General features: G+C 42.0%; 38 protein-coding genes (1 of these 38 running past the window's edge). 12 read left to right on the top strand and 26 right to left on the bottom strand.

Features of this window, described 5'->3' with window-relative positions; all coding sequences use genetic code 11:
• The 3 genes from ACTUJY_RS08490 to ACTUJY_RS08500 all read right to left on the bottom strand — a co-directional run.
• Positions 1-4,312 carry the 5' portion of an RHS repeat-associated core domain-containing protein gene (locus ACTUJY_RS08490; protein ID WP_463615649.1) on the bottom strand. Its footprint begins 947 nt before the window's first position, so the window shows 4,312 of its 5,259 coding nt (coding positions 1-4,312); it begins with the start codon at positions 4,310-4,312; its stop codon lies off the left edge, out of view.
• Positions 4,313-4,449: 137 nt separating this feature from the next.
• Positions 4,450-4,758: a hypothetical protein gene (locus tag ACTUJY_RS08495; RefSeq protein WP_463615650.1), complete on the bottom strand. Its 309-nt coding sequence runs from the start codon at positions 4,756-4,758 to the stop codon at positions 4,450-4,452.
• 125 nt (positions 4,759-4,883) lie between these two features.
• Positions 4,884-6,350, bottom strand: coding sequence for a GMC family oxidoreductase N-terminal domain-containing protein (locus tag ACTUJY_RS08500; protein WP_463615651.1), 1,467 nt, complete (start codon positions 6,348-6,350; stop codon positions 4,884-4,886).
• 735 nt (positions 6,351-7,085) lie between these two features.
• On the opposite strand from ACTUJY_RS08500, the gene ACTUJY_RS08505 reads away from it, so the two are divergent.
• Positions 7,086-8,306: a hypothetical protein gene (locus ACTUJY_RS08505; RefSeq protein WP_463615652.1), complete on the top strand. Its 1,221-nt coding sequence runs from the start codon at positions 7,086-7,088 to the stop codon at positions 8,304-8,306.
• 87 nt (positions 8,307-8,393) lie between these two features.
• Here ACTUJY_RS08505 and ACTUJY_RS08510 read toward each other — a convergent pair whose 3' ends face one another.
• The 4 genes from ACTUJY_RS08510 to ACTUJY_RS08525 all read right to left on the bottom strand — a co-directional run bounded on the left by ACTUJY_RS08510 (position 8,394) and on the right by ACTUJY_RS08525 (position 19,251).
• A complete protein-coding gene (locus ACTUJY_RS08510; protein ID WP_463615653.1) occupies positions 8,394-11,885 on the bottom strand; it encodes a S8 family serine peptidase in 3,492 nt (1,163 codons plus the stop codon).
• Positions 11,886-12,084: 199 nt separating this feature from the next.
• Positions 12,085-13,617 carry a right-handed parallel beta-helix repeat-containing protein gene (locus ACTUJY_RS08515; protein ID WP_463615654.1) on the bottom strand — a complete coding sequence of 511 codons (1,533 nt, stop codon included), beginning with the start codon at positions 13,615-13,617 and terminating at the stop codon, positions 12,085-12,087.
• Positions 13,618-13,767: 150 nt separating this feature from the next.
• Complete coding sequence (locus ACTUJY_RS08520; protein ID WP_463615655.1) at positions 13,768-18,147, bottom strand: RHS repeat-associated core domain-containing protein; 4,380 nt, start codon at positions 18,145-18,147, stop codon at positions 13,768-13,770.
• 36 nt (positions 18,148-18,183) lie between these two features.
• Positions 18,184-19,251: a Fic family protein gene (locus ACTUJY_RS08525; RefSeq protein WP_463615656.1), complete on the bottom strand. Its 1,068-nt coding sequence runs from the start codon at positions 19,249-19,251 to the stop codon at positions 18,184-18,186.
• A 393-nt stretch (positions 19,252-19,644) separates the two neighbouring features.
• Here ACTUJY_RS08525 and ACTUJY_RS08530 point away from each other — a divergent pair, with 393 nt between their 5' ends.
• Complete coding sequence (locus ACTUJY_RS08530) at positions 19,645-20,853, top strand: PPC domain-containing protein (protein WP_463615657.1); 1,209 nt, start codon at positions 19,645-19,647, stop codon at positions 20,851-20,853.
• A 27-nt stretch (positions 20,854-20,880) separates the two neighbouring features.
• Positions 20,881-24,948, top strand: coding sequence for a hybrid sensor histidine kinase/response regulator transcription factor (locus ACTUJY_RS08535; protein ID WP_463615658.1), 4,068 nt, complete (start codon positions 20,881-20,883; stop codon positions 24,946-24,948).
• Positions 24,949-24,982: 34 nt separating this feature from the next.
• Here ACTUJY_RS08535 and ACTUJY_RS08540 read toward each other — a convergent pair whose 3' ends face one another.
• Positions 24,983-25,861: a flagellar protein MotY gene (locus tag ACTUJY_RS08540; protein ID WP_463615659.1), complete on the bottom strand. Its 879-nt coding sequence runs from the start codon at positions 25,859-25,861 to the stop codon at positions 24,983-24,985.
• A 220-nt stretch (positions 25,862-26,081) separates the two neighbouring features.
• On the opposite strand from ACTUJY_RS08540, the gene rnt reads away from it, so the two are divergent.
• Positions 26,082-26,717 carry a ribonuclease T gene (gene rnt, locus ACTUJY_RS08545; RefSeq protein WP_463615660.1) on the top strand — a complete coding sequence of 212 codons (636 nt, stop codon included), beginning with the start codon at positions 26,082-26,084 and terminating at the stop codon, positions 26,715-26,717.
• Between the two features lie 226 nt (positions 26,718-26,943).
• Here rnt and ACTUJY_RS08550 read toward each other — a convergent pair whose 3' ends face one another.
• Complete coding sequence (locus ACTUJY_RS08550) at positions 26,944-27,549, bottom strand: peroxiredoxin (RefSeq protein WP_463615661.1); 606 nt, start codon at positions 27,547-27,549, stop codon at positions 26,944-26,946.
• A gap of 265 nt (positions 27,550-27,814) precedes the next feature.
• Here ACTUJY_RS08550 and ACTUJY_RS08555 point away from each other — a divergent pair, with 265 nt between their 5' ends.
• The gene (locus tag ACTUJY_RS08555; RefSeq protein WP_463615662.1) at positions 27,815-28,009 is read left to right on the top strand and encodes a (2Fe-2S)-binding protein; all 195 of its coding nucleotides are present in this window, start codon (positions 27,815-27,817) and stop codon (positions 28,007-28,009) included.
• Between the two features lie 81 nt (positions 28,010-28,090).
• Here ACTUJY_RS08555 and grxD read toward each other — a convergent pair whose 3' ends face one another.
• A complete protein-coding gene (gene grxD / locus ACTUJY_RS08560) occupies positions 28,091-28,417 on the bottom strand; it encodes a Grx4 family monothiol glutaredoxin (protein WP_463615663.1) in 327 nt (108 codons plus the stop codon).
• Between the two features lie 266 nt (positions 28,418-28,683).
• On the opposite strand from grxD, the gene sodB reads away from it, so the two are divergent.
• On the top strand, positions 28,684-29,265 hold the full coding sequence (gene sodB, locus ACTUJY_RS08565) for a superoxide dismutase [Fe] (protein WP_463615664.1): 582 nt from the start codon (positions 28,684-28,686) through the stop codon (positions 29,263-29,265).
• 54 nt (positions 29,266-29,319) lie between these two features.
• Here the strand turns inward: sodB and ACTUJY_RS08570 are convergent, their stop codons facing one another.
• A complete protein-coding gene (locus ACTUJY_RS08570; protein ID WP_463615665.1) occupies positions 29,320-29,703 on the bottom strand; it encodes a DUF4124 domain-containing protein in 384 nt (127 codons plus the stop codon).
• A 67-nt stretch (positions 29,704-29,770) separates the two neighbouring features.
• Positions 29,771-30,193 carry a DUF4124 domain-containing protein gene (locus tag ACTUJY_RS08575; RefSeq protein ID WP_463615666.1) on the bottom strand — a complete coding sequence of 141 codons (423 nt, stop codon included), beginning with the start codon at positions 30,191-30,193 and terminating at the stop codon, positions 29,771-29,773.
• A 202-nt stretch (positions 30,194-30,395) separates the two neighbouring features.
• Here ACTUJY_RS08575 and ACTUJY_RS08580 point away from each other — a divergent pair, with 202 nt between their 5' ends.
• Positions 30,396-31,253 (top strand): HDOD domain-containing protein, encoded by an 858-nt coding sequence (locus ACTUJY_RS08580; protein WP_463615667.1) that lies wholly within the window; start codon positions 30,396-30,398, stop codon positions 31,251-31,253.
• Between the two features lie 583 nt (positions 31,254-31,836).
• On the opposite strand, the gene ACTUJY_RS08585 is transcribed toward ACTUJY_RS08580, so the two are convergent.
• From ACTUJY_RS08585 to ACTUJY_RS08605, 5 genes are all read right to left on the bottom strand, one after another.
• Complete coding sequence (locus ACTUJY_RS08585) at positions 31,837-33,687, bottom strand: M1 family metallopeptidase (protein WP_463615668.1); 1,851 nt, start codon at positions 33,685-33,687, stop codon at positions 31,837-31,839.
• A gap of 40 nt (positions 33,688-33,727) precedes the next feature.
• Positions 33,728-35,092 (bottom strand): nucleotide 5'-monophosphate nucleosidase PpnN, encoded by a 1,365-nt coding sequence (ppnN, locus tag ACTUJY_RS08590; RefSeq protein ID WP_463615669.1) that lies wholly within the window; start codon positions 35,090-35,092, stop codon positions 33,728-33,730.
• A gap of 127 nt (positions 35,093-35,219) precedes the next feature.
• Positions 35,220-36,194 carry a GGDEF domain-containing protein gene (locus ACTUJY_RS08595; RefSeq protein ID WP_463615670.1) on the bottom strand — a complete coding sequence of 325 codons (975 nt, stop codon included), beginning with the start codon at positions 36,192-36,194 and terminating at the stop codon, positions 35,220-35,222.
• Positions 36,191-37,195 (bottom strand): response regulator, encoded by a 1,005-nt coding sequence (locus tag ACTUJY_RS08600; RefSeq protein ID WP_463615671.1) that lies wholly within the window; start codon positions 37,193-37,195, stop codon positions 36,191-36,193. The genes ACTUJY_RS08595 and ACTUJY_RS08600 overlap by 4 nt, the downstream gene beginning before the upstream one ends.
• 104 nt (positions 37,196-37,299) lie before the next feature.
• The gene (locus ACTUJY_RS08605) at positions 37,300-38,487 is read right to left on the bottom strand and encodes an HD-GYP domain-containing protein (protein ID WP_463615672.1); all 1,188 of its coding nucleotides are present in this window, start codon (positions 38,485-38,487) and stop codon (positions 37,300-37,302) included.
• Between the two features lie 196 nt (positions 38,488-38,683).
• Here ACTUJY_RS08605 and ACTUJY_RS08610 point away from each other — a divergent pair, with 196 nt between their 5' ends.
• Positions 38,684-39,331, top strand: a complete 648-nt coding sequence (locus ACTUJY_RS08610) for an MBL fold metallo-hydrolase (RefSeq protein WP_463615694.1) — start codon at positions 38,684-38,686, stop codon at positions 39,329-39,331.
• Between the two features lie 30 nt (positions 39,332-39,361).
• On the opposite strand, the gene ACTUJY_RS08615 is transcribed toward ACTUJY_RS08610, so the two are convergent.
• The 8 genes from ACTUJY_RS08615 to ACTUJY_RS08650 all read right to left on the bottom strand — a co-directional run bounded on the left by ACTUJY_RS08615 (position 39,362) and on the right by ACTUJY_RS08650 (position 50,907).
• Positions 39,362-40,144, bottom strand: a complete 783-nt coding sequence (locus tag ACTUJY_RS08615; RefSeq protein WP_463615673.1) for a DUF481 domain-containing protein — start codon at positions 40,142-40,144, stop codon at positions 39,362-39,364.
• Between the two features lie 136 nt (positions 40,145-40,280).
• Positions 40,281-42,623, bottom strand: a complete 2,343-nt coding sequence (locus ACTUJY_RS08620) for a carbohydrate binding family 9 domain-containing protein (protein WP_463615674.1) — start codon at positions 42,621-42,623, stop codon at positions 40,281-40,283.
• 98 nt (positions 42,624-42,721) lie between these two features.
• On the bottom strand, positions 42,722-44,551 hold the full coding sequence (gene ilvD, locus ACTUJY_RS08625; protein ID WP_463615675.1) for a dihydroxy-acid dehydratase: 1,830 nt from the start codon (positions 44,549-44,551) through the stop codon (positions 42,722-42,724).
• A gap of 227 nt (positions 44,552-44,778) precedes the next feature.
• Positions 44,779-45,738 carry a branched-chain amino acid transaminase gene (locus tag ACTUJY_RS08630; protein WP_463615676.1) on the bottom strand — a complete coding sequence of 320 codons (960 nt, stop codon included), beginning with the start codon at positions 45,736-45,738 and terminating at the stop codon, positions 44,779-44,781.
• The gene (cimA, locus tag ACTUJY_RS08635; protein ID WP_463615677.1) at positions 45,719-47,365 is read right to left on the bottom strand and encodes a citramalate synthase; all 1,647 of its coding nucleotides are present in this window, start codon (positions 47,363-47,365) and stop codon (positions 45,719-45,721) included. The genes ACTUJY_RS08630 and cimA overlap by 20 nt, the downstream gene beginning before the upstream one ends.
• The gene (gene ilvM / locus ACTUJY_RS08640) at positions 47,349-47,603 is read right to left on the bottom strand and encodes an acetolactate synthase 2 small subunit (protein WP_463615678.1); all 255 of its coding nucleotides are present in this window, start codon (positions 47,601-47,603) and stop codon (positions 47,349-47,351) included. The genes cimA and ilvM overlap by 17 nt, the downstream gene beginning before the upstream one ends.
• Positions 47,600-49,270: an acetolactate synthase 2 catalytic subunit gene (ilvG, locus tag ACTUJY_RS08645; protein ID WP_463615679.1), complete on the bottom strand. Its 1,671-nt coding sequence runs from the start codon at positions 49,268-49,270 to the stop codon at positions 47,600-47,602. Before ilvG ends, ilvM begins: the two co-directional genes overlap by 4 nt.
• 413 nt (positions 49,271-49,683) lie before the next feature.
• On the bottom strand, positions 49,684-50,907 hold the full coding sequence (locus tag ACTUJY_RS08650; RefSeq protein ID WP_463615680.1) for a choice-of-anchor H family protein: 1,224 nt from the start codon (positions 50,905-50,907) through the stop codon (positions 49,684-49,686).
• A gap of 179 nt (positions 50,908-51,086) precedes the next feature.
• Between ACTUJY_RS08650 and ACTUJY_RS08655 the strand changes: the two genes are divergently transcribed.
• Positions 51,087-53,066, top strand: coding sequence for a cation:proton antiporter domain-containing protein (locus tag ACTUJY_RS08655; protein ID WP_463615681.1), 1,980 nt, complete (start codon positions 51,087-51,089; stop codon positions 53,064-53,066).
• Positions 53,067-53,101: 35 nt separating this feature from the next.
• Here ACTUJY_RS08655 and ACTUJY_RS08660 read toward each other — a convergent pair whose 3' ends face one another.
• Positions 53,102-53,560: a tellurite resistance TerB family protein gene (locus tag ACTUJY_RS08660; RefSeq protein WP_463615682.1), complete on the bottom strand. Its 459-nt coding sequence runs from the start codon at positions 53,558-53,560 to the stop codon at positions 53,102-53,104.
• Between the two features lie 53 nt (positions 53,561-53,613).
• Between ACTUJY_RS08660 and ACTUJY_RS08665 the strand changes: the two genes are divergently transcribed.
• The 3 genes from ACTUJY_RS08665 (at position 53,614) to ACTUJY_RS08675 (ending at position 57,354) form a co-directional block, all read left to right on the top strand.
• On the top strand, positions 53,614-54,564 hold the full coding sequence (locus tag ACTUJY_RS08665) for a 2-thiouracil desulfurase family protein (protein WP_463615683.1): 951 nt from the start codon (positions 53,614-53,616) through the stop codon (positions 54,562-54,564).
• Positions 54,565-54,663: 99 nt separating this feature from the next.
• Complete coding sequence (locus tag ACTUJY_RS08670) at positions 54,664-56,385, top strand: dipeptidyl-peptidase 3 family protein (RefSeq protein WP_463615684.1); 1,722 nt, start codon at positions 54,664-54,666, stop codon at positions 56,383-56,385.
• A gap of 207 nt (positions 56,386-56,592) precedes the next feature.
• Positions 56,593-57,354 (top strand): SDR family oxidoreductase, encoded by a 762-nt coding sequence (locus tag ACTUJY_RS08675; protein WP_463615685.1) that lies wholly within the window; start codon positions 56,593-56,595, stop codon positions 57,352-57,354.
• The last annotated feature ends 317 nt before the right edge of the window (positions 57,355-57,671 follow it).

Below are 57,671 nucleotides of genomic sequence, written 5' to 3' on the forward strand. Positions count from 1 at the left end.
TCAAACCAGAATGTATAGTACTTGGCATACTAATATAAAGTGCTGAGCCCAAAGTTCTAGAGCTGTACCCTTCCTTCACAGTGACTGTAAAGTAATTTCCACTTCGGTTTATCTTAAAGTCACTACCATTTGCCACTTTATATTCGCGCTGGTAACTTTTTCCATTAATTCTATAACTAACAACAACAGTATCAGTATCGATAGAAATAGATGGCTCCCAACTCGACTTTGCGTAATCACTACTGCTCTTTTGCACGGTTGTTGATTTAAGATACCTATCTTCCGGAGGAAGAATAACCGGTTGACTGAACTTTCTGGAAACTCGAATGTAATCAGCATAAGCAGAGGTACTAGCTCGCATTTCTATTCCGGCCATACCATTCGAAAAGTAATGTTCAGGATTAATTGTATTAACACTAAAGTATCCATTTCCTTTAACGGTTTTATAGTTAAACACGTCCTGTTCAGTATAGTTATCTCCATCTAAAGTAATATCAGTTCCACCTTCTACCGCTGGGGCTGTTTTGCCACTCCCATAAACCGCTTTCCATTGCGAGCTACTTCCCGAATCAACAATGGCTACCAGCTCGTCCATTAAGTAAACATAATTACGCCAATTACTGCCTTCCTTTTCAGCTAATAATTCACCATTCATTCCATATTGAAAGTACTGGGTCGAAATAGAGCGTTGTTTCTTCACTCTTTGGTGAAAAGCATTATAAGAGTAAGTTGCAAGCGCACTGCCAGTTTTAGATTTTAAAGTATTGAGACGATTGCTTTTGTTGTACTCGAATAAATACTGATGTGACTCCGAAAGGTTTCCTAAATGGTCAAATTCATAATAGTCACTTTTACCAGACACATCGATTTTCGAACCGTAGTTGGTATCTGTATAAACATAAGTATCGGTATTGCCATTTTGGGTTTTCGATTGTCGATCTCCAATATCATTATAATCGTATGAATAATTACCGTAATGTCCAGTCGCGCCTTTTAATCGCTGAGCATCATCATACGAGAAACCTTCAGTCAATGTTTGATTTGATGAGTTATGGTCGACTTCTGTGATATTGCCGAATCCATCATCGTACTTATAGTCTAATGAAAATAGATTGTTTGTAACATTAATGAAGTCTGGTCGATATTGCTTATCCAATAAAATTTCTTTCTTCGTACCATTTTGGTAGTCGATCGATTTAACAGGTCCAAACGGGTAGTAAGTTATATTAGAAACTAATAAAGTTGCAGTACTTTCTTCGCTTCCTTGTTTTACAGTTGTGACTCGCCCCATTTGGTCTCGTCCGTACCAGATTTGAAGCCCAGATGGGTAAGTTATACCCTTAAGAAATTGAGTTGAGTTATCATAGTTATACTTTGTTGATAAAGCACTGCTCAGGCCATTAATCTTTTCTACTTTTTCCTTTATTTTACCCAATGCATTGTAGTAAAAGTAAATACTACCGCTTTCATTGGTAACCTTCGTTAGCTTTCCTTGGCCCAATTTGCTAGCCGTCGGCAAATCCGTTGCAATATTTATCTCCCGGTCATAAGTATAATTTATAAACTCATTACTAACAGCTGGGTTAGTATAGGTTACTCCCGTTATTCGATAACTATTATCGTATGAATATGAAATTTCTTGTTGTTTGCTTGTACCATACCCCACTACTTCCTTAATAACATTACCTGCAGCGTCGTAATAAAAAATAGAGACTCCAGTATCAGGACTGTCTTTCTGAATTACTTCACCAAAACCATTGTAAATATATGTGGTGTCACGTTGTACGGCATCGGTGTATGAGTCTAAATTCGCTGATTCATCGTAGCCAAGCTGAGTGATGCCTTCATCAGGAGATGTTACTTTATTTACAAGATTAAGCGCATTGTGTTCGAAAGTATGTGTTAATGACTTTGGTGAGCCATTCTGGTCCAAACCATTTTCAACAAGGAACTCTAAATTACTATTTAAGTCATACTCTAATTCCTTGTCCGCGGTATCATTAGAAACAGCGTTTGATTTACCGCCAAACTCCAAATAAAGTCGGCCAAGCGCATCATAAAAGTCAGTTCGAGCAAAAACCTCAACGTTACTGCTATTTAGGTAAGTCGTCACTCGCTTCTCAAGTTGGCTAATGGCATCTCTTGAGCTGGTAAACTGTATTTTTTCACCGACGCTATTTTCAATGTAATCTAATTCTTCACTTACAGCATCATTTTCAAACGACTTATAAAAGAATTTAACCCATGAGCCATTAGGGTACATAATTCTTTTAATCTTTTCATGGGTCGGCTCATACTCTAAAATAACGACATTACTCTCGCCAATCCTTATCGTTTGAGGAAGCACTTTTGTCGCACCTACCCAATAAGAAACTTGAATATCTATACCACTTGGCAAAGTAATGATTCGCGGCTTATTCCAATCATTATAGTCGCTAAATGTGGTCGCATCCGTATCACCTTGTTTTATAGAAGTCAATCTTCCTTGAGCATCAAACTCATAAACTTGCTTATCATCAGTACCGGCTAATGGCCCATCAATTTCTTTTCTGCTAAGCACTTTTTTAGCACTGTCATGGTATTGATATGAATAATTCCAAATACGCGTTTGCCCATTTGTTGCATACGGAACTGTGTGCGTTGTAGTGTCTGTTTGCTTAATCTCATCAAGCCGACCTTCCGCGTCATATTGAAAATTAGTTTTAAGCCCTGGCTTTTCTAGCTGAGTAACTTTCTTAAATGGAGACTCTTTTGTAATATCCTTCCACTGATAACCAATTTTAAATTCGTTTTCAGTTCCTTTTGCGTAAACTACAGTTTTCGGAAAGCCATGTTTCTTTGCATCAATGTAATAACTAAACTGCTTTATGAAACCTTTCGCATCGGTTTGCGTTTTCTTCATACCAACGCGACCTGAGGTTCCTTCAGTAACATTGCTCACATTGGCTTCATAGTAAGTAAATGTACTATTTGATCCTCCACAATTGGTGCTCGCTTCACCATTAATTGATATTAATGGATAGCCAAAAGGTTTCTTTACAAAGCCATAGCTGGTTTTTTTTCCAAGTATATTAGTAACACTACGCAAGTCATGATGATCGTGATCAGAAAACTCGTCTGCCAGAGTCATGCTTTCATCGGGAAAAGCCGAATTATCTCCGTAGTTTTCTGCGAGCATGGGACCATGAAATGCGCGCTTCACTTTTCCTTTATTGGTATACGTCCAACCGGCTATGTGTGTGCCATTGGTTCTGGAGTAATCGGTTAGTGCAGTGCTATCTATCCACTTTCCATCCGTTTCATTCCCGTTATCACTCTTCCAGTGCATGTAATCAAACCATGCAACACCTGATTGAACTTGATTATTGGCAACTTTATAAATTGCGCCTAAGTAGCCCTCTGCATCTGTTTGTGTTGACTCAGTAAAGTTCCAGTGTAAATTACTTACTTTAAGTTCATTGTAAAAACGAAAGTCGACACCGACTTCTTGGTTAGGATCTAAAAAGCCACCAGTTGAACTTACCGTTGCTCCATCAAGTACTAAACTTCTTCCATTTGAGTGGGTTACAGTCAGTGTTTCAAGCGACCCACTTCGACTTCGACTAATAGTGTGAGATTGCCCCGTGGCATTTTCTATCTTTTGTAAAACCGCGACTTTAACACCTTCTATATTTTGAAAAAGATAATGTTCTTTGACACCCTCTCCCCGCCAAGTAACGTTAAAACCTTTAACTCCTGTTTTTGCACAGACCCGCCCTCCTTTACAGTGAATATTGTAAATATAAGTATACATTGCGTTACTACTTACATTTGGTGTTGTGTCTTCAGTTGGACCATACGCAGAAAAAAAGTAATCCAGCTCTGCATTCCCAACTACGGTAGGATGCAATCCACTGTAGGTGTAATACCCCATACCTACCTTCATGTAGCTCACTTCGTGAACTTTGTGTTGCCCTTTTTTTCTAACTAAACTTAACTTGGTTCCTCCATTTGAATCGATATCCAGTTTTCCTGTCATACCATAGCTGTGGGTCCACTTACCTCTAATTTCGCCATTGCTACCATGAACACGACTGTTGTAATACCATGAGAACTCCAAAGGAAATTCACCGGTATCTTCGTAAACATTTTGTTCATGAAACAGGTTTCCAGAAGCAATGTTAACAGGGTCGCTCACATTCAGTGAGGGACAACTGTCTGGGTCTCCCAAGTACTCATTATTATCAAACTTGACAGCTCCGGAAAATAACGCTCCAGAAAAACTACAAGCGAGTCCTGCTATTAGTAGCCTCGCATGCCATTTTAACTTCATATCTAACACTCCTATTTCTTTTTTTAATGAATAGATAACCATTTAACGACTATCGTTTTCGATAATATTCTTCCAGTACGTATGATTTAAATTTTTAAGATAATGACATTTTCACTTTTAATACTCTTTAAGGGCCATTAACTTAGCTTTATGTAAAATCCATTTGGTTGTGGCGGTGAAATAAATCCTAAATCCTTCCAACCACGCGACGACTTATAAAAACCTTCTAATACAATCTCGTAAAATGCATTTAAGAATTTTGACACTGCTTGATTACTTGCCATCAATTCAGCCAATTCACTTTCATTTCTCGGTTTTGAAATCGCGCTTAAATATTCCAGTCCAGAAATCATTCCATTGGAAAATTCGGGATCTTTCATAAGCCCATAAATGAATTCCCATACTTCTATACAGTCACCACCTACGCCATATTCGTCCGATGGCATCAAAATCTCTAGCCACTGTTTACATACGGCTCGCCAGTCAAAACTTACATTTAAACAATACCCAAATGGAATAGCAGAAAGTGCAGATCCTGCAACCGAAAACCGCAGTAATTGCCTTCTAGTTATCATACGTTTGAGTCTCTTTGGGAAAACTTAGTACCGATATAGTAACCAAGCACTTGTATAGGAATAGATGGATGTGCAATCACTCCTTTTCCTAGAATAGAAGCATCTGAAATAAGGATATTTTTATAGCCCCTCAATATTCCATTGCTATCAACAGCAGAGTTATCTGGATTGTTACCTATACGACAGCTTCCTCTAAACATGGCGCCAGACGTACTCGTAACACCTAAACTGGACATTGAGTGTATCTTTACACTTAATTGAGACAACCACTTAAGTAATAGTTCCTGAGCTTTTTTTTGTTTTAAAAAATCGGATTTCGTGTATTGAATAGAAAATTCTCGTTTCCCTTCAGTACCTTGAATTTTAACCTGATCATTAAAACTGCCACCAATTTCAGTAAACCCTGCAACTGCCGCCAGACGCTTATAATGCTCCCGCATCCACTGCCTAGTTCCCACAGCGCCAAATCGTTTAGCATAAAACTTTGCAGCCGAAATTGGTCCAGTAATTCCACCTAAATTTCGACCTTGATAGAGTAGAATTCCTTGCGATTCAAATTCTTCAACGACTAAATCAATGGGAATTCCGGCATGACCATCATTAACATGTTTAGGCATACTTATAACTGAGCTTACTAGACCGCTACCGGTTAAATATCGCCCAACATTTTTATTTCCCAGTCCATTTGGAGCTAGCGATTGGCGACTATTTTTCAGTAAAAGCGGCGTTTCCAAAGCTCCAGCTGCAATGACTACAGCATCAACTTCAATTGAAAATTGCTTTTTCGCATCAATCAAATCTATGGACCCAACAGAATCTATGGATTTTAAATTGATTTTTTTTACACGAGTTCCCGTTAGAATTTCGACTCTTTGGGTATTTTTCAAGCGAGGCAGCCACGTGTTATCAGCGCTGCCCTTATCCTTTGGTATACACCCAAAAGCACACTGTCCACAATAGTTACAAGGACGACGGTCATTATGTGCTGATGATAAAATCGCAACTGAAGTGGGTTTCGACTTCCAGTTAAGCTCTTGAGCAGCACCTAACAACGCTCGTGAGCCTGAATTTAATGGATGAGAAGGAGTCACTTCTCCAGCAATTTTTAAAAAATCAAAAATTTCAGTTTTTAGTTTTTCTATTTCACGACCATCAATTCCCCAAGTTTCGAATACTGATGACTGAGGTACATGAGACACTCCTTGAAAGTGAAGACTACTTCCTCCGATGCCCAAAGCACGCTGTATTTTGACTGGCCCCGACCACTCATCTTGAAGGTCTTCCCATGGAATGTCGCTGACTTCATAATCGAACTGATTAGTTTTTATACGTTTATGCTCTAGCGCCTCACCTCTATCAACTAAAATAATCTTATACCCACGTTCGGCTAACGCCGTAGCTGCGGAAAGGCCTCCCAACCCAGCACCAATAACAGCAACAATTTTAAATTCTCGGCTTTTCAATACCTTCTACCAAGTATGCAAAGGTTTGATTACTATAATTGTAATGACCCTTGACTTTGACTAATCGAAAGTTAAAGCTTACAAAATCGCTCTAACCGGAAGAGTACTTTTAGAAACTCTAAACACGGTAAACAATACGTATAAATCGACTTTTCTACTTTTAAATTTCCGACAACCTGTTTCATTTTTCGTACATAGAATAATATTTCAGCAATTATTTATTATTTCCTTTAAAGTAAGTAAATAAGAAACTGCAATAAATCTAAATCTTTGACCATCAATGAAAAAATGATTGATTTACATGCAGCACTTGAGAGGATAAGTGAAAAAACTTTGAAGTTGGCACCTGGAATATGTTTATTTCTTAAGTCAAATAGCCTACTTCTAAAGCATATACCGATATAATTAAAGCCTCCCTTCAAATGGTGAGGAATAGTTATGCTCTATAGCTTCTTAGCAGTTTATCTTTAATAAAATTATACGTTGAAGTAATGAGACCTGTTGACACCTAAGTCGTTCATTCTTGAGTTCCCTCTGAAAGTGACATCGCTACGGCATTTGAATGCGCGCAAAAGGTCTTCGATAGATGTCGCCTTTTTACACGTTTATGGCAAAAATTAGAAAGTTATTTTCTATCAAAATTCGTACTATCTTGCATAACAGAAAGTTACTCTAATTTTCTTTCTGTCACCCGAAGTTCAATATTCTAGTATGCGAAATTTTAATAGGTGCATTATGAACAAAAAACATTCACTCATTGCTGCATTAGCGCTTGTTTCTGGAGGGGTTTATGCCGACACATGCCCATCAAACCAGGTTAATGTTAGTGACTATGCCGTCGGTAATTTATCAGCTGATCAAACGGCAGAAGTACAATACGCAATCGATTTAGGCAATCAATGCAAATTAGATGTCCATTTTGAATCGGGTAAGACTTATTATGTCGATGGGCTTCAAATAATGAGCAATACTCGTATCCAGGGAAAAGGTGCAACACTTAAAAAAACAGGTAATATCACCAATTATGTTATGGGATCGAAAGCAGCCGTTGTTGATTTAGGTAGCTTCTGGGCCAGTACCCATAACATTAAAGATTTGAAAATTGATGGAAACAATAACGCAGATTATGGCCTTGTAATAGCCGCATGGAATTCATTATTCCAAGAGCTCAACATCAAAAATGCAAAGAAAGATGGTATTTACTTTACATCGGAGAATATTACTTCGGGTAGACGTATTCAAAATCAAAGCATGGTAAATAATCAGGTTTTGAATGTTAGAATTCACAGTAATGGGCGCGATGGTATTCGAGTCAATGATCCCTTTGGCAATAAACTGACCGATATACATATTCGAGAAGGTTTTATATACAATAACAATGGCTGGGGAGTTAATATTGATTCCGGTGCTGGATTATCATTAACAGACATGCACTTTTACTCCAATAGATCTTCCAACCAAGGCGGTGGAAGTGTATTTCTGAGAAATGCGAATGCCGGTACTATTGTGTCTGAAATTTACTCAGAAGATCATACTTCGTTTAAAGTAGGTCGACAGTTTGGCGATTCTCCTATCACCATTCAAAACTCCCGTTTGCACGGACGTGTTACCAGCACTTTTACGGGTACAAGTAATATTGTAGGTATTCGATCGGTCGGTAATACTTACTACGGAGATGGCCACCTATTTCATAATTACTTTCGTTCAGACAAAAGGGTTATCAGTGTAAATGATATTTTTGAATCAGCTTGTCCTTTCCGGTGGCATAATTCAGGCAGCCCTGGATTAGTTCAAACTTATGGCGCTTACCTGATACACTATGATGGTCAATTGTTACAAGATGGTAATTATTCAGCCAGTGAGATGAGCAGTCAGTTAAAGTCGATGTATTCGGCATCCGCTACTTGCGCATCTATTCAAGATTCCGCAAGAGCAAATCCCACGACGGATTGGTAAAATAAAACTTTTAAAAAAGTGATTTTCAAAACATTTCTTAAAAACGATTGGCCTGACTTAGTGTTTGCTAAGTCAGGCCATCTGCTTTTACCTTAATAGTTCACTTTTTACATTGGGTTGCGCTAACAATGGAATCAAACCACCTCGGTTATAAGGTACTGTTTGACGAAAATCAATCCCGTTGACTCTAATAATAAACTCTTGAGTAGAGTTTCGATAAAAAGCATGATCAGCTTTTCCATCACCATTGTAATCGGCAGGTATTTCAATGTCTGAATTATAAACACCAAACAACATTACATCATTAGTTCCCGTAGACGATTGTTTCACATACCAATTCCACTTATTGTTTCCTTCTACTCGACGAAACGCCGCATCAAATATTCCATCGCCATCATAATCAGCTGGTGCAACACGATCAGAATCTAATAATCCGAATATATAAGTGTCGTAATTCGATGATGTGCCAGACTCTTTAAAATACCACTTTCCCTCTCCTTTACGTTTAATTGCAAAATCAACGGTTCCATTTCCGTTGAAGTCGCCCACAATAGGAATATCAGACTCAATCCCACCAAATCGATCCGTTGTATATCCTCGGTCGCCAATATCTTTTGAGTACCAATAACCATAATTCGTACTTTGAAACCGTCGAATGATTAAATTATCGACGCCATCTCCATCAGTATCTCCAACCATTGGAATGTCTGTCGGCTGCATTCCAAATAGTATCGTTTCAGAATGGTTCCAATTATTCGTTGAACTATGAATGTGCCACTTGCCGGTTGCTGGATTCCAAAGTCCAATATCAGCTTTACTATCATTGTCAAAGTGTCCAACTAAGGGCCAAACATTTGTCGGCAATGTCGATTTAAATAATTGTACGGCATTTCCATTTAAAGTTTTGTAATAAAACTTGTTGTTTAATCGATAGGCAATATCGCTCGCGCCATCACCGTCAAAATCGGCCAAAACTCGACTAATTTTGGAACATTCAATATTTGTTGAGTCAGCAACAGTCAATCCATCCAGCCATGTTTGTATCGTCGGGTTATTTGCAGGAATGCAGATCGATGTTTTAGAGAACAAAAACCACGAGATGCTATTTGATAAAGTCAAATCAATGGGTATAGGCCCACTAAACAAATTATTACGAACATCAAAATAAGAGAGTGACGTAAGTTTTCCAAAATAACCTGGCAACTCTCCAGTAAGAGCATTAGCATTAAAGCTCGCCTCTTCTAAATTAATCAAATTAGACAAACTTTGAGGGATAACTCCGCTAAATTTATTATTATCTAAACTCAACTTAATTAAAGAAGAATTAGATCCAAGGCTTTGGGGAATACTTCCAGAAAGGTTGTTGTAACTTAAAATTAGCCGACGAAGATATCCCAAACTTCCAATGTTTGAAGGAATGCTACCACTAAGCAGGTTAGAATGCAGATCGATTTTATCAAGTAGCGTATTATTTGTAATAGAAACGGGTATCGAACCAGTGAGACGGTTATTGTTCAAATTCAAAAACCGCAATTTTGACATGTTACCAATGGTTTCGGGAATTCGACCATTTAACTCATTGGAGTAAAGTTCAAATGTTTCAACATTAACGAGCTCACCAATAGTCTGTGGGATCTCACCCGTTAAATGATTGGTATGAAGTGACACTGACCTTAATCCAACCAAATCACCAAAGTTTTCAGGAATCGAACCCGATAACCCATTATTTTCTAATTTTAAATGAGATACACGACCTGAGCTACAAGTCACACCGTACCATGAACAAGGTGAGTTATTTTGTAACCAGCCTGTACGATTAATCCAACTGGGGCCATCCGTCGATAAGTACAGAGAAACTAGCGCATCACAATCACTCTTTAGAATGCCATTAATTGTATTCGTTGAACAATAGTTTTCGCTAGGTTTTGGAACTACAGATACCACATCACCACCTGGAAAATTCATTTGGTAATGACCATTTTTAGGAACAGTCCAACTGGTGTTATAGAAACCATCTTGCGAGCGGGAGTTGTAAGAAAGTGATTGTGAAGTATCACCAGAAATTGTAACGCCGGGCCAAGGTCCAGTTCCATCACATTGAATACTCATGACGCTCACATCAATACTATCACCAGCATTTGCGTATACTATCGCACTTGCGGGCTTCGTTCGGCGGATCACACTTTGATTTTGACAATTCAGCGCACCAGCTCCATTCTCATCAAATAGCCTGAGAACGCTACCCGTAGTCGTCTTATCAATAATTTCGTTATTTGTACTTATCTTGGCTGAAGCTAAAATGCGTGACTTAAGCTCTAACCAATTCAATTGAGGTTGATAAGAATGTAAAAGCCCCACAGCACCCGCAACATGGGGCGCCGCCATCGAAGTGCCATTCATATATTTATAAGGTGTAGAAGTATTAGATAAGTAGGTACTAAAAATGTGTTTTCCAGGCGCCGCAATATCAACACTGTTCCGACCCAAATTTGTTTTTTGTCCTTGAGCGGCACCTGGAACATCAGAATAGTCGGCAGCATTACCAGCGGAGTCAATAGCTGCAACCGTAATGATATTCGGTGTTTTAAAAGCGCCTGGGTAAACTGGAGTTTTGTCCGTATCTTGCCCGGAATTTCCTGCCGCCGTTACAAATAATATGCCTTCTTTTTGTTGCGCTTCAATCGCTGCTTCTAACGCCCTAGCTTTATTGCTACCTCCCCATGAGTTATTGGTAGCTACAATATTAACACCTCGTTTTTTGAGCGCTAGTACGTAATCCAAACATTCAATAGCGTCAGATTGAAATACGCCAGCATTACTTTTAAGCGCTTTACAAGAAATCATTTTCGTTCGCCAATTGATCCCCGTAACGCCTAAGTTGTTGTCTCCAACAGCACCTATAGTGCCTGCAATATGAGTTCCATGACCATTATCATCCATAGGATCTGAATCGTGATTTGCGGTGTCAATTCCATAGATATCATCAATGTATCCGTTGTTGTCATCGTCGATACCATTTCCGGGAATTTCTTGTGGATTTACCCACAAATTACCTTTTAAGTCAGGATGGTGATAATCCACTCCCGTATCAATAATGGCAACAACCGATTGACTACTTCCTGTTGTTAGGTCCCATGCCTCGGGTGCATTAATATCAATATCACTAACCCCCCCGGTCTGCCCAGTATTATGTATTCCCCATAAGTTATTAAAGTCAGTATCTGAGGGAAAATGACTTAACGCCCTAAATTGATAATTTGGTTCCGCAAACTCTACATTAGGGTCCTTTTCATAGTCTTCAATAACTTTCTGAATATTCACAACCGAAGGTAAAGAAACGAGTTGTAACCCTTCAAGCGCTTCGTATTGCTTTAAAACTTGAGCATTAAGTTTAAGATGCAATACGGAAAGAGCGGAAGGTGCCATTGAGTGATTTGATTTAAATTTAACCAATATTTCATTAGGCTTCGATTGTTGTGTTTTTATGCTATTCTGAACATCAGCAAAAACATCGGTTGATAGCTGACTGACGAAGAGGCCAGCGGTAACGCAAAGCACCAATTTCTTCTGTTTAAACATTATTACTTCTTCCTATACTCAGTTAAAAAGCAACGAGAGGATAGCAAGTTTGAATATTTATACTTCTGTTTTCCCGACATCCTTAATCAAAATTCCGACGCCTTATAAACTTTAATCGTTCCTTATTGAATTTTTCGTTCTATAGTTAAAAAAGGCACCAATAAGATGATGCCTTTAAGGGTAATAAAGCATACCTATATCAATAATACGAATACTTGACCCCGTCTTTAGCTAGCACATTTTCAGTAAAACCACTAAATGAATTTCTGCGAATGTGAATGTTGTCCCTCGATTGTTTTACGAGGCTTTGTAAAGTACACGTACTACCATTAGGGCTGCACTTCTCTAACTTAATGGCGAACTTTGAGTTGCCGGTTCCTTTATAAATCCCATACTCTTCAATAATTATCTTTTCATTAATATCAACAGCATCTTGCGTGTATCGAACTAGTATTTCAGCTGAGTCAAACGAAGCCTTCGTGTTATTACTGTAAATGGACTGACTCCCGCCTTTAATCTCGTATCGAAGCGAAGGCGTCTGACTATTAACCTTATCCAAAAAGATGCCTTTATAATGATTCTCTTTAATTTCATTATTACTAAGAATAATCTTAAACGTTGAATTATTAAATAAGCTGTTTAGCCTTGGGTTTCCATTCGAATTATTAATGATGACCCCAAATTTATTATCCCATATTGTGTTGTCATGGATCACACAGTCTGTCACGTTACCCCAAATTCGAATGCCCGCTTCCATTCCACTCGCGGTTACACACCCGGAAACTTTATTTTGCTTAACCACTACCTTATCAGCTTGGGCTATCATGATTCCGCTTTTAGCAACATTAGAAACGATATTATTGATAACTTGTACATCAATAGCGGGATTTCCAGAATGCCCAAGATTGATACCATGCTCCCCTATGGACTCACTGACGTCACAGTTTTTAACAACGGTGGATCTGGAATTGATTGATATTACACCACCGTGACATTTTCCCGCAGTTACATTATCGATGGTAATATTTTGACCACCTTGTGTAGCGATACAGCTGTAGCTAGAACCATACAGTCCTGTATATTTTCCTGCATTCACCTCTATCTGGCTACAACTTCTAATAACTAATCCCTCGTGAACAAACTCACTTAACTTACATTGATTAAGCTTCACATTCGTTGAATCAAACACAGAAACCACCCCACCTGTTTTCGATGACTTATTATCTGAAGTGATTCCGGTGTTCCTAAACTCAACATTATTCAATTGAGTGCTGCTCGTTGATTCTATAAGAAGCGCCGCATTAGGTTTAAAATACTCATTCGGACTGACACCACCAACACCGACAATTGAAATGGAGTTTAACGAAACATTGTAAGCGTTCTTGATATAAAGCAACGGTTGAAGGTAACCCACATGTTCTTTATATTCTACTCGAATTCTCGACGCTTGAAACCGGTCACTCGGTAAAACCTCCGTCTTATAACCAAACCACCGTAAACCCGAAGGTATCATTAAGGTTTTATCGATGTAGTAATTCCCTTCATAGGTGAATAATGTTTTTTTTGTACTTGCTGCCTCATATATTTTGGCTTGGAGATCATCACTCGGTTTGGCGTGTACATCTAAGTAGATATCATCACCATCCTCAAGTTTAGATATGGCTGATCTAATCGGAGAAGCAAGGATAACTGAGCTTACCACAGCTCCAGAGATTAATTTTCTTCTTTTCATTTCATCACCATCGTTTCAATCTGACTTTTCTATATCCCAACTATTTAATACAGTCAGGGTGAGTTCTTTAGCTTATCGTTCAAATAAATTTAACGAGCGAGTTCATATGTTCGCTCGTTAACATTCATTTCAAGTACCAATGAGAAATAACTATGGATGATATTGTCCATTACAATTTGGAAGTATTTTAAATCCTATTAAATTCCTGTTTTCATCCGCTTCGTATCTTTTGATAAATGAATGATCACCATGTACAAAATGCATTTCTGCATAGTAATGATTAGCAGAAACTTGATCTCCTTGAAGAGAGGATGCGGCGACGCCTACTCCAACAAACAAAACACCTGCTCCCGCAAGATATCCTGCTAAAGGTCCGGTCGAACCACTAAAATGCAACACTGCACCTCCAATAGTCGCCGTGCCTCCTCCCCATGTTGCAATGGTCGCCAACGTGGCACTCTCCATAACAGTCGTTTTAATATTGTAGCTATCTGCAGCTTCGGAACTAATTGGAATCGCATCCATCCGTCCTTCTAGCCCGGTAACACGCTCAAGCTTCGCAAAATTATGAGCTCCACTCCTTGGTTGAGAAGAACATGCACACCTTTCAAGTCCAAGCGGATCAATAAACCCAATAGGATTAGCTCCAACATACGAATAAGTATTCAATCCGCCCTTTAGCCCAATTGGATCACTTTGAAGGTATCGGCCAAGTTCTGGATCGTAATCTCTAAAGTAGTTGTACCAGCTTCCTTTTTCAGCATCCCAATATTGCCCAGGAAATCCAATTGACATTCCCGAAATTTGGTCCAGGAGTACGTTTCGACCAAAAGACGTGTTCTCTGCGCGCCAAACTACGCTTCTCGAGTTGTTTGTTATCACTTCCGGCCGACCTAAATGGTCAGGCAATACCGTATAAACCACATTGTTTTTTACATAACCAACCAACGAATTGCCAAGGTAAATATAATTTTTGTTGATAGCCCCGTCTTTTTCATGAAGGAGTTGTCCATAAAGCCCATAGTTGAAGTAGTTCGTCTTATTGCCGACGATTTTTTTAACGCGTTGACCTTGAGCATTGTAGGTATAATTCGCTGAAGTTGACCCATTAACGAACTTAGACATGCGATTAGCTTGATTGTAGGTAAAGTTCTTACTTCCGAATTTCACAACGTTACCCACGGCATCTGTCATAACCGAATCATATCGGGCTTTGGTCAAACGATTGCTGGACGTTTCATACAAATAAGACGTTGAGCCTTTCGTTAACCTGTTTCCATTATCGTCGTAACTGTAACTAAACTGCGTTCCGTAATCGTTTGATGTAGACAGTCGGTCAAGTTGATCGTAGCTGTAGTTTCGGTATTTAGTACTACGCGAAGAGTAGAGGTCATCCATTTTGGTAATATTGCTATTGGCATCGTAGGTATAAGCAAGATCCATGACGCCACTAGCGGTTAGTCGAGTTAATCGATATTGCTGATCTCTTAAGTAACGCTGTTTTAGTCCATTGCCAAATAGAATGTCCGACAATGGGCCGTATGGCATAAAGTCTGCGTTTGCAATGAGAACCGTTCCATTCACAAGAATTCGATTAACGTTTCCAATGACATCATACTCATAGGTCACCACAACGTTATTCGGATGAGTGATCTTTGAAATTTGTCCAGACTTATTATATTGCCATTGAGTAACAAAGGTTGCACCGCTAATGGTATCCGTTCGTTTCACTAACTCTCCATGACCATTAAAGACAAACGAATGACTGCCACTGCTGTCGACAATTTTGTTTAAGTATCCCTTTCTTACCGTATCGTATTCATACGATTCGCCAAGAGAATTTGTTAATACTCTACCCAAAACATCATAAGTAAAAGTAACGTCTACTTCTCTCGCATCGGTTTTTTTAATAAGGTTACCATTAACATCGTACTCGAATTTCGTTATGCCTGTGTCAGGACTGTCAAGTTCGACAAGATTGCCGAAGCCATCATAGTTGTAATATGTTGAATTACCCTTTGGATCAATTACACGAGTGATTTTATCCGAAGCGTTGTATTCAAACCGCGTTACGCCACCCTTGCGATCGGTAACTTTATAAACCCTTCCCAGCCTATCGTATTCGTAGTTCGTTGCATTATCGTACGCGTCGAGTACTGACTTAGGATTATCACCACCTCGGTATGTAATCTTTTTAACTACCGTGTCACCGTACATGATCGAAGTTAAACGGCTTAAAGTATCGTAGGTTTTAATGTCCTTTTTATTTTCAATTTCTTCTCGAACTTCACACTCCATTGGCTCCATTGGATTACCACAGAAGATCCAGCGACTTATGAAAGATTTGATGGTTTCTGATGTAACATTACTCGCTTTATCATATTCATAAACTTTAGACTCATCGAATCCATTGGTAATTTTAGTTAAACGATGAGAAGAGTCGTAAGTAAACTTAAAGGTTTCATTCTGTGGTTTTATCAAAGTTTTTAACTGACCAACTTTGTCATAAACGAACTGCGTTGTTCGTTTATCGCCATATATATCCTTTTCTTCTTTTAATAACCAACCTCTAGGATGATAGGTGTATCGATTAACGGTACCATCGGGTAAAGTCACCACGGTTGGCTTACCGTACATATTGTATCCACTGTAATGTATTGATTGCCGAGTAGATGCTGGGTAATCAATACGAACCAAATGCCCTTTAATATTATAGTTGTACGTAATTCGGTCGTCTTTTACTATACTCGGTCCGTCGATAACTTTCTTTTTGGGTAGGCCGTTTTCAAAAAACTCGTACGAATACTTCCATACTCTAATTTGGTTTGGCTCACCAAAGTTGGACTGGTTAACTTGCGCCTTTGTAACCACATTACCTTTCGAGTCGTAAGAGTACAATGTTTCCAGGTCAGCCGTTTTGATTTTTGTTACGTAATTTAAGTGGTTATCCCATTCAAATTGGGTTTTGCGCTCATCCATTTCACCTCGCGCCTCAATAACCTCTATGACCCTCGCTTTATCATCGTAAACGTAAGTAGCATCAACATCATTCCAGTCATTAGTAAAGGTAAGCAAGCCTTTCTCATTATACTGCCTACCCTCGCTAGAAGCACCGCAACTGCTATCGGCATGGCTATCAATTCGCGTATTTCGATAACTCTTCGCTATGTATTCAAAGGTATAAGTTGACTCTTTCCCTAAGGCATTTTCAGTATCCACGTATCGTTTATAGAATTGGTCCGTTACATTATTAATTGAAAACGATTCTTGATTTTCACCTCGCGAACTTTGAATCGCGCGCTCTCCAGAGTATTGCCACTTAGCAAAGACATCACCATTTTCATCCGTTAGCTGGACTAATTTAGATGTACCCGATTTATAAGCGTACTTTCTGACAGACCGGTTATTGTTAACATCTGGGTAACCCACTTCAACCAAATTAGAGGAACTGCCCCCATAGGTATAGAGTATTGACTGGTTATCTGGTAGAACAACTTGTTTGACACGCCCAATATTATCGTACGCCAATGATAGGCGGTCACCATTATTGTGATTAACTTCGGTGAGCTTTTCTTGCCATTCCAACAACACTTTAACTAGACTGTACTTGAATTGAACAGACTCGCCAATGGCGTTGGAGATTTGTTTAATTCGTCCTATGCTATCGTATACCTCAACCACTCCATTCAGCTTTAACTGATAGTCGCCATTCGCTAACTGTTGAAAATCGACTGGATTACCAAAGCTGTCTCGCCAATGAGTGTCTAGCTTTCCTTCGGTTTGTTGCGTATCTTGAGAGTCATAAACGGTTGACTTTCTAATGGACATAAAACTGCCGTTGTATCGATTAAAACTGGCTACTTTTGTTTTAGTTCGATTCTTAGAGTTATCTTTAAGGTCAATCAGCTCGACTTGAGCTTCCAAAGACGAAAACCACCCTGTTCCAAAAGCGCCTAAGTGGCTTCTGTAACTGTTATACGAGCGAATTACGGTAAGTGGCAAGCTACCTCTGCCAATAAAATCACGTTCGCTTTGCACTTTTGCTTGGCTTCCAATATCAATTGGGTTCCCACCTTTGGGCTTCTCCGATTGGCAGGAATCTTTCGTGTTTTCGCTCGCTTTGCCACTGCCTGTTCTACCACCGCCATCTTCTTGCCAATCATAGAGAACCGGGGTGTAGCTGGACAACTCAAGAAATATTTTATACCTTTCAAAATCAATTTCTGGTGGATAAATGCTCTCTCCTATGACTTGCATGGTAGTACAATTATCGTCGAAGTTGCATTCGGTAACTTCATCATCGGAAGTACAGCCCGGAGTTTCAGGATTTAGCAAACACTCATCGGCATCAGATTCAGAACTTCGAGCAGTAAATTTGTTATTCGACCACCCCCAACCTTTACTTAAAGCCGAATCCGAAAACTCGGGACTGTCTTCAAAATACTCTGTGACTTCAGTAGAACTTTCGGCTGTAATATTTGCGCAAAATAGCGCCGCAGACATAGCCGAATAAACAAGTGACTTTCTCATTTTGCTTCCTTAGTAGCTATTACTTAAATAAATGCGCTATATTGCCTTATCAATGATGGACCACGCCGAAAACACCTCTGGACATTCGTAAACAATGGCATTTTCGGGATATCGTAATCGACGCGGCAAAATAACTTTGTTACTCGTTAGTTTCGCTAACGAAAGATTTAATTTTTCTATAGAGCCATTCAAACGATGAGATAAGTAGGTTTCATTAACGATGGGTTGTTCCCATAATATTTTTAGAATTTTTCGGTCAAAATCATTGACTTCAATAAATGAAAGTTGCTGAATTATCCGACTTTCAGACTCATTGATAGCCTTATTTGCTATCGCTCCCAAGCTTTCACAATAAGAGAACGCGTTATCCCACGAGTTAAGAACCCTCTTGGAAAGTTTCTTTTCCTTTCCAAGCTCGTAAGAACTCGTAACAAATAAGTCATCATTTCCTTTTAATCGATATAGCCAAGGGTTAATTGAACTATTATCGAATAACTTATCTAACAACACTTCCAGAAGTAATCTCGAAAGGCGTCCATTTCCATCTATAAAAGGATGAATCGCGATGAACTGTGTTACAGCGGTGATAATTCCAAGTAAGTGATAATTTGAGGGAGAGTTTATAAAGTCGAGCCAATTTTTTAATAATGAATCCAATCGCTCTGGTGCTGGTGGTATATAGGTTGCGTGTTTATAGGATCGACCTATAAAATTTTGTGTTCGTCGAATTTTTCCAGCATTTTTTGTATCTGAAGCGATAATTTCATGTACTTCACAGAGCATCCTAATGGATAATCTATCTTTAGACGCTAAAAACGCCTTGGCTCGTTTGTACGCATCGACCTGATTCACTAAAACTAATGAATCCAGATTGGGCGGTAATACTTTGCATTCAACCAAAAGCTTTGTGAGTGCTTGCTCTCTCCTTGAGACGTAACGTGCTCGTTTTAAGCATTCAAAACCAGCCAAATACCGGGACATAAAGTGCCCAATATTAAATCCATCTACAAACTTGAACCTTGAGTACTCTCTATGACTTAAATTTCCTTGCGCATTATCAATACTCGTCAGAGGAGCGATATCGACTGGTTGTTTTTTATACATTCGTATTATCACAAAATAAGTAAAGGCTTCGACGGTCTTAACCAAGCTTTTGAGTTTCTGGTCATCGTTTTAGAAATGTAACTAATGCTCTTTAAAATTTTCGGCTAGCCGAGAAGACCCCGCTGAGGTCATTAAGCACTTCACCTTTTAACGGAAGGTACAAAAATAAAGCTTTTGGAACGAAAGCACTTCCAAATTTCCGCCAATCACTTGCAGATTTTGAACAAAAGCAAAATATTCTTTCCAAGGCCGCTAATCCACACGCAACAAACTTCACTAGAGCTTGTCTATCATCCAATGTGAATAATGAACAATTTAAACAAGAACGATTGAATTGGCGGTTGTTAATACGTACTATGCGCTCGGTTCGGAAAAAATAAAGGAAAGTCATACATGCGTTGTTTTCTTACCCTATTCGCTTGCCTGGTAGCCCCTTACTCGCTATCTACATCTCCGCAAAATGCACAACAAATTGGCTATAACGAACAATTTTATATATCCGCAAAACAAGGTGAAAATCTTTGGTACATGCTCGATATGCCTGCTAAAGCAGTCGATTATTTATTAATCAAAACCAGTGGTTTTAGTGGCGATGTGGACCTTTCCGTTTATCATGAAGGCGACAAAGTACCGGTTCCCATGCTGATGGGAACGAACAACAGCACTACAAAGCCCATTTGTCGACCAACGTTAATCCACTCAAAAGAAACTTGCGCGATTCAAGGTGTATCGGGGCGTTACTACATTAAACTTTCTGCAATAACGGATATTCGATGGACAAAGTTATCCGTTACCGGTGGTTTTGGACCATTACCCGAAACAGGCGCTCCCATTTATAATTTCTCCTATTACTTGCTAAACAATGCTCCCTTTCTTGCGTCTGAAACACAAAGCTTCCAATACAATGTACCCTCAAATACGATAAAGGCCGAATTGGAATTGTCTTCCTCCTCTGCGAACTCTACCGCCTCTATGAGTGTTCAACCGCCACTGGCCAACGAAAATTCGCTGAACTTGTGTGAACTTGACTTGGCGGAAGAAACGGTAGGTAGTCCTTGCACTTTACTGAACGATCCCAACACCATCGTAGCAACAGTAACCGGTTCAAACGATAAGGAAGAAATGCTCTCAATTCATCTGTCAGGGATCGTCGATGAGAACTACAGCGAAAGACGCTTTTTACGAAGTGGGATAATAAAAAAGAGCTTGTCCGCTCGACGAGGCCAAACTCTGGAGTTTATGGTTCCACATGTTGTTGCATATGCCCCAATGGAATTTACGCTTTCTGGAGGCACTGGCGACGCCGATTTGCAAGTGGTTGCCTATTCGGCTCGTTCAAACCCTGAAACTAGCGCGGATATTGATCCTTACCTGAACGAGTGTCAGTCTTTCAATAACAATAACGAAGAATACTGTAAAGTTGCTCAGCCACTGAGTGGTTATTATCGCGTAAAAGTGACCGCTTACCAAAGCTTCAGTGGAGTGAATTTACTTGGCAACTTTGTTCGAGCGGTTGGACCGCTACCAGGCGAAGATTGTGGCGCTGACTCCAGCCAGTGTCCTCCCTTTTCAGGTGGAACACTTCCACCACCCGGAAGTTAATTGGTCGAATTAAAAGCACTTAGGATCATGTTAAGCCGTAACAGGGTCGTCTATTTAAGTCTATTATTCTTAATATATATGGGTACCACCAGCGCAACGCCGGTGGTTACCCAACCTTATGTCTTTAAACGATTCAGTCATGACGTTGTGAGCGCACATGAAAATATCAATGCGCTCTATCAAGACAGCCAAAAAAACATTTGGATATTAACTACGGATGGATTAATTAAAAACCAGGCCAATCAATTGACTCGATTTCGGGCCAATCACTCACAGATTCCGCTTCAAAACTCCAACGTTACGAATATGCTAGAGGATAAGTCAGGAAACCTTTGGTTTGCCAATCGGAGAGGCTTAGTTCAATACAAACCGAATTTAGACAAGGCTCAAGCTTTTGCTTACTATCGTGATGATCCGCAACTGGTTTACGGTGAAGTTTGGGGGTTACACACCGACTCAAACAATGATTTTTGGGTAGGCTCTAACTCTGGCATTAACCGATACCTACCACAACAAGGTGTTTTCGAAGGCATAAAAGAACCTTGGGGTGAAAGTGAAAACTTCAACCACCAGTACCGCACGCCTCTTTCATTTTTTCGTTTAAACCAAACTGAATTATTGGTTGGATTAGCGAAAGGTGGCTTAGGTATTTACCAAATAAAATCCCAATCGTTTAAATCGCTTTCTATTCATAAAAATTTAGATACCGTTTATCAAATCAAATCCCTTTCATCGGACACTCTATTATTAGCGACAAACATCGGGTTATGGGCTTTAAACAAAAATACGTTGAACGTTAAACCCTTTTTGGAAAGTATAACCACACCTATTTATGCCATTGAATTTGATCATCAAAATAATTTATGGCTTGCTTCCAACGGTATATATCAATGGGCAAATAATACACTGAGTCATTACCACCATTTCGAAAATAAGCTGCACAGTGATTTTCATGTAACATCGTTACTCATTGATCACGAGAACTCTGTGTGGGCAGGAGTAAACGATGGTGGACTGTTTAAATTGTCGTTATCTCAGCAAAAAGTTATCACACTCAAACCGATGGTAGACAATGTTAACCTTCCCCATTCCAGCGTCAATGCATTGTCCGAAGATGACCAAGGCAATATTTGGGTTGCAACGGATCAAGGTGTCGCCAAGTTAGCAGCAAACGGGCAACGATTGACCCGCTTTAATGAAAGTTTTGATGCGCCAATTGATAGTCTCCATGTAGGTACAAATGGAAACATTGTGCTCGCCAGTAAATTAGGCGTGTATATCATTGAAGGTGAAAAAATCAAAAAACATCGTCCGTTTTCCAAAGAAGTTTCCGCACCGTTTGATGTGGCTCACTCGGTTGCTCAAGACTATTTAGGTCGAGTTTGGGTTGCTCTTAGCGGGTTTGACTCGAGTGCTGTTTTAGTAAGCGATGAAAGCATTAGCCATTTTCGTTGGTATCATAATGATGATCCTATGTGGGTAAAGCCTCAAGACTGGCTCCAATTTACAGTATCACCCGATCGCAATCATCTTCTCTTCGCTTATCGTGGCTACTGGCCAGGTGTGTACGCTATTGACTTAGGTAAACGACTATTCACCACCCGAGAAGACAATCAGTCACCCTATGCCCGAAACTTATTCAGTCAACAACACGAAATATGGACCGTTAATAGCGACAATCTACTCACGTTAAATCGTTGGAACAGCGTCAATTCTCCACGAGTGATTTCAGAAAAAGAAGAGTTCCAGCTACCTATTGAGGGTATTCAATGCCTCATAAAAATGCACAATAATGAATACTGGTTAGCTCAAAAGAATGGAAAGCTGTTTCATTGGAACGCTAAAAATCAAAGCTTGAAAGCGTATGACGGTTACTCCGGTGTTTCAAAAGAAGGACTAACGGGAAAAGCTTGTCTGCGCTCATCAAAGTCTGGCAACCTCTTTTTTGCCGCAAACGATGGGTTGATGATGGTAGATCCTCAAACATTATTGTTAAATACAACAAAGCCTCCCATTCGAGTTGATCGCGTTCAAGCTGGACAAATGACGTATAAAGACGACTTGAGTCTGGTTACTTTGCGAGAAAGTGATCCCCTCTCCTTTTCCATCAGTCTCTATAGCTACGTATCGCCAGAGCAAAACCTCATTCAGTACAAACTGAATCGAGACTCGGATTGGAGCAATGTTTACGATCTATCGACTCCCATTCATTTCGAACGAATGGCAGCAGACGACTACACATTACTCTTACGCGGTGTGAATAACGATGGAGAAGTGAGTGAATCAATCTCGCTAGCGTTTACCGTATTACCACCATGGTGGCGCAGCTCATGGGCAATAGCGCTTTACCTACTTATTTTAACTTTCGGCTCCTTCGCACTTTATCAGTTTCGAGTTCGCCAGCTAACGCGCCAAGCGCGTATTTTGGAAGGTAAAGTTGAAGAGCGTACAAAAGAGTTGGCGAGTGAAAAACAACGCGTAGAAATACTACTCGGAAAGAAAAAACGTGAGTTTGCGAATATGTCTCACGAGTTTCGAACCCCTCTAACCCTTATTTTAGGGCCGATTACTGGTTTACTTAGCAAAAATTTCGATGAAAAAGTAATTGCTCAACTGTCGGTTGTGAAACGAAACTCTTTGCGCTTGTTGCGAATGGTCGATCAGTTATTACACATGGAAAAGTTTAATGTACAGCAAGTTGAAAACCGACGAACCTACGCTGTGAAACCCATTATTGAGTTTGTCGTAAACTCCTTCAATAGTTTGGTTGAAGAAAAAGGACAAACGTTACACGTTCCCCACATTGACGATGCGCAAATTGAATTCACGCCAGACGCGCTAGAAAAAATTGTTTTAAACCTGCTATCCAACGCAATTAAGTATACGCCCAGCGGTGGTGCCATTACTTTATCAACAAAAAAGTCGACCACGCACATTACCATAACGGTCAGTGATACTGGCGTTGGAATTAGCCAAGATGATATTCCTAAAGTTTTCGATAGATTTCACCGCGTGCTTGACGAAAGAAGCGAGCAAGTCACCGGTGCAGGTATTGGCTTATCATTAGTGAAAGAGCTTGTGGAATCACACGGAGGCTCTATTGATGTAGAAAGTACTCCAGGACAAGGTAGCTCGTTTAGCGTTTCATTACCTCTGAATGAAACAGTGACTGAACCATTAAGCAATGCGTCAACCAACATTGAAATTGTTGAAATGGAAATTGAAGCGCTTGCGCAGAAGGAGCAAGCTTCAATTAATGTGCAACCTGAACTCGAGTCCGACAGTGATAAACCCATTCTGTTGGTTATTGAAGACAATACCGATATGCGGCAGTACATTGTCGATACCCTCTCGCCATACTATCAATGCCGTCAAAGTATAAATGGGCAAAAAGGTGTAGAACTGGCTCGCGAAATCATTCCCGATCTTATTGTCAGTGACGTAATGATGCCCATAATGGATGGCTACCAGGTAAGTAAAGAACTGAAGGAAGATGAACGAACCAATCATATACCATTGGTTCTACTTACGGCCCGAGGTGATAAAGAAAGCCGAATTAAAGGATGGCAACAACAGGCCGACGATTACTTAACCAAACCCTTTGATGCCGATGAACTCATCGTCCGTCTCGATAACTTACTGGCGATTAGAAGCATTCTAAGAAAGTCATTTAATATTGAAGATGCGTCCAATGACGAATTATCAAGCATTGATGAGAGCACACCACTAGAGTCGGCAGTACAACATAAAAACAAACTCTTTTTACAAAAAATAAATGAATGGCTTAAGGAGCATCTCGATAAAAACATTTCGACAGCGTCTTTAGCACAACACATGTGTATGAGCGATCGTCAGCTGGGTCGTAAATTAAAGCAGATATCAGGAATGAGTACCGTTGAATACGTAAGAACGTTTCGGATTCACAAAGCGTATGAAGTGTTACCCAGCGGAACCAACATTACACAGCTATCTTTTGAGCTCGGATTTTCTTCACCCAGTTATTTTGCGACGGTTTTTAAAGCTTATTACGGCATAACGCCTTCCGATCGTCAGGCTGGAGCGGTTTCACAAAAAGAAAGCGCCACCAATACTTGAGTGACTTAAGTTTGTTTTTCGAAAGTTACAGCGATTAGCTTTTACTCAAGGTGATAAACACTCGACGATTTATCGCTCGCCCTTCCGCGGTATGATTACTTTCCAAGGGACGGCGCTCACCATAAGACCGTGTTTTTATTTTATTGGCATTTACACCTTGATTTTGCAAATAACTCTTAACCGACTTTGCTCGTTTTTGTCCTAATAAATAGTTGTAACGGCGTAATGCAATACTGTCCGTATGTCCTTCGACCAACACCAATTCAATATCGGGGTCGTATTTTAAAAACGCCGCCAACACGTCCAGCTTCGATTTGTCAGCATCGGAAAGTCGACTGCTGTCGGAGTCAAAGTGAACCATCGTGTATTGAATTTCCCAAAAGTCATAAGGCAGTAACGCTTCAACACATTGTAAAAACTGATCATAAACGGCTTGAAAATTGACAGCCGATAAAGCCACCGACACTCTGTCTTGAAGTCCATTAAAGTCGCGATAGAAAAAAGAAGGGTTCAATCCTTGCTCCAATGCAACCAGCAACTGCCAAGCGGAATCATCCATTATGTTTAATGTTTTTTCTCCGGGCACAGCCGCAACGGACTCCATTGGAACCGCCATTTTTCCTGGTTTCCAAGAAGGTGCTATAGCGCGAACCTGTAGCAATCGATCAGTTTCAATGCGATTTCGCATTGAGTCGAGTATAAAAGCCATATTCGGTGTGCGGCTTGCCTTGGCAAAAAATAACGCATCACCAAAACGCGGAATCGCGTGTTTCAACTCACACCGCACTGGATTACCTTCGAACTCCCAACGCGATTGATCAATTTCAGCTTCGTAGCTTCGAAAGTCTGCCGACAAACAAAGGCTGTATCCCGAAATCAGCCCCAAAATTAGGTGTTTGATGCTCGCTTTCATTTGCACTGTCCTGATTCAAATGCGGTTAATCCGAATTTACCTATCCCGAGTTCAGTTTACTTATCTTGTATCGGCACCAGGAATTCCGACTTAAACAGAAAAGCGAATTTACGCCATGAATAAGGTTATCAGCCGTCATCAAATACTCAGCCAAACTCGAAGCTGGCGGTTTGATGTAAAATAACAGACAATGTGAGGTTTTGAACGAACGAGAAATAATATGCTGTCAAAACGTTTTCGAGGATTTTTTCCTGTGGTTGTTGATGTTGAAACGGGAGGATTCAATGACAAAACGGACGCATTACTCGAGCTCGCGGCGGTGACATTGAAGTTTGATGATCAAGGATACCTGGTTAAAGATCAGACCTTTCATCGACATGTTGAACCCTTTGATGGAGCCAATATCGAAGCGGCGGCACTGGAAGTAACCGGTATCGATCCCTTTAATCCATTGCGAATGGCGGTTCCGGAAACCGAAGCCATTAAAGAGCTGTTTAAGTTTGTACGTAAGGCTCAAAAAGCAGCGGCATGCCAACGATCGATATTGGTTGGCCATAATCCTACGTTTGATTTGGGTTTTGTAAAAAACGCCAGTGAACGCAACAATGTAAAACGTAATCCGTTTCACCCCTTTTCCACTTTCGATACCGTAAGTTTAAGCGCTCTGGCTTTGGGACAAACGGTATTGGCAAAGGCTTGCGAAGCCGCCGGAATTAGCTTTGACAACCAGCAGGCGCACTCTGCCCTTTACGACACTGAAAAAACAGCCGACTTATTTTGTTTGATTGTTAACCGGTATAAGGAACTCGGCGGATGGGCATTGATCGCCGATGGATTGGAAAACAAAGAAAAATAAGCGATAAAAACGCCGGTATTAGGCTGGTTCGAGGTTCGAGGTTCGAGGTTCGAGGTTCGAGGTTCGAGGTTCGAGGTTCGAGGTTCGAGGTTCGAGGTTCGAGGTTCGAGGTTCGAGGTTCGAGGTTCGAGGTTCGAGGTTCGAGGTTCGATAAAGCTTAAAACTCCAACTTTGAAGCTTCAAGCGTTCATTCATTCCTCGTACCCCGTTCCTGAAGTCTTGATTCTTACAGCTTGTCAGCTTCTTTTGAGAGGTAGTCAGCAACACCTTCTGGAGATGCTGTCATGCCTTTGTCTCCTTCTTTCCAACCTGCAGGGCAAACTTCACCGTGTTTTTCGTGGAATTGAAGGGCATCAACCATACGCAGCATTTCATCAATGTTACGGCCAAGAGGTAAATCGTTAACCACTTGATGACGCACATTGCTTTCTTTGTCGATTAAGAATGACGCACGGAAAGCAACGCCAGCTTGAGGATGCTCTACATCATAGGCTTGGCAGATTTCGTGCTTAACATCGGCAACCAAAGTGTAACCCACTTCTCCGATACCACCTTTATCAATGGCCGTGTTCCGCCATGCATTATGCGAAAACTGCGAGTCAATAGACACACCAATCACTTCAACACCACGCTTTTTAAACTCTTCTAGGCGATGATCGAATGCAATCAACTCAGAAGGACAAACAAAGGTAAAGTCCAGTGGATAGAAGAAGACGACAGCGTACTTACCTTCAGTATTCTTTTTAAAGTTATAATCTCCAACAATTTCGCCATTTCCCAATACTGCTGCTGCAGTGAAGTCGGGAGCTTCACGTCCTACTAATACACCCATTGTTTTCTCCTGTAATTTTCAGGTTAATGAATTTAAGTTCGCGCTTATTATAATCGCTCAAAATCAACTTTGTTTACTGATTTCAGGAGTAATCGCTTAAATCGATTACATTCATCTCACTAAAAGATAACCGCTCTCGAAAAAGATTATTTTTTGAGCATGTTCACAAAAAACACCTCTCAAAAGGAATTGTATTGACAATCATTCTCATTTGCATATAATAACACTTATCCTTTTGTGTTAGATGTCATAACGAGTTGATTTTATGTACGTTTGTCTTTGTCGAGGTATTACCGACTCTCAAATTAAACAAGCGATTTCTGAAGGCAAGGCCAACTGCATGCGCAGCCTGAGTGATACGCTAGGCGTAGCTGGCGAGTGTGGTAAGTGTGGCAAGTACGCCAAAGAACTATTAAAGCAAAGCACAACACCCGAAGTTAACTTCCACAGTGCAGCATAACTTATTGATACTCAACGATTTTAAATGAAATAGATAGCAAAAAGGCTCCATTCGGAGCCTTTTTTAATGTTTTCAAAACTACTATGCCTGCTTTTCAGCGCGAGCACTTTTAATCAAATCTTGCAGTTCGCCTTTCTGGAGCATTTCCAGAACGATATCACAACCACCAATGAGCTCACCCTTCACCCACAATTGCGGGAAAGTGGGCCAATTCGCGTAGTTTGGCAACTCAGCTCGAATATCTGGATTTTCCAAAATGTCGACATAGGCGAACTCTTCACCACACTGCATAAGCGCTTGTACTGCCTGGGCTGAAAACCCACACATTGGCATCTTGGGCGAACCTTTCATATAAATAAGAATGTCATTTTCAGCAATTTGCTGTTTGATTCGATCTAATGTATCCATTTAAGCCTCAACTTCTAATATTTGCGATAGCAGACAAGATCTTAATCAACTGACGAAATTAACGCCAGCATAATCCGAATAAAGTTAAAAATTAACCCTTGCCCGAATAAACACGCTCACGTTAATTAATCGATTTTTCCCATTACTGGTATCAAAGAGCTCTGACTTTTCGGTATAAAAAACGCTGACAATTTCAATCAAGAATGACTACAATATTGTCACCAAAATGACAGTTAAAACAAATCAATACCCGAAGGAGTAACTTTATGGCTTTTGAATTACCACCGCTTCCCTACGCGAAAGATGCATTAGCACCAACCATATCTGAAGAAACGTTAGACTTCCATTACGGAAAACATCACAACACTTATGTTGTAAACCTAAACAATCTGGTTGCAGGCACCGAGTTTGAAAACGCGACTTTGGAAGATATCATCAAGAAATCTTCGGGTGGTGTTTTCAATAACGCGGCTCAGGTTTGGAATCACACCTTTTACTGGAACAGCTTAAGCCCAAATGGTGGTGGCGAACCGACTGGAGCATTAGCCGACGCCATTAACGAAACCTTCGGTAGCTTTGCAGCTTTTAAAGAAAAGTTTACCCAATCCGCAGTAACCAACTTTGGCTCAGGCTGGACTTGGCTAGTAAAAAATTCAGCAGGCAAACTGGAGATTGTGAATACGTCTAATGCTGGATGCCCCATCACCGAAGGTCACACCCCACTTATTACCGTTGATGTTTGGGAACACGCTTATTACATCGATTACCGTAACGCACGTCCTAAATATATGGAAGGTTTCTGGTCATTAGCTAACTGGGATTTTGCCGCTTCTAATTTCAGTGCTTAATTACTAGCCAATAAAAAAGGCTCCGATTGGAGCCTTTTTTGCTATGACTTTAAATTAACAGTTGTTTTTCAGTTGTTTCCAGCGCTCATTGCGTAACTGCTCTTTGTGATAGTTAGATGAGTGGGTCCTTGAACCTCTTTTCAATCGGTTATCGTGATAATCGCTGTTTCGCTTTGAACGGTTACATTTGTTTCGCTTTTTACTTTGTGTGTAATGGCGCTTGTAATTACTGTTATAACGCTTAGTTTTTACCTTTTCGGTCTCTTCCCACTCAACACTTTTAACTTCCTTAACGGTTTGTTTTTGCACTTTAACATCAAGCTGTTTAGGAGGCTTATCACTGTAATGCCACTTGCCTTGTTCATCTTTCCACTTATATAGCTCTGCCGCTTGCGCGCTAGAGATGAACCCTATCAAAAGCCAATAGTAAGATTTCATATTGTCGCCTACTGCTACAAACTTGAGGTATTTCGATTTAAAACACCCTATTTCAAATTGAAATTATTTAACATTCATTCTGCTTTTGCCAGCGAAAATCTCTTTTTTGGCTTCGGTAATGGTCGTTTTGTAAGTTCGCGCGCGATTTTCGCTCGTAATAATCCACTTTTTTTTGTAAATATTCGCAGCGCTTACGTTTCTTGCTTAAAGTTCGATTGCCTTTGGGGACTTTTCGAGTCGGCAATTTTTTCAGCTTAGGACTTTCCTTCCAGCTGACACCCTCCACTTCTTTGATCGGATGAGCTTCTGCCTCAACGGTATTAGGTGCTTTGTCACTGTAGTGCCAACGCCCAGCTTCATCTTGCCACTTATACAACTCGTTGGCACCCGCATGAGTATTAAACAGTAACAGCGGTAAAATAAATAACGCAATGGACAGGTACGAAACTCGGCCGAATGCCAAAATAGGTAAAAAATAATCAGTAAACATCCTTTTTCCTCAATGATTCCTTTCTCCAGTGGAGATATTCTGCCAAAAAACCGCTTTTTTTACAAATTTCGAGGAAAATCCCGTGTTTGAAGATTACACTTAATTTATATCAATACCAGATTTAACCTATCTTTAAGCCAGTTAAACTGAAGCTTTGTTCCAAAAAGCGATTTTCAGGTAGCGTGCTCACAAAGGGTAATCAATGAGTAAAGGCACCATTGTATTGCAAATACACAAAGATCTCGTCGCAGGAAAGCTGCAACTACCGGCTTTGCCTGAAGTATCACTAAAAATCAAAAATGCCGCTTCCGATCCCGAAACAGACATCTCGCAATTGAGTAAAGTGGCGCAAAGTGATCCGGCTTTCTGCGGTTATCTGGTAAATGTCGCTAACTCACCTATTTATCGTCGCGCAGCAGGTATCAGCAATGTGCAACAGGCAATTAATCGCCTCGGTATGCAAACCACTCGAAACATGGCGATGACCTACGCGGTACGCAGCTTGTTCAAGCTTCGCAATAAATCAATTGCTAAACGTTTGGAAAGCATCTGGAATCAAAGCAGCTATACCGCGGCTATCGCTTATGAACTCGCCTCTCATTTAAAAGGAGCGTTCAATGCCGATGAATCCATCTTGGCTGCGTTATTCCAAGATATTGGTTGTTTACCGTTGTTGGATAAAGCGACTCAATACCCTGAAATGACTGAAAATGACGAAGAAATATCGGCCATACTCAATAAATACTCTCAAAGCATTGGCGCTGCCGTATTACGCCATTGGGGTATGGCGGAAGAATTTCAAGAAGTTGCTCGCTCCCGAGAAAACTGGATGAGAGAACATGAAGGACCAGCGGACTTAGCTGATCTGGTTCTGGTTGCAAGGCTTCACAGTTATATTGGTAGCCCGCAAATGAAAGATTTACCCAGAATTAATGAACTACCCGCCTACCAAAAGCTTCAGCTGGACGCTCAATTGACACCTCAACATACCCTAGCAATTGTCGAGGAAGCACGCGATAGGATCAGCGAGACAAAAAACGCATTAAGCATTGCAGCCTGAGCTCTTTTTTTAAGCTCCAAGTTTTATTTTTCAGCCTATTCAGAATAAACACTCAATGGTTTACAAAAGCAATACCGGCTTTTTCTTAGCAAACGTAGTCACTCTTAGCACCTTCATAATTTCTTTGAGATAAAATTAGATTTAACAAGTTATCCACAGATTAGACACAGGGCTGTCCCTTGCTTGAAATCCGGTTCCGATTTATTTTGTACCCTCTTCAAAACGATGTATAAAAATGCAACCAAGACCATCGGGAAACCTGAAGAATTTAAAATAAAAGTTCCAGCTTCCCAACCGACTTCGGCAATCGTAAGATGGATTTTGCGACCTCCGGAGACAATAAAAAGAAAATGCCTCTCCACCAAAATTAAAGAGCGCCTAGCGCTCTTTTTGTTTTTTATCACAGCGCTCAATCTTAACCTAAGCGGTGTGTTTGAGTGAGGCGTTCTCACTCTTCCTCAAGCAAGTCTATTCGACAAGCTCAAGACAAAAATCCTTTTTGAATGTGTTCACTTGAGCTTGTCGAACTCACAAGGTATCCATAAAAGTACCAACCGTTTTACAGAACCTCGTGCTTGTTTGATTACTTTAATTTGCTGAATACTTCATCGACAGACCCTTGAGCAAGTGGGTGATAACCACTTCGCGCTCGTTGGTAAACAGAAAACGCAAACGCTCGATTTTCTTTCGAGTGTTCCGCCAGCTGTTTGTACAAAGGTACGATAAACTTACGACGCCCGATACCCTCTAAATATTTTTCCAGCTGAGGCATGACCACCTGATAGTTATTTCCTATTGCCAATCGGAACCATGCAAAACTGATTTCGGCATTGGTGCTTTCGGTGAGCTTAAATCGCTGATCCAACGATTTCATTTTTTCCAATGCCAAATCACGTGGTAACTCATTAATAAAAAACAACCATTCATGTACACTCCAAGCCGATGTTTTAATCTCGTTGAGTATCATCTCACCATTTAACCACTTTTTCTGCACACTGGAAATTTTATTGAAAGCGTCTGACTCAGGCTTTGGTGCATTTTTAGGTAATCCTGGTTGATAAACCCACTCATTAACTTCTTCCATGGAAACAATACCAGGGAAACGTTCAAGTAGGTTTTTTTGTAGATAATCAATAAATGTTTTGGTCGTCAATGACTGAAAAGCAAAATGATTAAAGTAGTTTTTTACAAAAGGATCAAATTTTTCTCGTCCGAATTTTTCTTCAAGAAAAGTCAGGAACAGTTGACCTTTAACATAAGGGACGCCAGAAAAAGCATCATCAGGATCACGACCTTCTAACGGCAGGTTTAATATCGTGTCGCGCGCTTCCAGTTCTTTTAATTCTTCTTTTAAATCCGCCACGCCCAGGTACTGCTCCATTACGGCTCGTTCGCGTCCAAAGACTTCTTCCATCACGCGATTTTCAACATAGCTTGTGAAGCCTTCGTTCAACCAGAGATCGCGCCAAGTTGCATTGGTCACCAAGTTTCCTGACCATGAATGCGCCAGCTCGTGAGCAATCAAATTCACCAAACTTTTATCACCGGCTATCACCGTAGGTGTAATAAAAGATAACCGAGGATTTTCCATGCCACCAAATGGAAAAGCCGGTGGTAAAATGAGTAAGTCATACTGTCCCCAACGGTATTCATCATACAGTTTTTCATTCGCTTCAATCATCGCCTGGGTATCGTCAAACTCAGCCACCGCTGACATTAAAATCGAAGGTTCTGCATAAACACCCGTTTGCTTTGACATGGCTTTGTAATCCAAATCGCCGACACCAATAGCAATTAAATAAGGTGGAATGGCTTGTGGCATTTCAAAATGGTAATTGCCATCTTTTTCCGCATTCTTTGAATTATCCGCACTCATTACCGCCAACAACGCTTTCGGTGTTTGAATACGAGCGGAGTAGGTGACTCGCATCGCTGGTGTGTCTTGTACAGGGATCCAGCTACGTGCATGAATGGCTTGCGACTGGCTGTACATAAATGGGTGCTTTTTCCCCGCGGTTTGCTTGGGTGTTAACCACTGCAGTCCGCTCGCTTCCGGACGACTGGCATAAAAAACTTTCACCTTTGACGTCTGAATTGGCAAGTGGATGGTTAACTTTGAACCACGAACGTCATCTCGCTCTGCCAAAGTAAACTTAGCGTTTTTCCAACGGTCGCCATCGAGATAGGTCACTTTAGCAATATCGAGATCTCGAGTATCCAATACCAACTGTCTCGAGCTTTTATCGAGCCATTTTAGATGGTGCTCAACCGAGCCTTGCAAACGACTTTGTTCAAAGTTTACCGTGAGATCCAAGTGCAAATGTTTGCTAATCACCTGATCGATATTTCCGTTTGTCACTTCATCTTCAACTTTCGCCCAAACGGCCGACTGCAGAACAATGACAAAAACGACACCTATAAAATGTTTTAACATGGTATTTTCCAATTTATCGTGTTGTGTATTAGTTTATTTTTTAAACCAGCTGATAACACGGATAATACTCATCCGCTCCAATTTTCATCCGCTTTTGTTGTACGAATGAACTCAACAGTTTATCTAAAGCATCCATAATAAATTGTTCGCCATTTAACTTAAAGGGGCCGTATGCTTCGATCGCGGCTATACCTTCCGCTTTAATATTTCCCGCGACTATTCCGGAAAAAGCCCGCCGCAAGTTTGCTGCTAAACTGTGTATTGGCTGTTTTGTAGTCAAGTTTAATTCAGCCATATTTTCATGGTTGGCCACAAATGGAAGCTGAAAGTCCTCCGGTATGTGCATTCTCCAGTTAAAAAAGTAAGCGTCCGATTGATACTTTCGGTACTCACGAACCTTAGCGACTGCGGTTTTAATATGACGTGCAACACTCTCAGGATCATCGATGATTACATGCATTTTATTAACCGCTTCCTGCCCTAAAGTCGTATCGACAAACTGAATCAATTGATCAAAATATGCACGACTGTTCTCTGGCCCAGTTAATACTAATGGAAACGGCATCTCGTTATTTTCCGGGTGTAACAATAATCCTAACAAATAAAGGAGCTCTTCGGCAGTACCAACACCACCTGGAAAGATAATGATCGCATGTGACAAACGCGCAAATGCTTCCAAGCGCTTTTCGATATCCGGCATAATGATCAATTGATTAACAATAGGATTCGGTGCTTCCGCAGCAATGATGCCCGGCTCCGAAATGCCGATAAATCGAGAATCTTTGATCCTTTGTTTGGCATGGGCAACGGCAGCGCCTTTCATAGGTCCTTTCATTGCGCCCGGTCCACAACCCGTGCAGATATCAAAGTTTCTTAACCCGAGCTGGTAACCGACCTCTTTGGTGTAATCGTACTCTTCACGACTAATCGCATGCCCACCCCAACAAACAACGAGGTTTAAATATTTTACCGGATTCAGTACGCCTGCATTACGTAAGATATGAAAGTTTGCAGAGGTAATATCGTCACTGCTCTGTAAATCGAATTGGCCGCTATGCAAAATTTGTTGATACGCATAAACCAAGTCGCGAAGCGCAGAAAATAAATGCTCCTGAATACCGGTGATCATTTCATCATCAACAAAAGCCGTCGCTGGCGCATTAATCACTTTTAGCTTAACGCCACGATCGGTTTGTAAGATTTCGATGTCGAAATCCTTATGCTGCTCCATAATGTCCTTACAGTTATCCGTCTCACTGCCAGTATTAAGTACTGCCAGAGCGCAAAGTCGAAACAACGACTGCAACTCTTTGTGGGTGGAATCGGTCATCAGATTGACTTCGTACTTGGACAAAACATCCAGACTACCCGCTGGATGTACGTAGGCCGTTACCGCTTCACTCATATACGCTTCCTGTTTTTATAAACGAAAACACCAGTTTAAAAGGGATTGGGATGTAATAAAAGTGACTTTTTGCATCATCGCAGAATGCATTAATGAGACGTGCAGTTGAATGACGGTATTTTTGGAATCAATCGATGGCAGCAATATGGGTTTGATTGCGCCCACCTTCCTTACTTTGATACAGTGCCTGGTCGGCTTTTTCTATCCATTGTTCATGACTGTCAAAAGTATCACTAAACTGACAAATGCCGATACTGATGGTGAATTGAATTTTTTGCTTTTCGTGGCTAACGGTTAGGCCAGCGATGTTATTGCGCAACCTTTCCGCAAAAACCTTGGTTTTCTCTGCGGGTGTATTGGGCAAAAAAACAACAAACTCTTCCCCTCCGTAACGACCAGCCACATCCGACTTACGCACCATTTCTTTCAACAACCTTGCGGTTTCTCGAATAACTTCGTCACCTGCTTGGTGTCCGTAGGTATCATTCACTTTTTTAAAGTGGTCGATGTCAAAAATCATGACGCTCGACTCACTCTTGTACCGACAACAGCGCTCGTATTCACCCTTGAAGCACTCCTCCCAAAACCCTCGATTAAACAACGTTGTTAATCGATCGGTCCGGCTCAGTTGCTCCAACTCATTGTTTAACCTTATCATTTCCTTTTTACTGGTCGCTATATCGGTTACGTCGTAAATCAGTAAGCAAACATGGTTCACTTCGCCATCAGATGACATCAACGGAATCATCGTGGCATTTTGATACATCGTGTCTTCGGTTCCGGTAATGGGCCGATAGTTTTTAAACTTAAACAGATAAGGTCGTTGTTCCCAGGTCGAAAATGCACGACTCTTTAACATAAATACCGAATTTATTTTATGTTTAAACCAAGCCTCCGGTATTTCCGGAAAGATTTCAAAAATACTTTTGCCGATGACTTCTCGATCCGTCTTTCCACTGTGATCGCCCATAAACCGGTTCCAGGTGTTGATACAATAGCCGGCATCGAGCACCACAAGCCCAACATCCACATTCGTGAGCATATCCATCATCCAGTGCAACTCTTGCACTTGTCGATTATTGTCTTGAATTTGATCACTCATGATGAATAGAAAGATACCCTTTGGTTTAACTCTTCAATGGAGTCTTCACTGAACAACACTAACAAATCACAGTTCACGTTATAGTTTTCTATCGTGTAATGGATCTCTATCGCTAGTGTTTCCTTCCAACTGACATTTTCCGGGTGAATTAACTCTGCAATGCGACAGTGTTGACCTAAAATGATGGGGTGCCCCTGACTGAACTGAATATCCAATTGCTCTGCAAACGTTTTTAGAAAGGCACCAATCAGAATGCTAGCAATATCCATCAACAGTTCCAGCTCTACGTTCCGGTTCAACTCGCCTTCAAAGCGCATCAATTTGGCAATATCAGCAAAACTGGAGTCATTAAAAATCAATAGCGCTTCGCCGGAAACACCACTGCCAATAAACCCCTGGCAGACCGAACTGACCGTATCTTGACTTTCAATGGCTTGCAACGCCATTTGCAAATCTCCCACTTCTATGGGATTGACATTCGGAATTGGCAGAACAATAAAGGCGTCGAGTAACTTTGCTAATAACTCAGCGGCACGTCCCATAGCGACATTGGCGACTTCCTGATAACTGTCTTTAAGTGGAATGGTTTGCTGCTCAATCTTGTCAATTTCAGCGTTCGGTGTATCCGTGGTTTCCGTTAAAAGGCCATACTCGTCAAGAATCATCGCGATTTGATCGGCATCAGATGGTTTTTTAATAAACGCCAACGCACCTAACGAAGTGACCCGCTCTTTGGCTTCTTTTTGAATATCACCAGAAACTACGATCACCATGGCCTTTAATTGTTCTTTAAAAATGTGCTCAAGCACTTGGTAGCCATCCATTTCAGGCATCGTCAAGTCAAGAAACAGCACTTCTGCGCGCCCTTCTTTTACCGCTTGCAAGCCTTCCACACCATTCGTGGCGAATGAGAGCTCTATATTCCAATTTTGCGGCAAACTACGCGCAATCTGTTTTCGAGCTAAGTTTGAATCATCGCAAATGGTGACGGGAATGGTCATGTTATTGAGTCGTACCGACAGTTTCTACCTTTTAAATAACTGTAGGATTAAACCTTTGAGAAATCAAAAATTTGCGAGTAATTTACAAGAAAGTTAACACCCAGTTACACTAAAAACTCATCAAAAAATTTTGGCAAGTCGATACCGATTGTTTCGGCTCTAACATTACGGACAATCTCATCCTCTTCATAAGCTCTCCCAAGGTCAATATCTCTAATATCAATATAGTGCTTATGGCGAAGGTTAAAAAACACTTTGACTTTAGGTCGAAGTGGATTGACCTTATTGGCTCTAATAACAATTCCCAATTTTCCGCTGTTGAGTTCCACTAAAGTCCCTACTGGGTACACTCCCAAACATTTAATAAACTGACCAACCAGCTGTGCATCAAAATGAGAGCCCGCATCCTGCATAAGAATTTTAAATGCGTGGGTTGGGCTAACGCCATTTTTATAGCAACGATCGGAGGTAATGGCATCGTAACAATCCACAATCGCAGCCATTTTTCCAACTTTTGAAATTTGATTATCTTTCAACTGGCCCGGATAGCCGGCACCACTCAGCTTTTCATGATGAAGCGCGATAACTTGGCGAGATACTTCAGTCATCCCCTGCATACCATCCACAGCTTCCAATCCATAAGCGACGTGTCGTTTCATTTCCTCAAACTCTTCTTTCGTTAACCTCCCTGGTTTATTAAGAATTTGATCGTCTACTTTTACTTTTCCAACGTCGTGCAAAAAAGCGCCCAAGGTCAATTCTTTGATTTTGTCCAAAGGAAAGTCTAAATACCGAGCAAAAGAGGCCATAAGTACCGCAACATTAATGGAGTGCTCGAGTAAGTACTCATCTTTATTTCGAATCATCGATGCGCATAATAACGCATCTTGATCTTCAAAAATTTGGTCTACATAGCGTTCAGAAACTTGGAACAATTGCTCGAACTCCTCCAATTGACCCGCTCTTAATGACTGAAACACTCTTGACTGGATTTGTTTCGCATGGAGGTGGAGCGCCTGAGCTTCAGCTAAACGCTCGGAAAACTGACTTAACTTTTTGACATTGATTGCCTTTTGGGGCATCGAGTTATCTTTTGAGGGCTCGGCAGGCAGCGTTAAATACTTGGCGGTATCAATTATGAGAGTTGTAACGCCGGCAGCTTTTAATGCTTCAATGGCCTTAACCGTTTTGATATGGCCTTTTTGACTGACTCTTGATTTACCTTTTTGGTCTGCAATGGCTTCTACATACATACCAGGCTTGAGTTCATCCACCGATAATCGTTTATACATCTTGTCTCTGCACTAGAAGTCGTGGCCGCAGAATTGCAGGGCGAGAGTCACAACCCCACGCTTGTCATCTTCTATTAAGTCTAACAAAAGAATTCTTTTTCGCACGGCAGATTTCAATTAAACCGTTAGCCATTGGTTTTCCCAGCCAATGCTTTTACAATAACCACAAATTAAATCGGTCGTGACTTCTAACATGTTGAAATTTAAAATAATTCCAGTTACACCCTTTCAGCAAAATTGCAGTTTGGTGTGGTGCGACGAAACACTTGACGCAGCGGTGATTGATCCTGGAGGCGATCTGCCCAAACTAAGACAAGCTATCGCTGAACAACAAGTGATCGTTAAGCAAATTTTACAAACCCACGCCCATATCGATCACGCGGGAGCCACGGCTCAATTGGCCAAAGAGATGCAGTTACCCATTATTGGTCCGCATCAGGAAGATAATTTCTGGATTCAATTACTTCCTCAAGTCAGCCAACAGTATGGCTTTCCACCAGCTGAATCGTTCACCCCCAATCAATGGTTGCATGATGGTGATACCGTCACGATTGGCAACGAAACGCTCGAAGTTTATCACTGCCCAGGCCACACGCCAGGGCATGTTGTGTTTTATCACCGTGCCAGTAACCACGCTTGGGTTGGCGATGTCCTTTTCAATGGCTCCATTGGACGCACAGACTTTCCACGCGGAGATTTCGATACGTTGATTAAAAGTATTAAAAGTAAATTATGGCCATTAGGCAATGAGGTTGCCTTTGTTTCTGGGCACGGTCCAATGTCGACCTTTGGGCGTGAGCGCGAGAGTAATCCTTTTGTCAAAGATACAGTAGGTGCGGAATAAACACCGCACCTTTTTATTTCGGCTATTGAATTATAAAAAGTTATACACCAAGTTGATGGTTGTTTTCGCATCCGTTTTCTTAGTACCGGCGGCAATAGCGGCAGGCTCTAACTTTGTCGTGTGGATGGCTTCATAACCCACACTTAAAGCCATTGCACTATTGATATTCACGTTTAACGCTGTTATGGATTTATAAATATCAAAGTCTTTGCCCAACTCTGCCACCAACTCCTGCGAAAAGCTCGCATTGTCAGATACTTTCGAAGAATACTTTCCAGCCAATCGAGTGACTTCTTCTTCCGTCGTTTCAAACTCGTGCTTCGGTTGATATCGGCGCACACCATAACCAAATTCCGCGTGCAGGTTTTTCTCTTTACTTTTAATGAATGTTCGACCGTAACCTAAGGAAAAATTGGCAATATAGTCTTTGTCTGTGAAGTTTTCATCCGCATAATCAACTAACGCGTAAGCGTAAGACTTTTCGGTATACTTGTAGTCCGATTTAGAAAGAAAATAAGTACGATCGGCTGTTTCTTGAGTCACCTTGTCATTATTTTCATCCAACACCTGCGATTCGGCCTGATGGATCTCCAGTTTAAATTCCTGACGCCACTTTTCTTCTTCATACAAAAGGTTAATTTTTCCATTGGTTGAACTGGTGACAGTGTTACCCGTAGTATTTACGACGCCCAGTTCTGCTTTACCTGCCCAGACGGATTCATCGGACGAGTTTGTGTCTGAGTTTTCAGCCTTAGAAACTTTCGGTATTAAGCAAAGGAGCAATATCGCTACGGTAATCAAATTTTTTGTCATGGACTTTCCAATAAAACGGTCAATTTGGCGAGATTCTATCAAATTTCATTTCGCATACAACAGCCATTCTCGAAATATGGCTTACAATTTAATGCTTCACAGTACAATGAATCAATAAACGTCTAAATTTTTTGGCTTACATTTGAAAAGCATAACTGAACTTGGCAAAAAACGTTCGGCTGTCCGCTTCCACACGGCTTAACGATTCATCTTGGTAACCGTGCGATGAATAACCCAAAAACACCAAGGACTGTGGGTTCAATTTATAGGAGTAGACCACTTGCAACGCTTTATCTTTATAAACGCTCTCGGGCTCCTGTGTTTGATATTGTGAGATATCGCTCACCACTCGGTATCGCCCCCGATAAAGCTCAGAGTTACGCTCCAAATCCAGATATTGGAAAGAAGCTTTTAAAAGGTGCCGCAAATTAAACTGGTAGGAGAAACGAAAGTCGGTCAATCGCGCCTGAAAAAGTTCACCTCCGTCAACATCAAGCCAGTTTTTCACAAATCGCACACTCGCTCGAATGTTGGCATTAGGCCGCCATTCAATTTCGGGGTTCAGTTCACGCACTTGCCCTAACTGCACATTGTAAACATCCGCCTGCTTACCCGCTTTAACTCGCATTCCCAAGTAAAGTTCTGCATAGGGTCTAAAAAATGCGCCTGCTATATAATAAGTTTCGTAAAAATAATCTTCCAGTTCAAACGGATGAAATTCAGGCTGATAGTCAGGTGCATCGGTGTCGGTTCCTGTCGGTACAAACTCCAATTCAAACCGATTAGCGAAAAGTCGCTCGCGACGCACGCCACCGATCCAACCTTTAAACTGTTTTTGCCCTTCAAAGTTAATCCACAACTCCACTTCTTCTTCGAGCTTTTTACCGTTTTGATCATCGGTTTTGTCGTAATCACTGTAAATATTAATATGAGTAAAAAAGGAGCGGCTATCAGAATACCAATTGCGTTGACCACCAAAACCTGACTTTTTGTAATTTACGAGTGAAATAAAGCCCAAGTCGGCACGAAAGTCTTCACCAAAATTGGCATGACTAGCAAACCAATGCCAATCGCGTTCACGGTGTTCGTAATTCACTGTAAAGGCTTTGTCTCGCTGGTTTTGAGGGGTGTCACTTTCAATCGGGTTTAAAGTATCCGTGTCAATATATTGGATCTGAATCGAATCACTATCGGACAACCACCAACGTCCATCGATCGCCGCAATACGGTTCCGGTAGTCTTCGGCAGAGCGATACGTTAACAATGCACCTACCGAATGCTTTTCTCCAACATCCTGCCGCCAACGACCGATAAAAATGTCACTGCCCTGATTTTCAATTTCGTATAAGGATGAGCCCTGATTACCGGGAAGCAAATATTGAGTACGCGTGTCATCAGCCATTATAACGCCATACGAATGAACATCCGTTTTACCGGTCACCTTTATGCCATAATCCGGATCGGCAATATTACGTGTATGAACGAGTTGATTCGGCGTTTGAAAATAGTCAGCGCCATCCAGAAAAAAGGTTCGCTTCTCCGGAAAGAATAAAGAAAATTGAGTATTCACCGACAGTTGTGCGGCGTCCGCTTCCACTTGTGAAAAGTCAGGGTTAATGGTCGCATTCAAATATAAATCTTGATTCACACCCCACCGGATATCGGCCCCCATTTCGCTGTCGACACCCGTACTCGTCCAAGGCTCTGAAGACGAAGGGTTACGCCTTTCTTGTTCCAACAGCGTCAGTGTCGGGATCACATCAAAGTTATTCGAAGACGGAATGTTTCGAAATCCCGATATCTTCTCCAGTTGACAAAGGTCGCAAGCCGAACCGCGATTTCGCATCATACTGGAAAAGCGATGACGACTTTCTCGCGGATAAAAACGGATAAACTCAATACCCCAAATTTGATGTTTCAGACTGTCGTTAAAACGCAACGCTCGTAACGGTATCGCCATTTCTACCCGATACCCTTGTGCGTAAATTTTTCCGGCACTTTCCCAAATCGCATTCCAACTGGAATCTTCACTTCCATTGACATCATCGATGATGCTATCGGACTGCACGCCCAAAGGGTTAACAAAAAACTGATACGCACGCCGCTCGTCATTAAACGTATCGATCATGATGCTGACCTGATCGTCGTTCCAGGAATTGTCTCGGTCATTGTAAAAGGCTCGAATATCCTGAACGACAGGGTCAATTGCATCAAATGCAACGTAAAGATACTCCCCGTTTTCAAAATAGTAAGCATAAGTTTCAACCATAGGCTCGGTATTTTCACCGGGATAAGTTTCGTATTTTAATGTGAGCCTCTGTGCTTTTGCCCAAGCTTCGTCGGTGAGCAAACCATCCACTTTGATGCTCTGGTTAATATAAGGAATGTTGTACTCTGTCTTAGAGTGGTTGGCGTATGTCGATGAACACAATAAAGTCAACGCGGTAAAGGTTATAAGAAGTGTGAATATCGGACGCATTATTCAGTTCAAAATTGGAGAGACAGAAAATGCGCCCAGTCTAAATTGTTCAATTAAATGGAGCGAGCTAAAATTGTTTCTAAGTATTTCTTTGCGTTTCAATCACCAAGTAATCGAACGGCACCAATATCAGCACTAGCTGCCATACTGGCGTAAGCGCGTAACGCTCGCGAAACCGATCGCTCACGTTGCTTGGCTTGCCAAGGGATCCCAGACATTTGCTCTGTTTGACGACGGTCGTTTAGCTCATCTTCATTAAGCTCAAGCTCAATGCGTCTTTGTGGAATATTGATATCAATCCAGTCGCCGTCTTTTACCAGAGCAATGGTTCCTTGGTTGGCGGCTTCCGGTGAAACATGCCCGATGGATAATCCGGAAGTACCACCGGAAAAGCGACCATCGGTAATTAGCGCACAAACTTTATCCAGCCCCTTCGATTTTAAATAACTTGTTGGGTACAACATTTCCTGCATTCCAGGCCCGCCTTTGGGCCCTTCGTAGCGAATAACCACGACATCACCTGCCGTTATGCGATCATTTAAAATAGCATCGACGGCCGCATCTTGACTCTCAAACACCTTCGCTTTGCCGCGGAAATGCAAAATCGACTCATCAACGCCGGCTGTTTTGACAATACAGCCATTGGGTGCCAAATTACCGAACAAAACCGCTAATCCACCATCCTGACTGTAGGCGTGTTCGATACTTCGAATGCAGCCATTTTCTCGGTCCGCATCGACGCTATCAAAATAACAGTTTTGACTGAACGCTGTTTGCGTTGGAATACCAGCAGGTCCTGCGCTATAAAATTGTTGCGCTTGTTGTTGAGTTAAACTCCAACGTTTTATTTGCTGCAACATTGTGCTTCCGGAGACGGTCTGTTGATCCGTTGTCAGCAAATTCTTTTCGTGAAGCTGCTCGAGAATACTCATAATCCCTCCAGCTCGATGCACGTCTTCCATATGATACTGTTTAGAACTGGGAGCGACTTTACAAAGATGCGGTGTGCTACGGGATAACTTATCAACATCTTCCATTGTAAATGTCACTTCACCCTCATAAGCCGCTGCTAATAGATGCAACACAGTATTGGATGAACCGCCCATTGCAATATCCACTCGCATCGCGTTAACAAACGAGTTGCGGTTAGCTATGTTACGCGGCAAAACGGAATCATCTTCCTGCTCATAGTAACGTCGCGTAAGCTCAACAATTTGTCGCCCAGCCTGTTCAAACAAGGTTTTTCGCAACGCATGCGTCGCCAGCAAACTGCCGTTGCCGGGTAACGCCAAACCCAGCGCTTCGGTTAAACAGTTCATAGAGTTAGCAGTGAACATACCGGAGCACGATCCACAGGTAGGGCATGCACTTCGCTCTAACGTTGCGCAATCCTCATCGGAAACCGAATCATCCGCTGCGGCAACCATAGCATCGACCAGATCCAGTTTTAACTCTTTATCGGCTAAGCGTGTTTTACCGGCTTCCATGGGGCCACCTGATACAAAAATGGTAGGAATATTCAACCGCATCGCCGCCATTAACATGCCCGGAGTGATTTTGTCGCAATTGGAAATACACACCATGGCGTCGGCACAATGCGCATTGACCATATACTCTACTGAGTCAGCAATGAGCTCTCGCGAAGGCAAACTGTACAACATGCCGTCATGCCCCATGGCAATACCATCGTCCACAGCGATGGTATTAAACTCTTTTGCCACACCTCCATACTTTTCAATTTCACGCGCCACCAATTGCCCGAGATCTTTAAGATGAACATGACCTGGAACAAATTGCGTAAAAGAATTGCAAACAGCAATGATAGGTTTACCAAAATCGTCGTCTTTCATACCTGTTGCGCGCCAGAGCGCGCGAGCACCGGCCATATTGCGGCCGTGTGTGGATCGTCGTGATCGATAATGTGGCATAACATAAATCCGGTAGTTATTTTAGTTTCGAGTTTCGAGTTTCGAGTTTCGAGTTTCGAGTTTCGAGTTTCGAGTTTCGAGTTTCGAGTTTCGAGTTTCGAGTTTCGAGTTTCGAGTTTCGAGTTTCGAGTTTCGAGTTTCGAGTTTTCCAAGCTAAAATTTACAGCATACAAGTCAAGCACAATTTAATTGCTTTTGACTCGCCACTCGTAACTCGTAACTGATTATCAAGCTCTCTTACTCACCAATGCACAAGGTTCCTCCAGATAAATACGATCCAACCAGCCCCATTTGTCTTCAGTAGAACCATCGAACAATCCAAAGAACATTTTTTGCAACGTTTCAGTCACCGCTCCGCGACAACCGGCACCTACGATTTGACCATCAACACTTCGAACCGGCACAATTTCGGCAGCAGTCCCCGTCATAAACACTTCGTCTGCCAGATAAAGTGCTTCGCGAGCAATGTTCGCTTCGACAACTTTGTAGCCAGCCTCTTCAGCCAGAGTAATGACGGTATCTCTTGTTATTCCGGGCAATATGGCGGCGGATGCAGGCGGTGTATACAATTTTCCGTTTCGTAAAACAAAAATATTTTCGCCGCTGCCTTCACTGATATAGCCATTGGTATCGAGCGCAATCCCTTCCGCATACCCATGTCGCTTTGCCTCTTCGACGACCAGTTGTGACGACAAGTAATTACCACCGGCTTTAGCCGTCGTCGGTATCGTATTGGGAGCCACACGATTCCAACTGGAAACTCCCACATCCACACCTTGCGCTAAACTGTCTTCACCCAAATAGGCACCCCATTCAAAAGCAGCAACCGCAACTTCCACCGGATTTTCAAAAGGTAAAACACCGATAGACTTATAACCGCGAAAAGCGACCGGACGAATGTAAGAAGAACCCAAGCGATTTTCTGTGATCACGTCGCGACAAGCCTGCTCTAAAGACTCCAGAGAAAAAGGCAACTCCATTCGATATATTTTTGCCGAATCGAACAACCGCTTTACATGATCACGTAATCGAAAAATGGCCAAGCCGTTGGGCGTTTCATAACAACGAATACCTTCAAAGACAGAAGAGCCGTAGTGAATCGCATGACTTAACACATGCACTTTGGCGTCGTGCCAATGAATTAAATTACCGTTAAACCAGATTAAGTCAGGCTGCTTGATGGCCATGGGTTGCTCCTTCGTTTTGTGTCGATTGCGGTAGTTTGAACAGGTGTTCATTTTTTAAAATAAAAAATTCCAGTGAATCACAAAGCGCTTGTTGGCTGGCTTCAATTATGCTTGGAGAACAGCCAATGGTATTCCAGACTTGTTCCTGATAATTGGCCTCGATCCAAACGTGTGTATTCGCGCCAGTTGCCGCTTCAGGGTTTAAAATGCGCACTTTGTAGTCGGATAATTTGCTAAGCTTTAGTTGCGGCCAAAAGCGATGCAGAGCATCTTTTAATGCTCGATCGATGGCTTCTACTGGGCCACGACCTTCGCCAGCAGCCCAAACACTTTGCTTACCAACCAAAACTTTAACTGACGCATGATGTAGCCCCGGCTCCTGACCACGCTTCAAACTGTGAACCGATAACTCTTCAACCGAAAATGGTTTCACATAATTGTTGCGCATTTTTCGCAAGAGCAGTTCTAACGAAGCATCGCCTTCTTCAAACTGAAAGCCCGCTTTTTCTTTGTTTTTAATGACTGATAATGCAGTTGATAAATCATCAACCGGATACTGAAACGCATCGGCTTTTTGTTGCAAGTTACTGCGACCCGCTTGATTTGAAACCAAAATATGCCGTTGATTACCAACTGAATCCGGTGCAACGTGTTCATAGCTGTGACTGAATTTACGTACGGCGGATGCGTGTAATCCGGCTTTGTGTGCAAACGCCGAGTTACCCACATAAGGAGCGAAAGGATCCGGAGTACGATTACATCGCCCCGCCACGCTGCGCGAAAGCTCGGTCAATCGAGCCAATTGTTTATCACTCACTAACGAATAATTCTTTTTTAACTGCAAGGTCGGCAACAATGAAATCAAATTGGTATTACCGCAGCGCTCTCCATAGCCGTTTATCGTTCCTTGTACCATCCAGGCGCCCGCTTCAACCGCAGCAAGTGCATTAGCCACCGCCAACTCACAATCGTTATGGGCATGAATACCCAATTTGCAGTGAAATGTTTTTTTCAACTTCAGTACAGTAGCGTGTATGTCGGATGGCAAACATCCACCGTTAGTATCACATAAAACCAATCCATCCGCTCCGGCGTCTAACGCCGCCTGTAGACACCGTTCGGATGTTTCTGAGTCATCAGAGTAACCATCAAAAAAATGCTCAGCATCAACCCAAACTTCGCGACCTTGCTGTTTACAAAATGCGACCGAATCAAAAATCATGCGACAGTTTTCTTCAATAGAGGTGTTAAGCACCTGCTCAATATGGAAGCGTGAAGACTTAGCCACTAAAGTGACAACAGGCGCGTCGGCCGCTAATAATTTTTTCAGTTGTTCGTCGTCTTTGGCTTGAACATTTGGCTTACAGGTTGCACCAAAAGAAACTAACTTTGCTTGTCGCAAAGGCTTTTGTTTTAAGTGTTGGTAAAACTCGTCATCGGTTGGGTTCGCGCCTGGCCAACCGGCTTCAATATAGTGCACACCAAACTCATCCAACATGCGGGCAATGGCAAGCTTGTCCGTCACCGAAAATCGAATACCCTGCATTTGCGAGCCATCACGCAATGTCGTGTCGTACAATACAAGAGACAGAGCCTTTTGCTTATTGTTTTCAAGCGGATTGTGCATAACTGACTCCATCCAATACATTGAGATGCGTAACATCGAACAACTTATCCAACTGTCGCGTCAGTAGTGGTAAGCTGCGGTTACTGGAAACTCGCAGCGTGACATCGAACTGTGCGCATTCTGGAATTTCCATAACGTTCATTCCAGTAATGTGAAAGCCTCGGTGTCTAATTGTTCGTAACACTCGCTCCAAACTGGCGTGTTGATTACTCAATTGCATATGGATCAGAGCTTTCATGATGGGGTGTCCTCTAACATTTCCGAATTTGCTGCACCAGGTGGAACCAGTGGCCAAACGTTTTCCCGACTGCTGATACAAACATGCAATAAGCAAGGGCCAGTTTGCTTCTGTAACCATTTGATGGCTTGCGACTCTTCAGATTGATGGGTGATTCTTTTTGCCGGAATACCAAAAGATTGAGCAACCGCGACAAAATCGGGATTATCGGATAGATCGATTTCGCTAAATCGCTCAGCAAAAAATAATTGTTGCCATTGCCGTACCATGCCGAGGCTTTGGTTATCGATCAAAACAATTTTTACCGGTAACTGGTATCGATTCAGCGTCATCAACTCCTGCAAATTCATCGCAAAAGATCCATCGCCACACACGTTAACGACGCAGGTATTCGGCTCTGCCAGCTGAGCGCCAATTGCAGCCGGTAAACCATACCCCATGGTGCCTAACCCACCCGAAGATAAATGACGCGAACTGTTATCGAACTGACAATGCTGTGCCACCCACATTTGGTGCTGCCCAACGTCACAACTGATAACACAGTTAGACGGTAATGCTTTCGTTAATGCATTTAAAAACCTTGGTGCATAAATTCCGGCACCGGGTGCATCGTAACGCCAAGCATAATTTTTTTTGTTTTCAAGACAACTTTCTCGCCACTCTTCGATATCCAAACTCGAAATTTGATCACACAATTGTTGAAGCGAACGTTTCACGTCACCTTCAACGGCAACATGAACCTGTCGTAACTTATCGATCTCGGCCGGATCAATATCAAATTGAATCACCTTGGCATTGGGCGCAAATTTTTCCAGGTTGCCGGTCGCACGATCATCAAAACGAGCACCTAGTGCAATCAGTAGGTCACAACTTTGCACAGCAAGGTTCGCCGCTTTCAATCCGTGCATACCTAACATACCTAAAAAGAACTCATCATCGCCACAGCTACCAATACCTTTCAACGTAGAAACCGAAGGCACGCGCCACCGCCTTAATAATTGACGCAACTCTTCTTCTGCTTTTGAAATGCCTACACCACCACCAACATAAACGAGAGGTCGCTTCGCTTTTAAAATGAGATGTTTAGCACAGCTCAAATCGGTCATATCCATTAACACCGACTCGCTTTCTACCAACGTGAATTCACTGGGTGAAAACGGCGCAAATTGAACGTCTTTTGGTACGTCAATCAATACTGGTCCAGGTCGGCCACTGATTGCCAGGTGCATCGCTTCGTTCAAAATTTGCGGCAATTGCGTTACCGACTCCACCAAATAGCTGTGTTTAACTACGGGCAGCGTCACACCCAAAATATCGATTTCCTGAAACGCATCTGTACCAATTAACGGACTCGCAACTTGTCCTGTAATGGCTAGCATGGGCACCGAGTCCATATAGGCATTCGCCAGCCCGGTCACCAGATTTGTAGCTCCAGGGCCAGAAGTTGCAAGACACACACCCAACTTACCTGAAACGCGAGCAAACCCATCGGCTGCCAGCGCGGCGCCCTGCTCATGTCGACACAAAATATGACGCAATGAGCTGCCAACCAGCGCGTCATACACCGGCATAATGGCACCACCCGGATAACCAAAAATGGTTTGTACACCCGACTGGCTCAATGCCTTTACGATGTATTCAGCCCCTGTTATCGTTTCAATGCTCATAAGCGTTTATTACGACCTTTATAATTTCAAAAAACGCGAACCCATGAAAACAAAAAACCCCCGAATCTTTCGATGCGGGGGTTTTTACATTCTGCTACTTTTTTAGTGCTATAACAGACCCCGCGTTGCTCTAATGAGCACCACAATAATCACGTTAATAATCACTAAAATTGAGTTTTGCATAAATTAAACTTTGCTTGCGGTTACTTTACTTTTAATCAAAAAATGAGTTACTGCAAATTGCAGCACGTCTCCAGTTGTTTGACTTTATAAGTGATGAGAAAAAATGAGAAATACGTTTTGGTTATATGGATAATTTGAGCTTAATGGAATACGAATTTATACCACTCACACTTAAGTAAAAACAATGACTCTAAAAAAATACCTAAACATCCGTGTTTAGGTGTTACACACTACTTACGAACGTTGCGATACATTCCGATGCCTAACACAAGCATCATTACGAAACTCCAGCTTCCTCCTCCACTTTCATAACTGGAGCTACTGCCATGTCCGTGGCTGGAGCCAGAACCCGAGCCAGCACCCGAGTCGTACCCATCATCGTAATCTAAAGACTCAAGGGGAACCCCATTCAGTGCATAAAACTCGTTGTAGGTTTCAACCAGTCGCTCATTGGAATAGGCATCACGAATGATAATTTTGAAATCATAGTGACCACTTGGGTAACCGGATTGCCACTCAAACTCCAAATGTTGTGTGTCAAGCGTAGAGTCTCCTTCCAAGGTAAAGTCAGCGGTCGAATATTCGAACTCCCACTCACGATCTTCGTTCAAAAAGTAAATTTCGGCGTAAACATCAGAGCTTGCGTAGTCGGAATCGACATCAAAAGAAACAGCGAACCGACTGTAATAACCATCGTTGTCTACATCATCAAGCAAGTCTGTGCTGATGTCATAAAACCAGAAGCCCGAACCGTAATTGCTTTCATACGATCGGTCCTCCAGAGGCAACCAATGCAAATCCACATCATCGTAGGAACTGTAAGTGGCGACGATGCCCTCGTAACCGTATTCGTAAAGATCAATGAGAATATCGTAGTCACCGGTGGGATAATCGAAATTCAATACCGTTGTGACGTGGTAGTCGTCTGTTGAATCCGAGCCATTAATCTCAAACACATCGGTAGTATGGTACAACTCCCATGGGCCTTCGTTACGACTGATATACATACGAGCATACACTTCAGCCCAGCTAAAAACGGTGTCTGCATCAAAGCTAATACGGAATTCGCTGTAGTAGCCATCACCATCGATATCATCAAGTAAATAACTGCGAGCATCGTAAATTTCAAAGTTATGTGATTTGATTGAGGTTACGGGTGATTGCTCGCGTTTGGTCCGAACAACACTTGAAATCGGCTTTCTGTTTTTTTCGACATTTTTTTGCACATTTGCGGAGAGTTCCTTAATGATTTTTGCCTGAGATTGACGTTTTGCAGAGCGCTCAACATAGTTTGTAGCAAGCTCAGCAGATTTTTCACTGCGCCCGTCAGTACTAACGCTTGCAACTACTCCAGACCGCAGTGTGTCTACTGTACTTGGTTTCTGCGATTGGCCCATTACCGTTGCCGAAAACAGTAAGGATGTCATGGTTAAAATCAGTGTTTTCTGTTTCATATTCGATTTCCTTTTAATCACCATAACGGCCATTAAACGAAAACCAAACTGAATTGTTGCTGAACCTTGCATTGCTGAAACTACGGGTTGCTACCGATCTCCTTAAAAGTGTCTAAACTTAAGAAATACAAAGAAAAAACGTCAACTCGATCAACCAGTAAGTAGGAACCTTCAACCGAATGCAGCATTCTCTGTACGCACAGCTATTGGTAACACTGGCCAGCAGTGTGCTTTTGGTTGCACTTTTTCGACGATACAAATTACCCACTATTTTGGCCTACCTAATGGTTGGGCTCGCGCTCGGTCAAATGGGACTCGAATTTTTTGGCCCCGACTCCAACGCTCACATCATTGCAGAGATTGGGGTGGTGTTTATGTTGTTTACGCTGGGGCTTGAGTTTTCCTTGCCCCGTGTGGTCGCTATGCGAACTCAGGTTCTGGTATTGGGAACCTTTCAGGTATTGTTGTGTACTTTGGTATTTGTCGCGATCCAGATGATGTTTTCCATTGATACATCGATTGCCTTGGTAATTGGTGCAGCCCTCGCCATGTCCTCTACCGCCATAGTGACCAAGCAACTGAATGAACAGCAAGAAGTCAATAAACGACATGGAATTTTATCCATCGCCACCTTGCTGTTTCAAGATATGGCCGCCGTTCCACTCTTAATTTTGGTACCCATTTTGGCGACTGCCAATACCGAAATGATCGCCACTTCCGTGTCGATAGCTCTGTTAAAAGGCGTCGGCGCGTTTCTTGTGATTATCACCGCAGGCAAGTGGTTACTGCCACGTTTGTTCCATGAAGTGGCGGCGTCGCACAGCGATGAGTTATTCGTCATGACGAGCCTTACAGTAGCTCTGGTTGCCTCCTGGTTTACCCACTGGTTGGGTTTATCTATGGCTCTCGGAGCATTTTTGGCCGGTATGCTTTTGGCCGAATCTCAATTTAAAAATCAGATTGAAACCGAGATACGACCATTTCGCGATATCCTTTTGGGGCTGTTTTTTATCACCATTGGCACCCTAATTAATATTGAAACATTGGTCGCACACTGGGGCCTCATATTTTTGCTGTTACTGGCCTTCATAGCTATAAAACTGGTGCTAGTCATGGCGATTGCTTTGGCGATGAAAGAAAAACTGGAAGACACCTTTAAAGCCGGATTAATTCTCGCCCAAGCGGGTGAACTGGGGTTCGTTTTAATCGGTATCGCCCGCCAGCAAGCCATCATCGATGAACATCTCGCCTCAATCATTCTCTCGGTAGGTGTGCTGAGTATGTTCGCTTCGCCTTTTATGATCCGCTATTCCGGAGATATTACGCGTCGACTTTTCGGCGTTCGGCAACAGGCAAAAGAACAAAGCCAAGCTAAGCAACTGATTGCCGAAGCAGTTAAAGACTTCTCTATGCATGTGATCATTTGTGGCTTTGGCCGAAATGGACAAACCATCAAACGCTTTCTGGATCGACTGGGAATCACTTCGGTCGTGCTGGATCTGGATCCGAAACGAGTTCGGGAAGCCTCTACTGCTGGAGAGGCCATCTACTACGGAGATGCAACCCGACGCAGTATTCTACACGCGGCCGGAATCGAAAACGCGAGGCTGGTGGTGATTACCTTCGATAATAAGAAAGCCACTTTGGATTTGCTGGCTATCACCCGCCTGTATTATCCGCAAGTCCCAGTTATGGTTCGTACCAAAGACGACAGCAACATGGAAACCTATTTACGAGTCGGTGCCAGCCAAGTGATTCCGGAATCGCTGGAGTCCTGCCTGATGTTGGTGGGTCAGGTGCTCTACACATTGGGCTTACCGTTGAAAAAAATTATCGATGAAATTCAGCAGGTTCGTGACGACCGCTATCATTTACTGCAAAGCTTCTTTCATGGTGAGTCGTCGGATTTAATGCGTGTCCTTCAAACACATCATGAACAATTGCATGCGGTTGTTTTAACGGGTAATGCTTTTGCTATTGGCCGTGCCATAAATCAAATCAAGCTTCCAGAACGCATCTATATTGAAGCAGTCAAACGTGGCAAACAGTCGTATACACCACCCGATCGCAATTTTTTATTACATCTGGGAGATATCGTTTTATTATCGGGTGATCCGGACAGCATTGAGCATGCCGAGAATATTTTATTTAGCGGATAAACATACCCGAAGCAATTGAGTTTCAGCTATAGTCTCTATTCCATTGAGTGAACTTCGGCCAATTTGGCTTGTATGTACTCGCTGTGACGTAAATGCAATAAATCAGAGATACGACGAATAAGATGCTCTTCATAGGCGTGCACTTTTCCATCCGCCAAAGCGACTTTCCATAGTAATCGTATCAAACGCACTTTTTGCTCAAGTTGGTAATGCTCATTGAGTATTCGGGTAAACTCGTGAAAGTCAGTTGCAAATAAAGCTTTATCGGTTGCAATTTCGTATAAATCTTTTGCATCTTCTTCAGTCAAATCGAATTCTTGTTTTAACAATAACAAGATTTGCTCTTGCTCTTCGTCTTTAATTTCAAAGTCCATTTTCATCACTTCAATCATTAACACGGCAGCCGCCACTCGCAGAGAGTGCTCAACTTGCTCCGGTGTGGCACTTTCAATTTGTAAATGCTTTTCAAAAAACGCTTTTAATTTATCTAACATGATACAACTGCTATGCTTTGTTCAGACCATTAAAGGACAATATAGTTGGTTTTATGATCCGACCGCAAGTAGCAATTAGCAGTTGCCTGTTGGGCGAAAGAGTGCGTTACAACGGTAACCATAAACATTTGACTTATCTCACCGAGGTATTATCGCCAACGATTGAGAGTTGTCCAGTTTGCCCGGAGGTCGCTTCTGGCATGTCGGTTCCTCGCCCTCCCGTTCAATTGGTGCGCGCAAAAATGGGGCTGGAGTTACAGGAAGTAGACCCGCCTCACACCAATCACAGTTTTGCTATGCAAAAAATGGTCGCCCGGTTTGTTGACGATAACCCTTATATTGCGGGCCTAGTGAGCAAAAGCGGTTCACCCAGTTGTGGTCAAAAAGATACTTCGTTAATCGACAAACGCGATCAATCTCGGCGTTACGGTGCCGGTTACTTTGTCCGATTGCTGTATAAGCAACGACCTTACCTGGCAATGATCGATGATCACGACATATTGAACGACGAGTTTCGCCACCGCTTTCTGCTTCATTGTTTTACAATAGGCCGATATTTTCATGACATTCAGCTCAATGAAGAAAATGGTGCGCGCGCATTTTTACACCATCATCGGCAGTTATTTCTTGCACTGGATCCACAACAAACACGACAGCTCACCAACCTACTCAATCAGTGGCAATCTGGCCGCGATACTGAGCACCACTTTCTAATGACATTAGCCCGACTATTGCAATATCCTTTTCGCATCAACCAAGCGTTTAGTGTGTTAGAAAAGTTCAGTGAAAGTCAGGATGCTGCCACTCGTTCGGCATTGCGACTCATAATTAAAAGCTTACGACGTACCGACAGCGATCAGTGGATTTCGATTCTATTTCACGCTCATCTTAGTCAGTTAATCCAACAGTTTAAACTCGAACACTTAATGGACAATCCATTTTTTATTCCCTATCCAATACAACTGATGCAAAGCACACAGAAATTCCGTTCCAGCCTAGTTTAAACGCTTAAGTCGCAATTTTTCTGGTTAGTACCTTTGAAGAATGTTTCTTGGTATAGTTCGCAGGTTTATAAAAAAATAAATTCACTTTGGGGATTTTCCATGAAGAACAAACTTATCCTAGCAATAGCCATCGCCACAACTTTGTCGGGCTGCCAAAAGCAAGAGTCGAGCGAGCATACACCCGCTGCCGCTGAAAAAACTACAACCGTTGAAGCTAGCGTTAATGAGCCTAAAAAATACTCCGTTATCGACGACAGTCGCTTTGGCATTTATGCAGAATTTACATTAACCAGCGACCTTTCGCATTTAACGGATAACCAGAAAAAAATGCTAGGGCTGTTAATTGATGCCAGTAAAATTATGGACGACCTTTTTTGGCAACAAGCTTATGGCGACAAAACGGAACTGCTTGGTCAAATTGCAAATGACAACGCTCGCTACTTTGCCGACATCAACTATGGCCCATGGGACCGACTCCAAGGCGATCAACCCTTTTTAGCTGGGTTTGGTGAAAAACCATTAGGCGCTCGCTTTTATCCTCAAGATATGAGCAAACAGGAATATGAAAATTGGCGCAAAGCCAATACCGAGACCTTGGCAACCGACAAGTTCGCTGAACTCTACACAATGGTCGAGAGAAATCAAAATGGTGAATTACAACTGGTTCCCTATAACGTCAAGTTTAAAGAATCGCTGGTAAAAGCCGCTCAACTACTAAGAGAAGCATCCGAACTCGCTGAAAATACAGAGTTTAAAAACTACCTGAAGCTACGCGCTCAAGCGTTGTTGAGCAATGACTACCAACCTTCAGATTTTGCCTGGATGGATATGAAAACCAATCCAATAGAGCTGGTGATCGGCCCCATTGAAACCTACGAAGATCAGCTGTTGGGTTATCGCTCGGCATTCGAAGCTTATGTGCTGATTAAAGATCTGGCTTGGAGTGAGCGACTGGCAAAATTTGCCGCTTTTTTACCCGAGTTGCAAAAAGGGTTACCGGTTGATGAAAAGTACAAACAGGAAATGCCGGGTACCGACGCTGATCTTAACGCATATGACGTAATTTATTACGCAGGTCACTCAAACGCTGGTTCCAAAACCATCGCAATCAACCTGCCGAACGACGAAGAAGTTCAACTAGCAAAAGGCACACGGCGTTTGCAATTAAAAAACGCAATGCGCGCTAAATTCGATAAGATATTGGTCCCCATCTCTAAGCAGTTGATCGCAGAAGAGCAGCAAGAATACGTTACTTTTGATGCTTTCTTCGCGAATACCATGTTTCACGAAGTCGCGCATGGCCTCGGTATCAAAAACACCATTAACGACAAAGGCATGGTACGCACGGCATTAAAAGAAACGGCCTCTGCCCTAGAAGAAGGCAAAGCCGATATTCTTGGTCTTTATATGATTACTGAACTGTTTAACAAAGGCGAAATTACGGAAGGTAAACTCATGGACAATTACGTTACTTTCCTCGCAGGTATTTTTCGTTCCGTTCGTTTTGGCGCCTCTTCCGCTCACGGAAAGGCGAATATGGTACGCTTTAACTTCTTCAAAGAAAAAGGGGCCTTTAAAGTAGATGCAAAAAGTGGTCGTTATAGCGTCGACTTCGACAAGATGACCGAAGCCATGAACGAGCTTTCGAATTTGTTGCTAACCTTGCAAGGAAATGGCGACTATCTAGGCGCTAAAAACCTGCTTGAAACCAAAGGTGTCATTACCGCAGATTTGCAAGCCGAGTTAAACAAATTAACCGAAGCCAATATTCCGGTAGACATCGTATTCAAGCAAGGAAAATCGGTTCTTGGGTTACACTAGGTCACAACTTGATTTACCAAGGGTGCACGGCACCCTTTTTTATTCGCTTAACGAACATCCATCAATATCAAAGTTAAAAACCAGGTCAATGAATTGCGCTGGATTAAAACTTCATCGAAAGGTAACATTAAAGCACTATACTATACTGCACTGCACCAATAAGAATATTCACCTGCCAGTCGTCAGGGGCAAAATAAAGGTAACACTATGAATTTAAAAGATAAAGTTATTGTGATCACAGGCGGTGCGCAAGGCTTGGGGTTTGCCATTGCGGAACGTCTTGGGCAACAAGGTGCTCAGCTGGCACTGATCGATATCAATTCCGAATCTTTAGCTCTTGCCAAAGAAAAGTTGAATGAACAGGGATATCCGGTGGAAAGTTTTACGGCAAACATCGCAGACGAAGCGGAAGTCATTCAAGCTTTTGACAAAGTAGTTGCTCACTTTCATCGAATTGATGGCCTCGTTAATAATGCAGGAATTACCAGAGATGGGCTGTTAGTCAAAGTCAAAAATAATGAGGTCGTTGATACGTTAAGTCTGAGCAGCTGGCAACAGGTGATCGATGTTAACCTTACCGGCGTGTTCCTTTGCGGTCGTGAAGCAGCCAAACACATGATTCAAAACAAATCCGAGGGGGTGATTGTTAATATCTCCTCTATTTCACGTCATGGTAATGTTGGTCAGAGCAACTACGCTGCTGCCAAAGCTGGTGTAGCAGCGCTCACCACAACCTGGGCAAAAGAGCTCTCGCGCTACGGTATTCGAAGTGCTGCCATTGCGCCTGGCTTTATTGAAACTGAAATGACACAGGCCATCAAGCCAGAGATACTGGACAAAATCAAAGCAACCATTCCACTGAAACAAATGGGCAAACCCGGACACATTGCACGAACGGTAGAGTTTATTTTAACCAATGACTACTTAAGTGGCCGAGTGATCGAAGTGGATGGAGCACTAAGGCTTTAATCGAAAGACGTTTTCAACAGTTAAGACTGTTCATTTTATAAGGAAGCTACGGTCTTTCTTTTGAATTTGGTTACAATTTCGTTTCCGTAAATATCACCGATACGATGTCATTGCATTACCATTTTCAAAGTGCTTGAATAAGTAAAAAAAACGAGTAACCCTCATATAGAAAACACATGAATGACAAGGAGTTAAAATGGGAATTATTATCGTATTAGCGTTACTGCTCATGTTTTTGTTCAGTTAATCGGGCTTTAGGTGCTACCGAAATGAATAAGGCGAGTGACTACTCGCCTTTTTTACGTTTCACATTTTCC

It is taken from the genome of Pleionea sp. WD8-19, from assembly GCF_055326765.1.

Excerpts from the sequence above, each read along its gene's own strand:
- ACTUJY_RS08655 (WP_463615681.1), top strand. The coding sequence starts at position 51,087 with ATGCAGCATTCTCTGTACGCACAGCTATTGGTAACACTGGCCAGCAGT.
- ilvM (WP_463615678.1), bottom strand. The coding sequence starts at position 47,603 with ATGAAAGCTCTGATCCATATGCAATTGAGTAATCAACACGCCAGTTTG.
- ACTUJY_RS08505 (WP_463615652.1), top strand. The coding sequence starts at position 7,086 with ATGAACAAAAAACATTCACTCATTGCTGCATTAGCGCTTGTTTCTGGA.
- ACTUJY_RS08600 (WP_463615671.1), bottom strand. The coding sequence starts at position 37,195 with ATGACCATTCCCGTCACCATTTGCGATGATTCAAACTTAGCTCGAAAA.
- ACTUJY_RS08660 (WP_463615682.1), bottom strand. The coding sequence starts at position 53,560 with ATGTTAGATAAATTAAAAGCGTTTTTTGAAAAGCATTTACAAATTGAA.
- ACTUJY_RS08605 (WP_463615672.1), bottom strand. The coding sequence starts at position 38,487 with ATGTATAAACGATTATCGGTGGATGAACTCAAGCCTGGTATGTATGTA.
- ilvG (WP_463615679.1), bottom strand. The coding sequence starts at position 49,270 with ATGAGCATTGAAACGATAACAGGGGCTGAATACATCGTAAAGGCATTG.
- ACTUJY_RS08520 (WP_463615655.1), bottom strand. The coding sequence starts at position 18,147 with ATGAGAAAGTCACTTGTTTATTCGGCTATGTCTGCGGCGCTATTTTGC.
- ACTUJY_RS08525 (WP_463615656.1), bottom strand. The coding sequence starts at position 19,251 with ATGTATAAAAAACAACCAGTCGATATCGCTCCTCTGACGAGTATTGAT.
- ACTUJY_RS08510 (WP_463615653.1), bottom strand. The coding sequence starts at position 11,885 with ATGTTTAAACAGAAGAAATTGGTGCTTTGCGTTACCGCTGGCCTCTTC.
- ACTUJY_RS08580 (WP_463615667.1), top strand. The coding sequence starts at position 30,396 with ATGAGTAAAGGCACCATTGTATTGCAAATACACAAAGATCTCGTCGCA.
- ACTUJY_RS08540 (WP_463615659.1), bottom strand. The coding sequence starts at position 25,861 with ATGAAAGCGAGCATCAAACACCTAATTTTGGGGCTGATTTCGGGATAC.
- grxD (WP_463615663.1), bottom strand. The coding sequence starts at position 28,417 with ATGGATACATTAGATCGAATCAAACAGCAAATTGCTGAAAATGACATT.
- ACTUJY_RS08615 (WP_463615673.1), bottom strand. The coding sequence starts at position 40,144 with ATGACAAAAAATTTGATTACCGTAGCGATATTGCTCCTTTGCTTAATA.
- ACTUJY_RS08495 (WP_463615650.1), bottom strand. The coding sequence starts at position 4,758 with ATGCCATCGGACGAATATGGCGTAGGTGGTGACTGTATAGAAGTATGG.
- ACTUJY_RS08670 (WP_463615684.1), top strand. The coding sequence starts at position 54,664 with ATGAAGAACAAACTTATCCTAGCAATAGCCATCGCCACAACTTTGTCG.
- ACTUJY_RS08555 (WP_463615662.1), top strand. The coding sequence starts at position 27,815 with ATGTACGTTTGTCTTTGTCGAGGTATTACCGACTCTCAAATTAAACAA.
- sodB (WP_463615664.1), top strand. The coding sequence starts at position 28,684 with ATGGCTTTTGAATTACCACCGCTTCCCTACGCGAAAGATGCATTAGCA.
- ACTUJY_RS08650 (WP_463615680.1), bottom strand. The coding sequence starts at position 50,907 with ATGAAACAGAAAACACTGATTTTAACCATGACATCCTTACTGTTTTCG.
- ppnN (WP_463615669.1), bottom strand. The coding sequence starts at position 35,092 with ATGAGTGAAGCGGTAACGGCCTACGTACATCCAGCGGGTAGTCTGGAT.
- ACTUJY_RS08570 (WP_463615665.1), bottom strand. The coding sequence starts at position 29,703 with ATGAAATCTTACTATTGGCTTTTGATAGGGTTCATCTCTAGCGCGCAA.
- ACTUJY_RS08630 (WP_463615676.1), bottom strand. The coding sequence starts at position 45,738 with ATGGCCATCAAGCAGCCTGACTTAATCTGGTTTAACGGTAATTTAATT.
- ACTUJY_RS08530 (WP_463615657.1), top strand. The coding sequence starts at position 19,645 with ATGCGTTGTTTTCTTACCCTATTCGCTTGCCTGGTAGCCCCTTACTCG.
- ACTUJY_RS08675 (WP_463615685.1), top strand. The coding sequence starts at position 56,593 with ATGAATTTAAAAGATAAAGTTATTGTGATCACAGGCGGTGCGCAAGGC.
- ACTUJY_RS08585 (WP_463615668.1), bottom strand. The coding sequence starts at position 33,687 with ATGTTAAAACATTTTATAGGTGTCGTTTTTGTCATTGTTCTGCAGTCG.
- ACTUJY_RS08575 (WP_463615666.1), bottom strand. The coding sequence starts at position 30,193 with ATGTTTACTGATTATTTTTTACCTATTTTGGCATTCGGCCGAGTTTCG.
- ACTUJY_RS08620 (WP_463615674.1), bottom strand. The coding sequence starts at position 42,623 with ATGCGTCCGATATTCACACTTCTTATAACCTTTACCGCGTTGACTTTA.
- ACTUJY_RS08665 (WP_463615683.1), top strand. The coding sequence starts at position 53,614 with ATGATCCGACCGCAAGTAGCAATTAGCAGTTGCCTGTTGGGCGAAAGA.
- rnt (WP_463615660.1), top strand. The coding sequence starts at position 26,082 with ATGCTGTCAAAACGTTTTCGAGGATTTTTTCCTGTGGTTGTTGATGTT.
- ACTUJY_RS08535 (WP_463615658.1), top strand. The coding sequence starts at position 20,881 with ATGTTAAGCCGTAACAGGGTCGTCTATTTAAGTCTATTATTCTTAATA.
- cimA (WP_463615677.1), bottom strand. The coding sequence starts at position 47,365 with ATGCACAATCCGCTTGAAAACAATAAGCAAAAGGCTCTGTCTCTTGTA.
- ACTUJY_RS08550 (WP_463615661.1), bottom strand. The coding sequence starts at position 27,549 with ATGGGTGTATTAGTAGGACGTGAAGCTCCCGACTTCACTGCAGCAGCA.
- ACTUJY_RS08515 (WP_463615654.1), bottom strand. The coding sequence starts at position 13,617 with ATGAAAAGAAGAAAATTAATCTCTGGAGCTGTGGTAAGCTCAGTTATC.
- ACTUJY_RS08595 (WP_463615670.1), bottom strand. The coding sequence starts at position 36,194 with ATGAGTGATCAAATTCAAGACAATAATCGACAAGTGCAAGAGTTGCAC.
- ilvD (WP_463615675.1), bottom strand. The coding sequence starts at position 44,551 with ATGCCACATTATCGATCACGACGATCCACACACGGCCGCAATATGGCC.